Here is a 56484-nt window from a genome sequence, read left to right as displayed (position 1 = left end):
GCGTGCCGATGATCTGCCACGGCGACGAGCTCGGCCGCACCCAGAACGGCAACAACAACGGCTACTGCCAGGACAACGAGCTCACCTGGATCGACTGGTCCATTGCCGACGCCGGACTGCTGGAGTTCACCCGGACCGTCTCGGCGCTGCGCGCCGAGCACCCGGTGTTCCGCAGGCGCCGGTTCTTCTCCGGCAAGCCACTGGGCCGCCGCGGTCAGGACGGGCTGGCCGACATCGCGTGGTTCACCCCCGAGGGCGCCGAGATGACCGAGGAGGACTGGGGCGCCGGATTCGCCAAATCGGTCGCCGTGTTCCTCAACGGTCACGGCATCCCCGACCGCGATCCGCGGGGGCAGCGGGTGCTCGACGACTCCTTCCTGATGTGCTTCAACGCCCACTACGAGCCGATCGAATTCACTTTGCCGCCAAAGGAATTCGGGGCATCCTGGCAGGTCGTGATCTTTACTGGACGCGAAGAGGACACGCCGGTCGACGAAGTGCCCGGGGGAGGCACGTTCACCGTCGACGCGCACACCGCGGTGGTGTTGCGGGCGCCCGACGGCGGCTGAACCGCGTGACGCGAGCGCGCCCGACCGTTACGTAGCGCCCCGCCTGCCGATACGCTGTGGATGCAGCGTGGTCGTTACAGGAGAGGGCAAATATGTCAAGGACAGTGGTGGTCGGCGCCTCGAGTGGGCTGGGGCGTTGCATAGGCGTCGGTCTGGCGCAGCGCGGCGATCAGGTCGCGCTGCTGGCCCGGCGCCGCGAGCGCATCGAGGCCGCGGCCAGAGATGCCGGCCCGACCGCGATCGCCGTCGAGTGCGATGTCACCGACCAGGCATCCTGCCGCGCGGCCATCGACCGTGCCGCCGACGCCCTCGGCGGCATCGACAACCTGGTTTACACGCCGGCCATCGGCCCGCTGGTCCGCATGGTCGACACCGATGCCGACACATGGCGGCGCGTCTTCGACACCAACGTGATTGGAGCCGCGCTGGTCACGGCCGCAGCGGTGCCGCACCTGACCGCGTCGGCCGGCAAGGCGGTCTACCTCGCCTCCGATGCCGGCACCTACGGGCCGCCCTGGCCGGGTCTGGGCGCGTACGGCGTCAGCAAGGCCGCCCTGGAACGGCTCGTGGAGGCGTGGCGGGCCGAACACTCCGACATCGGCTTCACCAACCTGATCGTCGGGGAGTGCGCGGGCGGCGAGGGCGACGGCCAAACCGGCATGAACGAGGGCTGGGACATGGACCTCGCGATGAAGGCGGTCCCGCTGTGGTCGTCGCGCGGGTGCATGCCCGGCAAGCTGATGCCCGTCGAGGACCTCGTCGACGTCGTCCACACCATCCTGCGGACCAACTCCTCGACGTCGATGCCGCTGGTGGTGGCTCGCGGCGCGCCGGCCAGTCCCGCCGCGTTCGCCGAGGCCAACCAGTCCTAGACAACCAGTCGGCTCAGCGGCGGCCGAGCCTCTCCTTGGCCAGGTCGGTGAGGAAGCGCGCCCCCGAGGTGGGCCGGAAGGCCAGGGCCGCCTCGGTCAGCGCGTCACGGGACGCGGTGGGCAGTTCGATATCGGCGGCGGCGACGTTGAATTCCAGCTGCTCGACGCTGGAAGCGCCCGGAATGGCCACCACGCCCGGATAGCTGATCAACCATGCCAGCGCCACCTGCGCCGGCTTCGCGTCGACGTCCTTGGCGATGTCGCGCAACAGCTGCAGCAGCGGTTCGACGCGGCGCAGGTTTTCGGTGCCGAACAGCGGATTCACCGCGCGGACGCCCCCCGGGCGGTTGTCGACGCCGTATTTGCCGCCCAGCAGTCCCTGTTCCAGCGGGCTGTAGGCGATCACGATGCGGTCTTCCCGCTCGGCGAACGGCACCAGGTGCTTCAGCGCCTTCGGGAAGGCGAGCGAGAAATGCACCTGGTTGCTGATCACCGGCCGGCCGAGCGCGGCGTCGGCCTTCTGCCACCGCCGCAGCGAGTAGTTCGAGACGCCGGCCGCGCCGATCTCGCCGCTGTCGAGCAGGTCGCGAATGCCCGGCATGATCACCGAATCCGGCACCACCGGGTTGGGCTGGTGAACCTGGTAGAGCGGGATGCGGTCCAGCCCCAGCCGTCGCGCGCTGGCGCGGGCGCGCTGCCTGACGATGGCGGGGAGGGGCGCGACCGGCATGATTTTGCTGGCCACGACGACGTCGGCGCGCTCGTCGCCGAGGGCTTCGCCCAGGATCCGCTCGCTTTTGCCCAGGCCATACACCTCGGCGGTGTCGAACAGCGTCACCCCCAGGGCACGGGCGCGGCGCACGATGTCACCCGCGGCGCCCGCGGCGTAACTGTCCCCGTAACCCCATTCGCGTGAACCGAATTGCCAGGTGCCCAGGCCGATCCGGCTGACCCGGCCAACCCCGTCGACGTCGACGAATTTCATTGGCCCAGCCTAGTGGGGATCGCAAGCGCGGCGGAGCCGGGCGCGGCGGGTCGCCACGCATCGGCCACTGAGTCGGCAGTTGATCCGCGTGGGCGCTCAGCCGGGGATCTTGTCGAGGATGTAGTTGGCGATGCTGACCGCGGCCGCGCGGGGCGGCGCACTGTCCGTGGTGCCGCTGGCGGACACGTTCAGGTCGATGACGACGTTCGCTTTGGCCGCGACCGCCCGCGCCGAGCGCACCTGGATGCCCTTGGGCGTCAGGTCCAGGGTGGTGATTCCGTTGCCGGCGTCGGCGGGGGCGCTCATCGACATCGGGATCGGCTGCCCCCCGGGCGCGGTCACGGTGACGGTCGAGCCGCCGCACTGGTGCCATCCCGACAGCAGGGCCGCCAGCTGCGCCTGGGCCCCGGCCGGATCGCGGAACGCCGCGACGCCCTGGATCACCTGCATCGACTTCATCATGCTGCGGGAGTCGATGAATTCGCCGGCGTGATATCCGGCCAGCGCCCCGGGCGGGTAGGCGTCTGGGCTGCCGGCGGCGATGCTCGCCCAGCATGCCGGGCGGTCGATGCTCCCGTAGTCCGCCGGGCGCCCCGGGCTGTTCCAGGTCGGCCCGGTGTCGAGGTTCGCATCGGCGGTGATGTTGCGCAGGGCGTCGAGTCCGGGCAGCAGGGTGGCGATGGTCTCCGGCGGGACGGTGGGCGGTGGGGGCCCCGCGGCCGTGCCGGAGCTGGGTGACGTCCCGTGCGGGGAGGTCGAACCGCCCAGCGTGGCCCACCCGGCCAGGGCGACGACCGCTAACAGGATGAAGATGTACGACAGCGTCACACCCACCAGTGCCCGGTCGCGGCCGAGTTCGCCGCTGCGGCGGATCTGGGCCAGCCCGAGGTGTCCCAGTATCGCGCCTGCGGGTGCGCACAGGAACGCGAACACCAGCGACAGCGTCGCCATGGTGTTGACCGGCGGGCGGTAGGGCGTGGGAGCGGGCGGCGATTGCGGCGGGGCGGGCGGTGGCAGCGGGAGCGGCTCCAGGTCGGGTGGCGGGAGGCGGCCAAGCGGGTCGTAGCTCAGCGGGTTTTGCCAATACGGGTCCTGCGGGTTGGTCACCCCAGCGCCTCCTTAGCGGCGAACCTGCTCGCAATGTAGCCGAAGAAAGCGCTCGGCTGAACCGTGAGCGTCACAGGCGCGGCTTGGCGATGCCGACCACGTACGGCGACTGGCCGAAGGTTGGATAGACCCGGGTTGCGGGTTCGCCCATCGATCACGACCTCAATTCGCCGTGTCCGGGACATACCCCGCGCGCCGACGGCCACACCCTGTTTGCCGCCCGGATTCGTCGGGTAGCCGTTTCCCCGGGGCGCGCACAGCCCGCGCGCGTCGCACCGATGTCGGGGAGTTCATGGCCGCAACAACGAACGCGCCAGGAGCCGTCCGCTACCTGCCGACGGAGCGTGATGTCGGTGCGCTGCGCGATGCGGCCGAAACCTGCCATGGCTGTTGGCTGTTCGCCGACGCCACCCAAACGGTCTTTGGCAGCGGACGTCCCGGTGCGCCGATCATGCTGGTGGGCGAGCAACCGGGCGACCAGGAGGACCGCGTGGGCGAGCCGTTCGTCGGTCCGGCCGGACGGTTGCTCGCCCGCGCCCTCGAGGACGCCGGCATCGACCCTGCGCTGGTCTATGAGACCAACGCGGTCAAGCACTTCAAGTTCACCCGCAAGGGCGGCAAGCGCCGCATTCACCAAAAGCCCGGCCGTACCGAAGTCGTCGCGTGCCGTCCCTGGCCGGTCGCCGAGATCGAGGCGGTGGGCCCGCGGGTCATCGTGTGCCTGGGTGCTACGGCCGCACAGTCGTTGCTGGGAACCACTTTTCGGGTGTCGGACCGACGCGGTGAAAAGCTGCGGCTGCCCGCGTCCGTCGACGTGCACGTGACACCCGAGCCGACCGTGGTGGCCACGGTCCACCCGTCGTCGGTGCTGCGCGACCGCAGCGACCGGCACGACGAGACGTACCGGTCGTTCGTCGCCGACCTGCGCGGCGCGGGCGCACACCTCGCCGGGCGCGCCACGAGCTGACCGCCGCGAGTCAATTCTTCTTGTGCGGCAAGAACTCCTGCGCCTTGGTCTTCAGGCCGACCTTGACGAAGCCGACGCGATCCTCGTCGCCGGAGAGCACAGCCGCGGTCGCCGACTTGAACTGATCCCACGTCGCGTGCGGCGGGATGGGCGGCATGTCCGGGTCCGTGTAGACGTCCAGCACGGTGGGACGGTCCGCGGACAGCGCCTGGCGCCATGCGTCCGACAATTCGTCGGGATCCTTGATGACCATCGCGTTCAGGCCGAGGCCGGCCGCGAACGCGGCGAAGTCGATGTCCGGAAGGGTTTGGGAATCAGCGAATTTCGGCGCGCCGGCCATGGCACGCATTTCCCAGGTGACCTGGTTGAGGTCGTTGTTGTGCAGGATCGCCACGATCAGCCGCGGATCCTCCCATTCCCGCCAGTACCGCTTGACGGTGATGAGCTCGGCCATGCCGTTCATCTGCATGGCGCCGTCACCGCTGAACGCGATGACGGGCCGGTCCGGCCGGCCGAACTTGGCGCCGATGCCGTAGGGAACGGCGGGCCCCATGGTGGCCAGCGTGCCCGACAGCGAGCCGCGCATGTTTCCGCGGAATTTCAGTTGTCGCGCATACCAATTGGCCGACGATCCGGAGTCGGCGGTGACGATGGCGTTGTCGGGCAGCTGGGGGGATAGCTCGGAGAACAACCGCAGCGGGTTGATCGGGTCGGCGCTGACCATCGCTTCCCTCTCCATGGTTTCCCACCACCGGGCCACCGTCTTCTCGATGCGATCGCGCCACGAGCGGTCCGCCTTGCGGCGCAGGCGCGGGATCAGGGCGCGCAGCGCGGTCTTCGCGTCGGCGACCACATTGACCTCGTACGGGTAGCGCATGCCGATCATCCGGCCGTCGACGTCGATCTGCACCGCCCGGGCCTGATCGAACTCCGGCAGGAACTGCGAGTAGGGAAAGCTGGATCCGACCGTCAGCAGCGTGTCGCAGTCGCGCATCATCTCGTAGCTCGGCCGGGTTCCCAGCAGTCCAATCGAGCCTGTGACCCAAGGCAATTCGTCCGACAACACGTCCTTGCCCAGCAGCGCCTTGGCCGCGCCCGCGTTGAGCAGGTCGGCGACCTCGGCCAGCTCCTGGTGGGCGCCGCGCGCGCCGGTGCCCACCAGGATGGCGACCTTGTTGCCGGCGTTGAGCACGTCGGCGGCCCTGGCGATGGCGGTGTCGTCGGGGGCGATGGCCGGGTATTCGATGCCCAGGCTCGAGGGCACCATCTTGAACGCGTGCTCGGGTGGGGAGTAGGTCAGTTCCTGGACGTCGGCGGGAATGATCAGCGCGGTCGGGGCCCGCTGCGTCATCGCGATCCGGATCGCGCGGTCCAGCACATTCGGCAATTGCTCTGGGACGGTGACCATGTGGACGTAGTCGCTGGCGACGTCTTTGAACAGGGTCAGCAGGTCGACCTCCTGCTGGTAGTTCCCGCCCATCGCGCTGCGGTTGGTCTGGCCGACGATGGCCACCACCGGGACGTGGTCGAGTTTGGCGTCGTAGAGGCCGTTGAGGAGGTGGATCGCGCCGGGGCCGGACGTTGCGGCGCAGACACCCACCCGGCCGGTGAACTTCGCGTAGCCGACCGCTTCGAAGGCGCTCATCTCCTCATGGCGTGACTGGATGAATTTGGGTTTGTTGTCCGCGCGGCCCCACGCCGCGAGCAGCCCGTTGATGCCGTCGCCGGGATAGCCGAATACGTGTTCAACGCCCCACGCCCGGAGGCGCTCCAGCAGGTAATCGGAAACCTCGGTCTTGGACATGCTTCCCTCCTCGGCGGACGGTCCTCAGTGCTGGCGGGTGGGCGCGCGGCTTTCGGATGGACCACTCGCGCGTGACAGCGCCCCCGCCTCGCGGGCCGTGGCCCTTCCCACAGGCGCCCGGTTACCCGCAATCGCCGGTGTTATGCGCTCGGACCTGACGTGGCCGTTGGCTCTTCGCCGGCGGTCACGCAGCGCTTCACGCCGTCTTGGGTAGGTCGGGTGGCGCTGAAGCGCTGTGGCCCTTGGCCACTCGGCGGATCAGCGCGCGGGTGGCCTTGTCCAGGATCTCTTGGGCCACATCGGGTTTGCGGGCGCGTTCGGCGCGGCGGGCCGCCGTCGCGATCGTCATGGCCTGCTTGTAGCCGGCGACGACGCGGGGGTCGACGTAGGAACTGCGCGCCACCGCCGGGGTGTTGCCCAGCTCCTCGGCCACCTCTTTCATCACAGCGGATTCGACGCGCTTGGCCACCCGGCGCGAGACCGCCGGGTCGGCATCGGCGAAGGCCACGGCCGCGAGCACCGTCCCATGCCACGTCCGCAGGTCCTTAACGGTGTATTCATCGCCGACCAGCTCTTTGAATCGGTCGTTGAGATCGGCGGCACGAATGTCGAGCCAGCCGGATGAGGTGCGGCACACCAGCAATCGGTCCGTCCGATTGGGCCGGCGCATCAGCGCACGCACCGCCCGGACCACCTCGGGATCCTCGATTTCCACGGTGCGCCGGACCCCGCTTTTGGCCGGAAAGTCGAACGCGACCGCGTCACGCCGAACCACGACATGGTCACACCGCAGGGTGGCCAGGCCGTAGGACTCGTGTTCGTCGGCGTACTGCTCGCCGCCGGCGCGAAAGTAGCCTCGATCGAGCAGCCGCAGCGCGAGCGCCAGCACCCGCTTGCGGGTCAGGCCCCTGCGCGTCAGATCGTGGGCGATCGCTGCGCGCCACTGCGGCAGCCGAGTGGACAATTCGGCCACGCGGTCGAACTTCTCCTCGGCGCGCTCCTGCTGCCAGGCGCAGTGATACAGGTACTGCCGCCGACCGGCGGCGTCGACGCCGACGGCCTGAATGTGGCCGTTGCCATGCGGCGAAATCCATACGTTTTTCCATGCGGGTGGAATGACCAGATCCTTGATGCGCTGCAAGGTTTCGGGGTTGGACACCGCTTTGCCATCCGGGCGGTGATAGGCGAAGCCTTTCCCGTGACGCTTGCGCGTGATGCCCGGCCCGTTCAGCACGCTGCGACGCAGTCGCATTGTTCGGCCTCCAGTTCTGCTCGCTGACTGGACAATTACCCGCCGGAGAAGTTGTTCACACCGCGCAGGAACGCGCCGGAGCGGAAACGACCCGCCACGGCGTTGCGGCGGGTCGCTTCCGGACCGGATCAGCCGGCCATGAACTCCTGGTAGGCCGACTCCAGGGACGGCGGCAGGGCGGAAACATTGCACTGCCGCTCGGTGTCGCCGATCGGTGCCAGGATGCCGCGCAGGTCGTTGTACTCCTGAGGGTGACCGGTGAAGTAACCCCGCAGGCTGGATTCCGCCTGCGGACGCGGCTGCCCGTAGGCGGCCGTCACCACCTGGTTGGCTTCCGGGTGCGCCGCCAGATACTCCTGCGCTGAGCCTTGCACCGCGGAGACGGTGTTGTGCACACCGGCGGGACTGCAATCGGGCGCTGCAGCCGCCGATGGCGCACCGACGACGCCCAGGGTCATCCCCCCGAGCACGAAGCCGGCACTGATCCCGGCGACTTTCCGGCGCGCGACAATACTGCGGATTTTCATGATGTTTGGTGTCCTTCGAAATGAAACGAATTCTTGACGAGGTTCCCGAACCCCGAAATCCAAAGTAGCGGAAGCCAACAGCCGCGCTGTTCGCTGACGACGAACGCCGGCCGCCATTACCGGTAGCCGCCCGCTGTTTATTAAGCGAATGATCATACGAAAGCCCGGTTTCTAAGAGAACGGGCCGATTCTTAGGGAGCCGTCAGCGTGATCGTGACGAAACTGTTACCGGGAGCCGGGCTTTGCGCCGCCGTCCACGCCGCGATGCCCGTCGGTGCTGGGCGGGGCCAGCGTCTGCAGCCAAGCGTTGATGCCAGGGCCGACGACCACCGCGTGATCGCATGCCAACAACGCCCCGGCGCCAAGTGCGGCGACTGCCGGCTGCACGGATCGCACCGGTCGGCTATCACCTTGCCGGGCAAGCAGTTTGGCCGTCAGCTCGGGCAATCGGATGGTGTCTGGGCCGGTGATGGTGCGCGGCGTGTGCGTCTGACCCAGCGCCGCCTCGACCAATACGTCGGCGACGGTATCGGCGGCGATGGGCTGAATCAGCCAGTCCTCGACGAGCACGTCGTCGGCGTTACAGGTCACCGCGTCGTGGTTGGTGGCGAATTCGTAGAACTGTGTCGACTTGACGATCGTCGTCGGCACCGGACCGTCGAGCAGGATGTCCTTGGCCGCGCGCTTGGCTTCGAAGTAGGCGAAGCCGTCGAACACGGGATCCTCGATGCCCGCGATCGTCGACACCACCAGCCGCTGCACCTCTTGGGCGGCGGACGCGCCCAAGACGTTGCGTGAAGCCGTGACCAGGGTCTGGCCGATGTCGGACCGGCCGTCCGGCGGGACGGGATTGGACAGGTCGATGACGACGTCGACTCCGCGGAGCGCCCGCGAAAGTTCCGGACCGTCGAACAGATCGACGCCGTGCTCACGCGAAATCTCTACTACCGTGACGTCGCGCGATTTCAATCGGGCGACCACGCGGGATCCGGCTGTCCCGGTCGCTCCGATGACCGCGATGGTGGTCACTGCCCAACCCCCTTCCAGAGAGCCCCTTCCACAGTCGCGGGCTAGTGCTACCCGGGAGATCTGCGTTCAAACGTTGTGATCGGCCGTCTGACAGGTGACTTCGGCCGCACGTCGGCAACCGAGATGATGGTGCCCACATCGCCTGCGCTGTCCGGACCCGCGGGCGTTTGATGCGTCGCGCGGTGGGCGCGGTGGGAACGCCCCAGATGCCATCGAGCGCAAGCTCGTTAACCACCGAGAGGGAGGTCGAACCCAATGGGGGATGACAAGAGCGGACCGGAAGAAGCGGTCAAGGGCGCCGTCGAGGGCGTGAAGGGGAAGGCCAAAGAGGTCGGCGGGGCCGTGCTCGGCCGCGACGACCTGACCAGAGAGGGCCAGGCCCAGCAAGACAAGGCCGACGCCCAACGCGATGCGGGCAAGAAGGAAGCCGAAGCGGAGTCGGCGCGCGCCGGCGCGGAGGCCGCCGAAGAGCGCCAGAAGAAGAACCAGTAGGCCATCTGCGAAGGGCACGGAGGGGCCCGGTCCGGTTGACCGGCCGGGCCCCTTTCGCGCGCGGAGCACGTGCGAACCTTGATTTGAACCCGCCACAGCGGGTAATCCCCGGAAGCCGTCCAGGTTTTGGCGTGCGGCTGATAGCGAGGGTGAAAGATGGGCCTGCGAGATCGGGTGTCCAGCGCGATTGCCTTCCTGCGCGCGTGCTACCCGGAACGGGCGCCTGCGGTGGGATACGCGCCGCTGCTTGCGCTGTTGCCGCGGCGGGTGTCCGACGACGACGTCCTCGCCATCGCCCGACGTCTCCGCCCGCCCGGACGCCGCGCCGTCGACCGCGTCGACGTGGGCGTGGAAATCATCGGGGTCACCGACCGGACACCCACCGCCGACGACATCGAGCGTGTGCTGGTCGCGGTGCGGTCACATCGCCGCGACTAACCCTCAACGACTGTTAACTCTCAAACCCGTCGCAGGTCCACCACCAGCGGACGGTGGTCGGAGATGGTCATGAGATCGGACTCCACGGGACCGCCGCACAGCCCGTGATCGTCGGTCAGGATGTGATCGAGCTGGCGGTTGGGCGCATCCGCGGGGAACGTCGGGGCGGCCGCCAGCGCGCGCATGCCCGACCAGCGGCGCACCGCCGTCGGGGTCATGTTCAGGTCCCCGGTCAGCAGCCGCGGGCCCGGCAAGCCGCGCAGGTCGTGAATCAGCCGGCGCAGCTGGCGACGATTCCAGGCCGGAACGAAGGACAGATGGGTGTTGGCCACGGTGATCGCGCCCAGCGGCGTCTGCAGTTGGGCGATCACCGCCGCGCGCGGCTCCTCGTCGACGACCATGACACGGTTGGGCCCCGGCAGGTACATCGGAAACCGCATCGGTATCCGCGGTAGCCGCACCACCTGCCAGCCGGCCACCGGGTAGCGCGAAAGTAGCGCGATGCCGTACGCGGCGGTGCCCGGTTGCTCGCGGCCGGTGGCGGCCATCCAGGTTGCGCCCGGCGTGCCCGAAATCGCCGCCACGAAGCGGTGTTCCAGCGCGCCCATGGCTTCGGCCGCCGCGGCGGTCAGGTCGGCGCGCTCGGAGCGGGGCTGATCGCAGTCGACTTCCTGCAGACTGAGCACGTCCGGATCGAGGCGTCGCACGCAATCACGCAGCCGCTGCACGACGACGCCGTCACCGACGGTGCGTCCATGCAAGATGTTGAAAGTCGCGACACGCACAGGTTTTCGCCTACCCACTTTCCCTCACCCGCAGTCGCCACGCGGATCAGCGCGCGCCGGGCACTCCTTCGCGAGCGGCCACGGACCTGCCGTCGCCGGTGTCGAACACGTCGATGACGACATCGCTGTCGCGGTAGCGGCCCATCGGGCTCAGTCCCGGAGTGTCCGCGATGACGTCGTGGGCCGCGTCGCCGGTGAGCGGGTAATCGGCCACGGGGTGGCGCCAGTGTGCGGCAACGACATTGGCGCCGGGTGCCAGTCGTGGGCACTCCCGGAGCAATACCTCGGCCAGGGTCTCGGCCTGCAGGTAGTAGGCGACCTCGCTCAGCACCAGCAGGTCGAAGGGCCCGGACGGCCACGCCGCGTCCAGCGACGAGCGGATCAGCGTGACCCGCTCGCGGCAGCCGGCCTCGCGCAGCTGGGTATCCGCGCCGCGCAACGCCGCCTCGGCGACATCCACCGCCGTGAGGTGATCACAGCGCTGTGCCAGTTGCGTGGTGAGTGTACCGATCGAGCAACCCGGCTCGAATCCGTGCCGGTAACGGCGTTGGGGCAGCAGCCCCAGCGTGATCGCGTACTTGCGGTGTTCGTACCACCGCGTCGAGAGCTGCCAGGGATCTCGCGAGCCGACATACATGTCGTCGAAGTAGCCGTCCGGCAGCCGAGCGGTCACCGAAAGACGACCTCGCCCACCGCGAGGAGCCGCCGAAGCACGTAGCCCGGCACCACGGGCGCCGATTGGGTTCCGTTGGGCGAGAACTGACTTCGATAGACGTCGGCGGCGCGGCGCTTGCGCTCCGACGACCAGCCGGGCGCGGGCACGGAATACGCCTGCTCCCACGGGACCGCCGTATCGGCCGGAACCGCCCAGTGCCACATCCAGACCGGATACTCCAGCAGCGCGGCGCCGGTGCGCGCAGACGCGGCCGCGGCCGCCCGCCCGACGGTTTCGTGGTCGGGGTGGCCGTCGCCCCGCCACGTCGCCGCGCACCAGGTCGCGGGGCCCGCCCCCGCGAGGACCTCGGTGAGCATGTCGGTGAGCCTGTCTTCGTGCTGCGCCAGCTCGCCGTCCGGCAGGCCCAGGGATATCGGGGAATGTGCGCCCAAAGCGTTTGTGGCCCTGCGCAATTCGTATCTTCTGATGGTTCCCAGACGAAGCCGGTCCGACGTCGACGCGCCGGGATGTGCGGCGTCGCCGTCGCTGACCGAGACGACCTGAACGGCAATGCCCCTCGCGGTCAGTTGCGCGATCGTCGCCCCCAGGCCCAGGGTTTCGTCATCGGGGTGAGGCGCCACCACGACCAGCCGCGGGCACCGCGCCAGATCCAGGGCCGGCAGCGGCTTCTCCGCAAAAGTGGCCAGCCACAACGGAGCTGGCGTGCCGCCATGGGTCAGCGGCTTGGCCGCGAACCGGGCGCAGTTGCCTGCCGGCAGAGTGTCCATCAGGTCTGCGCACCGCCTGACAACGCCTGCCGGCCCGCCAGGCGCCCGAGTGCGGCCAGATCCCGCTCGGCGTGGCTTTGCCGGATGTAGATGCTCAGATCGGCGACCCGCTGGGCGTGCCGGCCGTCCTGGCACAGCGGGCCGGGGCCCAGCGCGCGCCCGGTGCGGGTGATGGCCTCGTCGACGGCGTGTTCCACCACGGTTCGGACGCGCCGGGCCAGCAGTTGCGCCTTGCCGGACTTGTCGAATGGGTCGCTGTCGACCCGGCTGGCGGCCGCGTGCAGGATCGCGTCGCCGGCGGCCAGCGCGGCATCCACCGCGCCCAGATGTGCCAGCGAATAGGCATCGGCTGATTCGCTTGCGGCACAACGATATAGCGGATCGGCGACCCTGCGGGCACCGCCGAGCCAGCAGGCGGCCACACCGATGGCGCCGTGCCAGAACCCCGGCCTGGTCAGATAGTCTCCGGGGTCGCCCACGGCGACGGCCTGGGCGTTGGTGAACTGGACGGGCCTCGTGTCACTGCCGGCCATCCCGGCGTTCCACCAGGTGCTGGGCAGCGCCTTGACGGTCGGGTCGGTGGCGGCGATCGCGAACAGGCCGCGCGTCTGATCGTCGAGCCGCGCGGTCACCAGCGCGTGCGTGCAGAACCCCGCGCCCGAGCACCACACCTTGGTGCCGCTCAGAGCGTAGGCGCCGTGCGTCGCGGTGGCGGTGAGCACCGCGTTCGGGGCTTCGGCTGCCCACACCCCCCACAGCTGGCCGGGTTCGGGTGGCTTGCCGCCCAATTCGTGCAGTATCGCGACGGCATCGACATGCGCCTCGGCGATCCTGGCGGCCACGATGTTGTCTTCGGCCAGCTGTGCCAGCCCGTGCCAGCGCTCAGCCGTGCGCCCGGAGGCGGGCAGCGGTAGCTCGAGTCGCCCCGACTCCTGCCAATGTTTGACCAGGCCCGCCGTCACGCGTAATCACCCGCCGCCGATCTCCCCAATTGCCTGAGGTGATGGGCGAATCCGTTGGGGGCCCGGCCCTTGGTTCGCGCCGATGTGATCACCGACAGTTCGGTGTCTCGATGTATGCGGTAGCCGGCGGATTCGAACCGCTCGACCAAGTCGACATCCTCGCCCGTGGGCAGTGCGCGGAAGCCGCCGGCACGCCAATACGCCCGGGCGCTGAAGCCCATGTTGGCGCCGTGGATGTGTTCGTGCTCGTCGCCCCCGGCCGCGGTATCCGCTTGGTAGCAACGCAGATAGCGGTCGACGACATCGGCGTTGTGCTGGCGCCAGTCGGTGACGTGCACGACGCCCAGCACCATATCCGCACCGACGCTGAGCTGGCGCACCAGCCAGCCGGGGTCCACCCGGCTGTCGGCGTCGGTGGTGGCGTACCAGCTTCTGGCGCCCTCGTCCCACAGCGATCGCGCGTAACCGAAGCCGACGGCGCGGGCGGTGCCGACGTTGTGCGCGTCCACGCTGACGAAGTGCACATCGGGACCGTATGCGCCGGCCAGCTCATCGCTGCCGTCGTCGCAGCCGTCGAGCACCACCACGATCGCGACCGGGATCGGTGCGCACAGCGCTGCGGTCAGCACCGCGCGCAGGCAGGTCGGCAGCTTCGCCCGTTCGTTGTGTGCGGGGATCACGACGGCGGCAGTGTCGTATGCGCGTGGCACAGCGGCTGACATAACCCCACGATTTCCCAATTAGCCACAAGTTAAACGGTCGTGGCGCCGTGCCAGGTTGTCCCCGCGGGCACCCGGGTATGCCCTATGCACATGACACTCCCCGACGCAATCCCCGACGCAATCCCCGACGCAATCCCCGACGCGATCCCCGACGGTATCCCCGACGCAATCCACGAGGCGCTCGCCGACGCGGACGTAGACGCAGCCGTGGGCTCCCCGCGGCTACGGGAGGCGCTGCGCGCCGCGGTGTCCGCGCTCAAGGAGCGCGGGCCACGTTTCGCATTGGCCGGCAGCTACGCGCTATGGGTTTACGGCGCACCGGAACCCAGCCACGACGTGGACCTGGTGGTCGCGGAGGCGGACGTGGAAACCGCCGCGGCCACGCTGGCCCATGCCGGGTTCAGCATCGAGCGCCCCCGGAGGATTGGCTGTTCAAGGCCCGCACCGCCGACACGCTCGTCGACGTCCTGCACCGGCTGAACGGCGCGCCCGTCGACGTCGACACGCTGGACCGCGCGGAGTCGTGCGACGTGCTGGCCATCAGGATGCCGGTGTTGCCGCCCACCATGGTGCTGGTCCAGCAGCTACGTGCGCTGCACGAGCACCACTGCGACTTCGCGAGACTGTTGCCGGCCGTGCGGGCGGTGCGCGAACGCCTGGATTGGGAGGGTATCGCAAAATCGACCGCCGACAACGACTTCGCGGTCGCGTTTCTGGTGCTGGCCGATCGACTCGGCCTCACCCGTCAGTGATTTCGCAGTTTGGCGACGAGCTTGTCTTTCGTCAGGCCCGAATACCCGGACATCCCAAGCTCTTTGGCGCGCTTCTTGAGCTCCGCGACCGTCCAGTCCTGGTACGACCCGGATTTGCCGCCCCGCCGGGCGACCTTGGACTTACCCTCGCCGGCAGCCGCATTCGAGATGCGCGCCGCCTTCTCCTTGGAGTCGCCCTTCTTGCGCAGATCTTGGTAGAGCTTTTCGTTCTTGATCGACGAACGCGGCATGCTGACTCCTCCTGTTTCCCACGTCCTGTTTGCCACGGGACGGCTGATCTTCCGGATGCCCGCCCGGGCCGTACCAAAATCCACGTGCTGGGCGGGAAGCCGGGCGGACCCTTCCCTACCGAGTAGAAACGGATACCACCGGCCGGCCGCCGCAAACACCAGGAATGCGCGGCTATCCAGGGGCCGCCCGATTGCCTACCATCAATAGGGGTAGTCGGAAGTGGTGGTGCAGACGACCGGAGTCGGCGGCGTTCAAGGCCCCCAAGCCCCTCAGAACTCTCAGAGCTCTGAGGGCTCTCAGGACCTTCAGGACCTTCAGGGTGTGGTGGCGATCGGCGCGTCCGCCGGAGGCGTCGAAGCGCTGTCGAATCTCGCCGGTGGACTGTCGTCCGACGTGCCGTTCGCCTATTTGATGGTGCTGCACATGCCGGCAGGCGCGCCCAGCATCCTGGCCCGCATCGTCGATCGCAGCGGCCCGCTGCCGGCGGTGGCCGCCCGAAGCGGCCTGCCACTCGAGCCGGGACACATCTACGTCGGCGTCCCCGACCGCCATCTGCTGGTCGCGGACCATCGCGTGATGCTGTCGCAGGGGCCCACCGAGAACGGGCACCGGCCCGCGATCAACGCGTTGTTCCGGTCAGTGGCTCTGACGTTCGGGTGCCGTGCCATCGGCGTGCTGCTCTCGGGCGTGCTCGACGATGGCGTGCTGGGCATGGCCGCCATCCGCTCGCGGGGCGGTGTCACCATCGCCCAGTCACCCGAGGACGCGCTGTTTCCCGCGATGCCGACCAATGCCCTGGAAGCGGGGGTGGTGGATCGACAAACGCCGGCGCCCGGCATCGGCGCGGTCCTCAAAGAGCTGTCGCAGCGAGAGATAGAGGATCCGAACATGGAACGCGACCCCGCGATGGAGCTGGAGAATCGCATCGCGATGATGTCGCGGTTCTCGACCAATTTCAACACTCAAGACCTGGGCGCGCCGTCGGCTTATACCTGCCCAGACTGCAACGGCTCGCTGGTTTCCATCAGCGAGGGCAATTTTCGTTGTCAGGTGGGCCACGCGTGGACAGCCGACGCCCTGCTCGCGGCCCACGACGACGAGGTCGAGGGCGCGCTGTGGGTCGCGGTGCGCAGCCTTCAGGAGAAAGCCCGGCTCGCCCGCGCGTCGGCCGACAGATTCGGACCGGGCATGGTCGCCCGGCGCTATGCGGCGCTGGCCGAAGAAGCCGAGCGGGCGCTGGCGGTGCTCAGCGACCGGTTGGCCGCGGCCGCCCCTGATCGGATCGACGCCGGTGACTGAGCAGTCCGCGGCGATCCGGATCGACGGAGAGCCCGACCAGGATGTGACGATCCTCTACATCGAGGGTGAGCTCGACAGCTCCACCTATCGAACCGTCCGCGATGCGGTGATCAAGGCCGCGATCGACGAGCCGCGCGCCGTCGTCGTCGACGTCGGCCGTTTGCGCGCGTCGGCCTCGGCGTGGACGGTGTTCACCAGTGCCCGCTGGCACGTCAGCGTCTGGCCCGACGTGCCGGTCCTGTTGGTGTGTGCCGACTCGAGAAAGCGCCGGGAAATCACCAAGGGCGGCGTCACCCGTTATGTCCCAGTGCATTCCACCCGGGAGCGTGCGCTGGACGCCGCGCGGGACGGGTCGTTGCAGGTGCGGCGGCGGGCACGCACCGACCTGGCGCGCAACATCAGCAGCCTCGACACCGTGCGGTCTCTGATCGCCGACTGGCTCACCCGGTGGGACGTTCCCGAGGTGATCGCGGTCGCGGCGACGGTGGCGACCGTCTTCGTCGAGAACGTCCTCGACCACACCGAAAGCGCGCCGTTGCTGATCGTGGAGAGCTACCGAGACCGCGTCACGGTCGCGGTGGAGGACCGGAGTTTCCATCTGCCCGGCCGGCTCGAGGATGCCGACCGAGGCGCCGACATCGTCTCGGGGCTGGCCATCGTGTCGGCGCTCTGCCAGACATGGGGCGCCCTGCCGACGCCGACGGGCAAAACCGTCTGGGCGTTGGTCGGGCGAGACAACAGGCTCTGACGCCGCGAGTAGTGTTCATGTCCTTCGGTGAACTCTGTTCGGACGGGACTTGCATGGAATCCACGACTGACGAGGCTTTCGAGGCCCTGTTGCGTTACATGCGCGACTCCCGCGGCTTCGATTTCACCGGTTACAAACGCACCTCGCTGATGCGCCGCGTCCGGCACCGGATGGATCAGGCCGGCTACACGGCGTACGACGAATACACCGATTTCCTGCAGGCCAGCTCCGACGAGTTCACCGCGCTCTTCAACACCATCCTGATCAATGTCACCTCGTTCTTCCGCGATCCGGACGCCTGGCAATTCGTCAGCACCGAGGTGATTCCGCGGCTGCTGGCCGAGCGCGGTCCCAACGATCCGATTCGGGTGTGGAGCGCCGGCTGCGCCTCCGGGCAGGAGGCCTACACCCTGGCGATGCTGCTGGCCGAGGCGCTGGGGCCGGAGGGGTTCCGGCAGCGGGTCAAGATCTATGCCACCGACGTCGACGAGGATGCGCTCACCGAGGCGCGCAGCGCCTCCTACGATGCCAAGGCGGTCGAGTCCGTGCCCCCGGATCTGCTGACTCGCTATTTCGAACAGGTCAACGGCCGCTACGTTTTTCACAAGGACCTGCGCCGCGCGGTCATCTTCGGCCGCAACGACCTGGTCAAGGACGCGCCGATATCGCGCGTCGACCTGCTGGTGTGTCGCAACACCCTGATGTATCTCAACGCCGAGACCCAGCGGAACGTGTTGGGCCGCTTGCATTTTGCACTCGCCCCACAGGGCACGCTGTTCCTCGGGCACGCTGAGATGCTGCTCAGTCACGGCGATCGGTTCGCCCCGCTGAACCTCAAACATCGCATCTTCCGCAAGGCGGTCGGAACCCTCGGCGGAGTTGATCGCTATGACCCGAATGCCGCGTTCTACGAACGCAACGTCGACCTCACGGGGCTGACGACGGTGCGCGACTTGGCCTTCCGGGCCAGCCCGGTGGCCCAGATCGTGGTCACCGGCGAGGACACCGTCGCGATGATCAACCAGCAGGCGGAGACCATCTTCGGGCTCTCGGCCCGTGACATCGGCCGGCTGCTGCGTGACCTTGAGGTGTCCTACCGCCCGGTGGAGCTGCGTGCGTACCTGGAGCAGGCCAAGGTGGAGCGGCGTTCGGCGCGGATCCAGGACGTCAAGTGGCAGCGGCAGGGCTCCGAGACGGTGTGGTTCGAGATCCACGTGAATCCTCTGGTCGATGCGGAGAACGGCTTGCTCGGTGTGTCGATCGTGTTCTTCGACGTCACCGCGACGCGCGCGCTCCTGGACAAGGTCGTCCAAACCAATCGTCAGCTTGAGGCGGCTTACGAAGAGCTGCAGTCGACCAACGAAGAACTCGAAACCACCAACGAGGAACTGCAATCCACCGTTGAGGAGCTCGAGACCACGAACGAGGAGCTGCAGTCCACCAACGAAGAACTCGAAACCATGAACGAGGAGCTGCAGTCCACCAACGACGAACTGCACACCATCAATGACATGCTGCGTGAACGCAGCCTGGAGCTGGATGAGGCGAAGCTCTTCCAGGATTCGCTGATCGACTCGGTTCGGATGGGCATGGTGGTGGTCGACCGCGAGATGAAGGTCATTCTGTGGAACCGTGGCTGCGAAGAGCTCTGGGGGCTGCGTGCCGACGAAGCGACGGGTGCCGCGCTGACCAACCTGGACATCGGCCTGTCGCTCGACGCGGTGCGGCCGTTGATCGGCAACGCTTTCGTCGACCCGGAGAGCTCCGGTCAGGTCACGGTGGAGGCGGTCAACCGGCGTGGCCGCCCGGCCACCGTGCGCATCACCTGCACCTCGTTCCGTTCCGGCGAGGGCACGGTCGGCGGGGCGCTGCTGCTGATGGAGGTCGTAGGTTAGTCATCCGCGTTGTCGCGGTGTGACATTGCGGGTGGACGCTTCCTCGGCGGCCTGATGCGCCAGTTGTGCGCGGCAACGCGATTCCTCGGCCCTGCGCCGCGCGACGGCCACCGTCTCATGGGTGGCACCTAATCCGAGCGTCAGCTCCTTGCGGCGGCGTTCGAGCTCGGCCGCGCGCAGCCGCGCGAGCTCGCCCCGCGCCGCCGCGCTGTTGGCGCTGAACTTCGCGGGCAGCCGATCGAGAATGTCGTACGAGGCGAGGGCGGCGTCGGGTTGGTCCACCGCCGTTGGTGGTTCGCGCCGCGGGGGAAGCGCCGTCCCCATGACGATGCCGGCCAGGACGCCCGCGATGTCGCCGACGTCCACCACCAGGTCGGCGCCGGCCCGGGCGGCCGCGATGGGCATCGATGGATATTGGGCGGTCTTTGGGCTCTGGGCGATGACGGTGGCGCCCGCCCGCTTCATCGCGACCGTGCCCGCCGCGCCGTCGTGCCCAGAACCCGACAGCACCACGGCAACGCAGCGCGGCCCGTACGAGCCGGCAATCGACGCCAACACCGCGTCGGCGCCCTGCGACCCGTGATTTCGCGCGTTATGCAACCGGCAGCGTCCGTTCGGGGTGAGTTCCAGCAACATCCCGGGGGGACACACCGCCACGTCTCCCGCCCTGAGGGTGCGTCCCTCGGTGGCCCACCCGATCGAACGGCCCGTGAGCCGGCTCAGGATGGTGGGCAGCACACTGGTGTGCCCGCCAAGGTGTTGTTGCACGATGACGGCAGCGGGTAGGTCCGGGGGCAGGTCCCCCAGCACTGTCGAGAGAGCTTCCAGGCCTCCCGCCGATGCGAGCAGGGCCACCAGCGTAACGCCGGGGCCGTGCGTGTCAATGGCCATATCTTAAAGTTTGCACCTTGAAGGACCTGGCGCCATAGTCCTACGGTAAGGCATGCAAACGGGAGCGTTTTGCCTGTTCGTCGAGTGTGCGTCGGCCGCGCAACGAAGCGATCCCGCCTGTTTCGGCCCCGGCGGTGGGGGTATTTCACCGCGTATCGGCGGATTATGTGGAGGCGCGAAGGACAGTGCGCTTGAAGATCGCGATCGTCAGCGGCGATGACGTCGCGGGCGAGGACCCCGAGCAGTTGGGTGTCGCTCTGGCTGATCTGGGGCACGACGTGACCGTGTACTTGCGGCGAGCCGCTCGCCGGTCGGTGCAGGTGGGCGCCGACGGTCACTACCGCTGTCGGTCCCTGGGCGTCGGCCCGCGTCGGCCGGCATCGCCCCTCGACGTGCTGCCTTATGTGGGGGACTGGGCCGCCAGACTCGAGCGGAGCTGGACGACGCAGCCGCCGGACGCCGTCCACGCCTACGGTTGGCTGGGTGGCCTGGCCGCGCAGCTGGCCGCCCGGCGCAGGCATATCCCGACCGTGCAGACGTTTCTGGGACTGGTGCTGACGTCGCGTGCGCAGCCGGGCCCGGAACAACACGGTGAACGCGAGCGCATCGAGCCGCTGTTGGCGCGCAGCGCGAACTGGGTGACGGGGGAGAGCAACGCCGACGTCGACATGTTGGCCCGACTACGCCGCAGCCGGGCGCAGGTGTCCGCCCTGACAGGCGGCGTAGACGCCGAGCGGTTGGTACCCGCCACCCGGCCCGCCGCGCCGGACCGCCCGCGCCGCATCGTATGTGTTGCGCCAAACCCCTTGTGGCACAACGGCATCGATATTGCGATTCGCGCCTTGCCCAAGGTCCATGGGGCCGGGCTGGTGATCGCGGAAACCGAGGTCGCAAACAGCGTGTTCGACGAAGCGCGGTCGAGGCTGCAACACATCGCATCGGAGCTCGGTGTGGCCGACCGTGTCCGGTTTGCCGGCACCGTCGCCGAAGGCGAACTGCCCGAGTTGATCCGGTCGGCCGACGCGCTGGTGTGCACTCCTCGCCAGCCCCCACGCCCCGGCACCGTGCTGCAGGCGATGGCCAGCGGCGTGGCGGTGGTTGCGGCTGCGGTGGGTGTCCTGCCCGACGTCGTGCTCGACGACGTCACCGGTGTCGTCGTGCCGCCGGAAAGCCCCGCCGGGTTGGCGTCGGCCTTGCGGAACCTTCTGGCGCAGGATTTTCAATGCGAAAGCCTGGGAGCCTGCGGCCGCAGTCGTGCACAATCGCGCTTTGCATGGCAGCGCATCGCCCTCGACGCGCTCAACATCTACCAGAGCGTCGTGGCGCACGCGCGGGAGCCCGAGAAACCGGCAGTGGCACGGTGAGTGCGCCCGGGATGTGTCGGGGTCGCGGATGACTGCGGTAATGCGCGAGACTGACAGTATGTCGGCCAAGCTCGAGTCCGGCGAGCAACCGCCCGTGGTCGCGCGGATCGCGCATCCGGTGCCCGAACGCGAATATGAGCACGGGTGCGAGCCGGTGACCGTGGAATACAAGCAGTTTCGCACCACCGATGTCACCGTGGCGCGGCGGTTCTTCGCCGGCGCCTATCAGCCCGGCTGGCGAATCTGCGGGAGCGGCAACAACATCGCGGTGTCACACCGGCGCAGTGACGCGGGCTCGATGACGGTCGACGAGGTTACGATCCAGGGGCGTGTGACGATGGAGATTCCGGCGGGCGACACCGTCGTGGTGATCCAGCCGCGAGCCGGGTCGTTGGGTGTAGCGGGTGGTCCCGTGCTGACCGCGGACTTCCCGATCCTCGTCGCTCACCGGATGCCGTGTGTATTGCACTGCAATGGCGCGCGTTTCGATGTGATCACCATCGAGGCACACGTGCTCCACAAAGTCGCCGCGGACTGGAAAGCGCCGTTGGCGCAACAGGCCCGGTTCGTGAATTGGCGGCCACGTTCCGGCGCGGCCGTGCGGGCGTGGCGCCGGTCGCTGGATTATGTGGTTGCCACCCTGGCGTCGACCGACACCGCCCGACAGCCGCTGATCACTGTGGGCATGGCCAACCTGCTCGCAGGCGCGCTGCTGGAGTGCTACCCCTCCAACCTCACCGAGCAGGATCCGCAAGGCGATCTCGCACTTCCCGAAACCCTCAGGGAAGCGGTGTCTTTCATCCACCGCAACGCCGCCGAGGACATCGGTGTCAACGAGGTTGCCAACGCTGTGCATCTGACGCCCCGTGCGGTCCAGTACCTGTTCCGCCGACAGCTGGACACGACGCCGACGGAGTACATGCGCCGTGTCCGGCTCAGCCGCGCCCACCAAGACCTGATCGCCGCAACCACCGGCACCTGCACCGTCACCGAAATCGCCCAGCGGTGGCGGTTCGCACACACCGGCCGCTTTGCCGTGCTCTACCGCCAGTCCTATGGCCAGAGCCCGCATACCACGCTGCGCCAACAGCTGTCGTCACCTTGATCGTCGCTCGGAGCGGGTGTGCACAGCGGATCGCACAGCGGCCGGGGCGGCCCATGGATCTAAGCGTCTCCTAAGAATTGTTCGCCGAATTTGGCGAAACCGAGCGGAAGTTGTGGATAAGATCGCCTCATCCTTAGCTGCGGCAACGGGGCCGCGTTCGAGGGGGGAGCGGTGATGAATGCTCGACGTTCGGCCCGCGTAGCCGACCCGTTCCCCGATCGGCTGCCACCGAGTGAGACGGTGACGGTCCGGGCCGCCGACGGTACTCGGCTCCACGCGCAGGTTTTCGGCCCGGCCGACGGTTATCCGATCGTCTTGGCGCACGGTATCACCTGCGCGATCCGGGCGTGGGCATATCAGATCGCCGACCTCTCCCGCGACTATCGGGTGATCGCCTTCGATCATCGCGGCCACGGGCGAAGCGGCGTGCCGCGGGTCAGCGACTACAGCGTCAAACGCCTTGCCTCCGACCTGGATTCGGTGCTCGATGCAACCTTGGCGCCGCATGAACGGGCCGTGCTGGCAGGTCACTCGATGGGTGGCATCACCATCGCCGCGTGGTCCGAGCACCACCGCCACAAGGTTCCCCGGCGCGCGTCCGCCGTCGCGCTGATCAATACCACCACCGGTGATCTGATCCGAAAGGTTCAGCTGCTTTCGGTGCCCTACGGATTGTCGCCGGCCCGGGTGCTCGCCGGGCGTGCCCTGATCAACGCGTTCGCCGGGTTCCCGATCCCGGGTGCCGCCCGCATCCCGAGCCGCTACGCGGTGGCGATGCTGGCCACCGGACGCGACGCCGATCCGGGCATCGCCAGGCTCGTCTACGAGCTCTTCGAAGCGACATCGCCCGCGGGGCGAGCGGGCTGTGCGAGGGCCCTGGTCACGGCGTTGGGGTCGCGCTATCTCAACCTGGACGGGCTGACCGTGCCGACGCTGGTCATCGGCAGCGAACGCGACCGGCTGACCCCGATCAGTCAGTCCCGCCGGATCGCGCGCACCGCACCCAACCTGGCCGGTCTGGTCGAACTGCCCGGCGGGCACTGCTCGATGCTGGAGCACCCGCGCGAGGTGAATCGTCAGTTGCGCGCCCTCGCCGAAACGGCGGTCCACAACGCCGCCACCCGACGCATCAGCTCATAGCAGGGCGGTGATCTCGGCGGCGGCGCGCTGCCCGGATCTTATGGCTCCGTCGAGGAACCCGGTCCACTCGTCGGCGGTCTCGGTGCCGGCCCAGTGAATCGGCCCGACCGGTTCGCGCAGCCACGGCCCGAACCGCGTCCACGACCCCGGCGGTACCGCGGCGGTGGGGCCGCCGGGCGCGAATTGCTCTACCCCCCAACGGTGGTCCACATAGTCCAGGGGTTTGAGCGCGTCGTCGCCGAAAAGGGTTGCAAAGCAGCGCAACGCGTCGCGGCGGCGCTGATCGCTGGGCAGCGAGTCGAATGCGCGGGCGTCGACGAAACCCATCAGGATGCCCGGGCCGTCCGGGTGCGGACTGACATCGAAGGTGATGAAGACCGGCCCCTCGTCGGACAGCGCCTGCCCGGAAAATCCGTTGGCCCGCCAGAACGGCGTGGAATAGGCCGCATACGCCTTGCTGAGCCGACCCTGTGGCCAATGCCGGGCGAGTTGCTCGTATTCGGCGGGCAGCGGAGGAGTGAACTCGATCCAGGCGCGGTGGGCCGGCGGGATGGCCACGATGACGAATCCGGCCTCGGTCGCGCCGAGATCGGTCGTCACGGTGACGCCTGCCCCGTGGCGCTCGATTCGGCGCACCGGGGCATTGAGCACCACGCTGGCGCCGAGTTCGGCGGCCGCGGCCTCGGCGATCTGTTGCGTGCCGCCGGGGAAGCGGTCCTGCTGGGCACCGTCCTCGACGTCGAGCAGCCGGTCCAGGCCGCCGGCCGCGTGCGCGTAGCGGGCCGCATGCAGCATCGACACGTCGTCGGGTTCGCATCCCCAGGTCACCCGGGCCACGATCGCCAGCAGGTCGTGCGAGGAGGTGGTCGCGCGGACCGAGCGCAACCAGCCACCCAGCGAGAGGCGGTCGAGTTCGCGTGCCCGGCGGGCATCCCACGGCGCGGCCAGCGGGATGCTGCGGGCGATCCGGTCGAACTGCCAGCGCAGCCGGCCGATGTCGAGCAGCCCCAGCAGCGAAAGCTTGGGGATGGTGCCGTGATACGCGTGCGTCCACCCGCGCCAGTGGATCAGGTTCTTGCCGTCGTGGTGTGTCGGGGTGGTCGGGACGTCGAGTTCGGCGGCCATCGCCAATACCGCGTCTTGGGTAGGCCCCACGAATGTGCCGCCCAGATCGGCAGGCAATCCGGCGACGCTGCCGGTCAGCGACCGTCCACCGACCCGGTCGCGACCCTCGAAAACCGCCACGTCGTGGCCCTGCTGATGGAGCTCACGCGCCGCGGCGAGTCCGGCGAATCCCGCACCGACCACCACGACGTCGACACTCCGTGGGGGTTTTGGCACGCGGTCCAGTGAACCGCATTTCTACGGGTTTCACCGCAATTTCTCCAAGCTGGCTGCCGGACGTTCTGCCTCACGGCGATGGCAAACGTATGCCGAGCTCACTATATTAATTACGCTGCCGCCACGTGCTTTCCAATAGTCCCGCCGCCGGCCCCGCCAGTTCGGCCGTGGTCGCCGGCACCGCGCCGAACCCGCGCACCGTGGCCCTGGGCGGCATGATCGGCACCACCATCGAGTGGTACGACTTCTACCTGTACGCGACCGCAGCGGCGCTGGTCTTCAAACCGCTTTTCTTCCCGAATGTCTCACCCACCGCGAGAACGTTGGCCTCGTTCGCCACCTACGCCGCCGGATTCGGGGCCCGCCCCCTCGGCGCGGTCGTGGCCGGGCACGTCGGCGACCGGTTCGGCCGCAAGGCAGTCCTGGTGGGCGCGCTGGTGGGGATGGGCCTGGTCACCACCGCGATCGGCGCGCTGCCGACCTATGCAGAGGCCGGGCTGCCGGCGCCGGCCCTGCTGGCGTCGCTGCGCCTGGTACAGGGTTTCGCCGTAGGCGCCGAATGGGGTGGTGCCGCGGTGCTCTCGGTGGAGCACGCACCGCCCGATCGTCGCGGATTGTTCGGCAGTTTCACCCAGTTGGGTTCCCCGGCCGGCATGCTGCTGGCGACCTCGGTGTTCTTCCTCGCCCGCAAGGCAACCGGGCCGGAATTCCTCACATATGGATGGCGAATCCCCTTCCTGCTCAGCATCTTTCTAGTCGGCATCGGTCTGCTCGTCCGGCTGAAGCTGACAGATGCGGAAACCTTCGAGCGGCTCAAGCGGCGCGACGCGCTGGCCCGGCTGCCGATAGTGGAGGTGCTGCGCACCGACTCGCGCAACGTGGTCATCACCACCGCATTGCGGCTGTCCCAGATCGGGCTTTTCGTCTTGTTGACGACGTATTCGCTTACCTATCTTCAGGATTCATTCGGCAAGGGCAGCGCCGTGGGTCTGATCGCGGTGCTGGTCTCCTCGGCCCTCGGGTTGCTCAGCACGCCGGGCTGGGCGCTGCTGTCGGACCGGGTGGGGCGGCGGCCGCCGTATCTGTTCGGCGCGCTAACCGGAGTCGCTGCGCTGGTGTTGTTCTTCCTGGCCGCAGACAGCGGGTCGGCGCTATTCGTGGTGCTGGCAATCGTGTTCGGTGTCAACGTCGTTCACGATGCGATGTATGGCCCGCAGGCGGCCTGGTTCGCCGAACTGTTCGGCACCCGGGTGCGCTACAGCGGCGCGTCGCTCGGTTATCAGATCGGCGCCGTGCTGTCGGGAGGGTTCGCGCCGTTGATCGCCGCTTCGTTGTTGGTGGTCGGCGGCGGCCGGCCGTGGCTGATCGTGGCGTACTTCGCGGTGCTGGCGGCGATCACGGTCGCCGCCGCGTGTTCGGCGCGCGAGACGCGTGAGGATCACATCGGATGAGTACGTCGCGCAGGATCTTTGTGAACGCCTTCGACATGGCCTGTGTCGGGCATCAGTCCGCGGGGTTGTGGCGGCATCCCGACGATCAGGGTTACCGCTATCGGGAACTGGGCTACTGGACCGACCTGGCCCGCATCCTGGAGGCCGGTGGGTTCGACGCCTTGTTTCTCGCCGACGTGCTCGGGGTGTACGACGTGTACGGGGGCTCGCGGGACGCGGCGGTGATCGACGCCGCCCAGTTTCCGGTCAACGACCCGACCGCCGCGGTCTCGGCGATGGCGGCGGTGACCGAGAGCCTGGGCTTCGGGATCACCCTGTCGCTGACCTACGAGCAGCCCTACGCGCTGGCCCGCCGGCTGTCGACGCTGGACCACCTGACCGGCGGCCGGGTGGCGTGGAACATCGTCACTTCCTATTTAGACAGCGCCGCAAGGAATTTGGGCCTGGACGCCCAGATCCCACACGACCAGCGTTACGAGATCGCCGATGAGTACCTCGAGGTCTGCTACAAGCTGTGGGAAGGGTCATGGGAGGCGGATGCCGTAGTCCGTGACGTGGGGAGGGGAGTGTTCACCGACCCGGCCAAGGTGCACGACGTCGAGCACAAGGGCCGCTATTTCTCGGTGCCCGGTCCGTTCCTGTGCGAGCCGTCGCCGCAACGTACCCCGGTGTTGTTTCAGGCGGGGGCGTCGCCGCGGGGCGTGCGGTTCGCGGCGGCCCACGCCGAGGCGGTCTTCGTCTCGGGCCCGACACCGCAGATCGTGCGGGGCCCGGTGCGGGCGTTGCGGAATGCCGCCGCCGAGCTGGGCCGCGACCCGCGCTCGATCAAGGTGTTCACCATGGTGACCCCCGTCGTCGCCGAGACCCACGACGAGGCCGTCGCCAAGCTGGGTGAATACCGGCGGTGCGTCAGCCCCGCGGGCGCACTCGCCCTGTTCGGCGGCTGGACCGGGGTCGACCTGGCCGAACGCGACCCCGGCGAACCGCTGGAATACATCGAGACCGACGCCAACCGCTCGGCGCTGGCCTCGTTCACCACCGCCGCGCCGGACCGCGCCTGGACGGTGCGGGAGCTGGCCGACGAGATCGGGATCGGTGGCCGCGGACCGGTGCTGGTGGGTTCGCCAACCGAGGTGGCCGACGAACTCGAGCGGTGGGTCGCCGAGGCCGACGTGGACGGGTTCAATCTCGCCTACGTGACGACGCCGGGCACCTTCGTCGACTTCGCGAATTTCGTTGTCCCCGAGCTGCGCCGACGGGGACGCGTCCCCGAGCGTCCGTCGCGTTGCACGCTGCGTCAGCGGCTCGGCGCCGCCGGGCCGCTGCTGCGCGACGACCACCCCGGCGCGGCCTACCGCCGCTGAATTACGGCGCGACCGTCAGCCAATCCTTGAAGCCGGACGGGTCGTGTCGGCCCAGCGCTCCGTGCTCGTACAGGCCCCAGCCCTCGACCGGCTCCGCGTCGCCGTCGCGGCAGACAGCGCGGCCGACGTGGTCGATCACACCGAAGCCCGCCCGCGCGATGATGGCCGGGTCGGTCATGTCGTAAGTGAGGCGCTCGGCGAACTTTTCGCCCTTCCACATCCCGTGTATCCAGTCGGAGTCGCCGCCGTAGCCGCCTCCGACGTGAATGGGCACCGGCAGTTTGGACTCGACGTCGAAGTGCACCGGGCCGCCGTCGGGAGTGGTGGCGTCGATCGTCGCGCCGGTCGGGATGCGGGTGCCGGAGCGGTAGTGGATCTTGACTCGCGGCCAGCCCAGCTGCTCGACGCGGCCGTCGCGCCACACCCGGGTGCAGTCGTTGAGTGAGCGGAACCCATTGGGCTCCTCCTGGATGATCAGCACGATCGCGAATTCCTTGAACGCGATCGGCACATAGAGCCACCACATGCCCTCGAACGGCGGATCGGCGGGCCGGCCCGCGGGTTCGGGTTCGCCGATCGGGCGGATGCCCCAGGACCGGTCGCGGCTGCCCAGCCAGGTGTTGGGGTCGACGGCGATCTCCTCGCCGTCGATGCGGATGCGCCCGCTCCAGCTGCCGAGTTGGGCGAAGCGCTGCGCGTCGAGAGTCACCCGGTTGCCCGACCGCATCAGGTGGGGTTGCTCCTGCACGACGTCGAACAGGCCCTCCCAGGTGAGATCGGCTGCGATGCCCTCGGTTTCGTCGAGCACCAGCCGCAGCTTGCGCAACGGGTCGATGACCTCGATCCGGTAGTTCATCACGTTCTGGTTCAGCCGGTCCTGGTCGATAGCGTCGGACAGGTGCACCGCCGTCTGGGTGTCCCCGCGCCGGACAAGGAAGAACGCGTCCTTGACGCCCAGGTTGGGGTAGTAGCCGATGCCGCTGATCACGAAGATGTTGCCGGTGCGATCGTGGGCGTTGTAGTAGGCGCGGTCGTAGAAGTTGCGATCCGAGGATCCCGGCCACGCGATCGGCTGGGGGACCTGATGTACCGGGAACTCGTCCATTGGGCCCAACATATGGGGCATTACTGATCCTCTCCGATAAGGCGCTTCATCAAGCCGGCGTGGTAGAAGAGCGATTCGACATCGTCGGGCTTCTCGGTTTCACCGAAGTGCACCCGCCGGGCGCCGGTGCGCATGAACACGCACGCCCACATCACGCCCGAGTAGACGTAGAACCAGCGCAGGTCGCCGATGTCGACCCCGGTCAGTTTCTGGTAGGTGGCGCGGACGTCCTCCTCCCGCATGACCTCGGGCAGGCCCGGCAATCCCGCCAGGCCGGTGAGCTCCTGAAAGACCATGTGCGCGTAGATCATCCAAGCGACGTCGAGCTCGCGCGGCCCGAGCGTCACCATCTCCCAGTCCAACACCGCCACCGGCGTGAAGTCGCGGTACAACACGTTGCCGACTCGGGCGTCGCCCCAGAGCAGGACCGGTTCGCGCGAGTCCTCCTCGGCCGGCCAATTGTCTTGCAGCCAGTTGAACGTCCGCTCGATCAGCGGTGAGGGACCGATGTCGGGAACGGCGAACGCATACCAGGATTTCACCCAATTGAAGTGCTTGCGTAGCGCGGTGTCACCGGTCTGGCCGTCGGTGAGGAAGCCGAACGTTGTCTCCGCGTTGGGAATTGAGTGCAGTGCCGCCAGCACTCCGGCGGTTGCGTCCTGCAGCTGTCGCTGCTGGGCGACCGGCGCGTCGGCGAACCAGTTGCCGCCGAAGGTGTACGGCATCACGTCGGGTGGCACGAGGCCGTCGACGTAGTCCATCACAAAAAACGGCGTGCCCAACACGTCGCCCGTGGTCTCGATCCAGCGCACCCGCGGGACCGGGACGTCGGTGAGTTCGCCGACTTTGCGGATCACGTCGAATTGGTGGTCGAGCCGGTACGTCGGAAACACCTTCACGTCCTCGGCGGTGGGTGCCACCCGCGCGACGAGCTTCTGCTCGATCGGCGTCCCGTCCTGCTGCCAGCGGGCCGTCAGGATGATGGTCTCCGACGACATGCCCGTCGAGTCCACGCCACTTTCCACGGTGACCTCGGGTTTTGCCGCGGCGGGCAACTGGGTCGATAGCCATTTCGACATCACCGCCGGCACGGTGCTGACGTCGCGGCTGGAGCGCTGAAGTCGCTCGACGTTGCCCGGCATTGGTTCGTTGGCCACACGTGCCCCCTTCTCGAGGCAATTACGATACGGTAGGTAGCGTTATGAAAGCAGACCCGTCCGCCCTTGACAAGGCGTCCGGCGCTGGGCGCCCGCGCGATCCGCGCATCGACTCGGCGATCCTGGCGGCGACCGCGGAACTGCTTGTCCAGACGGGTTATTCCAATATCAGTCTCGCCGCCGTCGCCGAGCGGGCCGGCACTACGAAATCCGCGCTGTACCGGCGGTGGTCGAGCAAGGCCGAATTGGTGCACGAGGCGGCCTTCCCAACGGCCCCGACCGCGCTGGAGTCGCCGGCCGGGGACATCGCGGCCGACGTGCGGATGATGATCGAGGCCACCCGCGACGTGTTCACCACCCCGGTGGTGCGTGCCGCGCTGCCCGGTCTGGTTGCCGACATGACCGCCGACCCCGCGCTCAACGCGCGCGTCGCGGCGCGATTCGTGGACTTGTTCACCGCGGTGCGGGTGCGCCTGCGTGAGGCTGTGGACCGGGGCGAAGCCCATCCCGATGTGGATCCGGAACGATTGATCGAGCTGATTGGGGGAGCGACGATGCTGCGGACGCTGTTGCGCCCGGAAGAACAACTCGACGAGGCCTGGGTGGAGCAGACCACGGCGATTGTCGTGCACGGGGTGCGGCGATGACGGGTCGTCCTGCGGGCCGTCTGGTCGGCCGCACCGCAATCGTCACAGGCGCCAGCCGCGGGCTCGGCCGCGCGATCGCGCTGGCCCTCGCGGCCGACGGTGCGGCGGTGGCGGTTGCCGGGCGCACCGAAGAAGTATGGGATGACCGGCTGCCCGGGACCATCGGCGAGACGGTCGCCGATATCGAGACGGCCGGCGTGCGTGCCGTCGCGGTCCGCGCCGATTTGACCGACCGCGACCAAATCGCCCGTTTGGTGGAGTCTGCGCGAGAAGCGTTGGGCCCCATTGGGATTCTGGTCAACAACGCGGCGTTCACCGCGCCGGGGCGGCCACCGGAACCCGGCGCGCAGCCGCGTGGCAAAGCGGCCAAACCCGCGGGTGGGGCCAAACCGGCGGGCGGGGCCAAACCCGCGGGTGGGGCCAAACCGGCGGGCGGGGCCAAGCCGGGCTGGCCGGGGTTCGTCAGCACGCCCCTGCACGCGTACCGCCGGCATTTCGACATCGCGGTGTTCGCGGCGTACGAGCTGATGCAATTGGTGTGCCCCGACATGATCGAGGCGGGCGGCGGCTCGATCGTCAACATCACCTCGGTCGCGTCGCGACTGCCCGGCGATGGCCCGTATGCCGATCGCAGCGGCGGGGTGTTGCCCGGCTACGGCGGCTCCAAGGCCGCGCTTGAGCACCTGACCCAATGCGCCGCATTCGACCTCGCCGACCACAACATCGCGGTCAACGCACTCTCGCCGTCGAAACCGATTCTCACGCCGGGCCTTTCGTTCTATGCCCGCAATTTCGATGAGACTGCGTCCGAGGACGAATTCGCCCGCGCGGCGGTCGAGTTGGCTCTGGTCGATGCAGGCAGGGTCACCGGACGCACCATCGGTCACCTCCAGGTTCTCGACGGCAGCTTCCGGCCCTTCACGGTGGGCTAGCCGGCTTTGTCGCCGTCGCCGCGTTGATGATCATGGTTTGCACCTTGTGCCACCGCACGGACTGGAATCCCGCCCGCGTCAGCAGGCGCTCGGCGCGGCGCGGGGTGCGGGCTTTGCCGCGGCGACTGCCGGCCAGCGTCGGTACCAGCCATCGCGACAACTGATCGACGAGCACCAGCCGGCCTCCGGGCCGCAGCACACGGGCGCACTCGGCGAGCCCCGCCAGCTGGTCAGACCAGTGATCGAATGATGTCGTGCTGACGATCAAGTCGAACGTCTCGTCGGGGTGACCTATCTCCTCGGCCACCCCACGGCTGAAGGTCAGACGATCGTCGTCCGCGAGAGCCTTTGCGAGCGTGATCATTTGGGGTGCTGCGTCGATGCCGGCCAGTAACTCGGCCCCGGGGTAAAGCTGGGCCAGCGATCGCAGGAGATAACCGGTCCCGCAGCCCACGTCGAGCACCCTCTGAGGAGCGGCACCGGTCTCCACCGTCAGGACGGCGGTCCGGTCCGCGATCTGGCGGTGCAGGCGGCCCCGCCACCCGCGTTCGTAACCCGTGGCGCGGTCGTTGTACGCGTCCACATCCCGGTATGGCGGCACGTGCTGAGTGTCCCACCGGCCGGGTTGAGGTGGTGGGACCATCTCAGTCGCCCGCTTGTTCGGGCGGGTCGGGATTGGCCTCAGGCGAGTCCGGATCCCCGTCAGGCGGGTCGGGATCGCCGCGCAGCAGCTCGTCGGGATGGTGTGCATGGTTGACGACGGGCGGTCCGTCGCCGTCCGTCCAGCCGAGGCGTCCATCGCGGCCCACCACCGTGCGCCATTCGCCCCGGCCCACCGCGCCGTGGTCGGGTCCGCAGGCGAAGAACAGGTTGTCCGCATCGGTCCGGCCCCCGTCTGCCCATTCGCGGGCGTGATGCACCTCGCTGTGGTAGCCGGGTTCGAGGCAGTTGGGGTGGGTGCAGCCACGGTCCCGGGCGTAGCAGACGAGCCGTTGATCGGCGGTGGCGATGCGTTTTTGGCGGCCGAGGTACAACGGGCGGCCGGTGTGCTCGTCGAACACCGCGAGGTAGTGAATCGCGTCGGCGGCCATCCGGATCAAATTCGGCATCGGCAGTCGCGAACCGCCGCCGGTGCGCGCCGGGGCCGGCATCGGGATCGACGGGTCGGCCGCGGCGTGCGCCGCTTGGTTGAGTTCGGCCAGGGTGGTGGTGGCGATCACGGTGACGGGATGCCCGCGGTGTGTCCCGAGACCGCCGGAGCCGACGGCGATTTCGAGGCCGAGCTTCAGGGCGTCATGGCAGCGCTGGGCCGGCGTGCGATCGTCGTGTCCCTCGGGATCGCCGTCGGGGCGATCGGGTTGATGGCGACCGGGCCGCACCGCTGCCTCGAGTGCTTCGAAGTAGGCGCGGGCCTCGGGATCCAGCAGGCCGGTGAGCCGCGACATCCCGTCGGGTCCCTGTGGACTCAGGTGCACTCCGCGACGACGGGCGCGATCGCCGTCGCTGAAACGGCCGTCGGGATTGAGATAGTCGGCAATCCGATGGCCAAGCTTGGTGACCACGGCGGCGTCGAGCTTGGCTGCGTGCCGCACCAGCGTGCGCTCCGCCTCGGCCACATCGGCCGGAGAGACACAGACGGGCAACGCGTCGACGGCGGCGCACACGGCCCGGATGTGGTCCTCGCCGACCGCTCCGGCGTCCACCGCCGCGGCCAGCTCCGGCAGCTCCGGTGCTAATGGCACGCCGGTCAGCGAACGCCGCGGCCGCAGACGGGCGGCGAGCCTGAAGCGGCGGGTGACTTCTTTGGGCGTGATGCGAAGCCGCGCCCACAACGTGCTGCGCACTGCCGGCACGCACCCGGCCTCGTCCGGCGGGTCGGCGATCTCGCCGAAGACCCGGTACATCAGACCCCGATTGAGGCGGTCCTGGGCCTCCAGCCGTTCAGCGAGATCAACCCGAAATGCGTTGCCGACCACCCCCGACGGGGTCTGACGCAGCACCTCGTGGGCCGCATCGATGGACTCGAGCGCGGAGCAGATTCGCTCCCGCGCCTGTTCCGCGTTCATCAGAGGACCCACACGCTCAACGCTATAGCACATCTGTTCGAATACCAGCGGGCCGGGAAAAGATGTGAATGAACGGCCGACTGTGGATAACCACGAACGCCGGTCCTGGTACGAGGACCCCCTGACGTGCAACTATGAGAAAAGTCAGTGCCGCCACGGCGGCAGGCAACCAATCGAGTGGTGTGCCAATGCCTGGTATGGACAAGCCGACAGGGCGGGTCGTTGCCCTGATCGTGCTGCTGTTCGTGGTCGCTGCCGCCCTGCGCGGCTATCTCCCCACGCGCCACGACGCGATGCGCAGTGAATCGGGCGGCCAGGCTGCGCTGGCCTTCGTGGTCGCGGTCCTGGCCGTGACGCTCGCGCTGCTCGCGGTCGCCGTGGTGGCGCGGTTGCGCGACCCGCGCGCTACCGCGCCGAGTGCCGGCAGTCTGTCCGACATGCTCGGGACGGGTAAGGGACGACCGAGCTGGCGGGTGTTGCTGATCGGACTCGCCGTGATCGTCGCCTGGTTGCTGATCGTGATGTTGCTGGCCCGGTTGCTGGCCCACGGCGTGGTTCCCGCCGCCGTACCGTCCGACGGCGGTGCGGCGCCCTCGACGCGCCCGCCTGCACCGCAGCCGCCGCCGCAGCATCAACCCCCTCCTCGCGACGGCTCGCAGAACCTGCTCGGGGTCCTGCTGGTTTCCACGGTCGTCATGTTGGTCACGCTCGTCGCCGGCACGGTCGCCGCGACGCGCCGGCGCCGAACCCCGGCGCCCCCCGGAGTCGCCGACGGGCCGTCGAAACCCCCGGCGCCCGAGGCGCATTCGGAATCACTGGCGCGAGCCGCCGAACGTGGACTGGCGGAGATGACCGACCTGAGCCGCGAGCCGCGAGAGGCGATCATCGCGTGCTACGCGGCCATGGAACGCGAACTCGCACAGGTTCCCGGCGCCGTTCCGCAGGAATTCGACACGGCGAGCGAGGTGCTGGCCCGCGCGGTCGAGCACCACGCCCTGCACGCCGACAACGCCGTCCAATTGGTGATCCTGTTCGCCGAGGCGCGGTTCAGCCCGCACGTGATGAACGAGGGACACCGCGACGTCGCGGTACAGGTCCTCCGGCTGGTCCTCGACGAGCTGGGCTCGCGGAGCGCCGCATGAAAAAGATCATTTCCCTGGGTGTTTGCCTCATCATCGGCGTCGAACTGCTGGCACTGACGCAGCACGACCGGCGATGGGTGCTGATGGCCTCCGGCGTCGGCCTGGCTCTGGTGCTGCTCAGCCTCCGTCGTGCCCTGGCGCGCGGGCTCAATGCCGGCGTGGAGCCGGACGCCGACGATCTTGGAGATTCGTTGCGCCGCTGGCTTTCCACCACCGAGACGACGATCCGGTGGTCGGACTCCAGCCGGACCGATTGGGACCGGCATCTGCGCCCGATGCTCGCGCGTCGCTACGAGATGACCACGGGCCAGCGGCAGTCCAAAGATCCTGTGTCCTACCACGCAACCGGGCGCATGCTCTTCGGTACGGAACTGTGGGAGTGGGTCAATCCCAACAACGTCACACGCAGCGGTGGCCACCAACCAGGACCGGGCCGTGCGGCGCTGCAAGAGATTCTGCAAAAGCTGGAGCAAGTATGACAGGAGGCGCGATCCCAACATGACGCTGCCGGCCGCAACCACAACCGCCCACTGCGAGGCGGTTCTCGACGAAATCGAAAGCGTGGTGGTGGGAAAACGCTCCGCGCTGCGGCTCATCCTCACCACGGTCCTCGCCCGCGGCCACATCCTGATCGAAGACCTGCCCGGCCTGGGCAAGACACTGATCGCGAGATCCTTTGCCGCCGCGCTGGGTCTGCAGTTCACCCGCGTGCAGTTCACGCCGGATCTGTTGCCGGCGGACCTGCTGGGCTCGACGATCTACGACATGCAGTCCGGCCGCTTTGCGTTCCGGCCCGGCCCCATCTTCACCAACTTGCTGCTGGCCGACGAGATCAATCGCACGCCCCCGAAAACCCAGGCGGCCCTGCTGGAGGCGATGGCCGAAGGCCAGGTCAGTATCGACGGCGAAACACACCAGCTGCCAAACCCTTTCATCGTCCTGGCCACCGACAACCCGATCGAGTACGAGGGCACGTATCCGCTGCCCGAGGCGCAACTCGATCGGTTCGCGATCCGGCTGGAACTGCGGTACCTCAGCGAGCAGGACGAGACGTCGATGCTGCGCCGCCGCCTCGAGCGCGGATCGGCCGAACCGACGGTCAACCAGGTGGTTGACGCACACGACCTGCTGGCCATGCGTGAATCCGTCGAGCAGGTGACCGTGCACGAAGACGTCCTGCACTACGTGGTGTCGCTGGCCAACGCGACGCGACACCATCCGCAGGTGGCGGTCGGCGCCAGCCCACGCGCCGAACTCGACCTGGTGCAGCTTGCCCGCGCCCGGGCGCTGCTGCTCGGTCGCGACTACGTCATCCCCGAGGATGTGAAAGCCCTTGCCATCGCAGCGATCTCGCACCGCATCACCCTGCGCCCGGAAATGTGGGTGCGAAAGATCCAGGGTGCCGACGTCATCGGAGAGTTGCTGCATCGGCTGCCGGTGCCGCGGACCGGCGCCGGCCCTCAGGAGACCGGATGACGTCCAGCGTGACGGCCGAGTTCAGCTGGCGCGCATCGGAATTGACGCGGGCGATCGCCACCTGCGCGGGCTTTACGATGGCCGCCGCCGTGATCGGCGCCCGGTGGCAGCTGATCGCCTTCGCGGCGCCTCTGCTCGGCGTGCTGTGCTCGATCAGCTGGCAGCGGCCGGTCCCGACGATTCGGGTGCACGGCGAGCCCGACGCCCAGCGCTGCTTCGAGAACGAGCAGGCTCAGGTCAGGCTATGGGCAACGGAAGAAGACGGGGCGGCGGTGGTCCGGGTCACGGTCCCCGACATCGCTGGCATGGAGCTTGAGGTTGCCGAATCCGGTGCGGGCCAGGCGAAAACGGTCACGGCGACCGCGCTGCGCTGGGGTCGGTATCGCATCGGGGCCCGTGTCGACGTCGTCGTGCGCGGAGGGCTGCTCACCGGAACGGCCAGGGTCGGGGCCGCCGAGGTGATTGTGTTCCCGTTGACGCCGCCACAGCCGACGCCCATCCCGCAGACCGAGCTGCTCGACCGGCTGGGCGCCCACCTGACCCGGCATGTCGGCCCGGGCGTTGAATACGCCGACATCCGCCCCTACGTGCCCGGCGACCAACTGCGCGCGGTGAACTGGCCGGTGAGCGCGCGCCGCGGACGACTGCACGTGACACAGCGGCTGACCGACCGCGCCGCCGATGTGGTGGTCTTGATCGACGGGTACCGGCAGCCCGCCGGTCCGGCGACCGAGGCCACCGAACGCCTCGTGCGGGGGGCGGCGCAAGTGGTGCAGACCGCGTTGCGCCACGGTGACCGGGCCGGCATCGTCGCCCTCGGGGGCAACCAGCCGCGCTGGCTGGGTGCCGACATCGGGCAGCGACAGTTCTATCGCGTGCTCGACACCGTCCTGAACGCCGGTGACCGGTTCGAACACACCACGGGCACCCTGGCGCCGCGCGCAGCGGTGCCCGCCGGTGCGATCGTCGTCGCGTTCTCCACGCTGCTCGACACCGAATTCGCTTTGGCTCTCATCGATCTGCGCAAGCGTGGCCATGTCGTGCTGGCCGTCGACATCCTCGACGGTTCGCCGTTCGAAGACCAACAGGATCCCCTGGTGGATCGGATGTGGGCGCTGCAGCGATCCGCGATGTATCGCGACATGGCCACCATCGGTGTGGACGTGGTGTCGTGGCCGGGTGACAGCGGTCTGGAGCAGTCCATGGGTGTGCTCCCGGATCGCCGCCGGCGGGTGCGGGGGAGGCTTCGTGGATAACGGCGGGGCGCACGTGCTGGCGCGCGCGGGGGCGCCCGCGTTCGCGACGGGTTTCGGTCTGCTCATGGTGGTGCTGGCGGCCGGCGGCCGGCCCGGACCCGGCGCAGTCGCCTGGGTGGCGGCGCTGATCGCGGTGGGTGTTGGGACGGTATTGCGCCGCGCCGCAACGGTTGCCGTGTTATTGGCGGCGATCACCGTCATGCTGTGCGACCCACCCCCGATCTCGGTCGCGCTGGCCGGCCTGTGCGCTGCCGCCTACCTGGTATGCCGCCATGCGGCCGGCGCTTTCGCCGCGGTGGTGCTGAACAGCCGGGCGACCGCCGTTGGCGCCGTGGGGTTTACGTTCGCGGGGCTGGTGGCGACGTCGTTTCCGTTGCAGTTGCCCTGGTTACCGTTGGCGGCCCCGCTGGGGGCATTGCTGATCTACCTGCTGGCCGTCCGCCCGTTCGTGAGCTGACGTCAGTGCAGCAGCTCGGCGGCCCGGTCGGCCAGATCGAGCAGGGGCTGCGGGAAGATACCCAACGCGACGGTGACCGCGGCGCACACCGCGATGGCTGCCTTGCTCAAGATGCCGGGCGCCACCACATGCGGGGTGTCCTCGGTCGCTTCGGTGAAGAACATCGACACGATCACCCGCACATAGAAGTAGGCGGCCACCCCGCTGGCCACCACGCCGACGATCACCAGAGGCGCGGCACCGCCCTGGGCGGCTGCCTTGAACACCGCGAGCTTGCTGACGAATCCGCTCGTCAGGGGGATGCCGGCGAACGCCAACAGGAACATCGAAAACATCACGCCCACAATGGGTGAGCGCTGTCCCAGCCCCGCCCAGTGCGACAGCGTGGCGTCCTCGACTCCGTCGGCGTCGCGGATCAGGCCGACGATGGCGAACGCGCCGACCGTGCTGAAGCTGTAGGCCAGCAGATAGAACAACGTGGCGGACAGGCCCGTGTGGTTGTCCGCGATGACGCCGGTGAGGATGAATCCGACGTGGGCGACCGACGAGTAGGCCAGCATGCGTTTGACGTCGGTCTGGTTCACCGCGGTGATGGTGCCGACCGCCATGGTCAGGATGGAAATGGTCCACAGCACCGGGCGCCACTGGTCGTGCAGCGGCGGCAGCGCCACATAGACGACCCGGAGCAGCGCACCGAAAGCGGCGACCTTGGTGGCCGCGGCCATGAACCCGGTGATGGGGGTGGGCGCGCCTTGGTACACGTCGGGAATCCACGAGTGGAACGGAACGGCGCCGACCTTGAACAGCAGGCCGACCGACAGCAGCGCGACCCCGACCAGCGCCATCGACGTATCGCCCCGCGCGGCGAGCCCATCGCGGATGCCGGTCAGCAGCAGCGTGCCGGTCGCACCGTAGAGCAGGGCGACGCCGTAGAGGAAGAAGGCCGACGAAAACGCGCCCAGCAGAAAGTATTTCATCGCCGACTCCTGGGAGAGCAGGCGGCGATGACGGGCCAGGCCGCACATCAGGTACAGCGGCAGGGACAGTACTTCCAGCGCGACGAACATGGTCAGCAGGTCGTTGGAGGCGGGAAAGACCATCATGCCGCCGACCGACAGCAGCGCCAGCGGGAACAACTCTGTCTGGGCGGCCCCGGCCCGCTCCGCTTCGCGCTCGGCGTCGCTGTCGGGCACCGCGGACGCCTGCGGCGTGAAGGCGTCCAGGCCGCCCGAGCCGGCCGTGCCGACCCCCACGGACACCCTGCTGTCCGCGCCGGCCTGGGTGCGTTCGGCCATGAAGATGACCGCCATGACCGCCACCAGCAGGATCGTGCCCTGTAGGTACAGCGTCGGTCGGTCGATGGCCATGGCGCCCAAAACCGCTGTGCGCCCCGAGCTTGGGATCGAGCGGCTGACGGCGACGACCGCGACGAACGCCGCGATCAAACCGCCGAGCGAGAGCGCCACCTGGCCGGTATAGCGAATTCGTCTGGGCAGGAACGCCTCTGCCAGGACACCTAACACGGCGACGCCGAACACGATGAGCGTCGGGCAGAGCAGGAAGTACTGGATGCTCGGGGTCGGGAGGGTCATCGCGGTCCTTCGGCGGTCCGGTGTAGTTCGGCCGGTCTGGGCGTCGCCACCGGGACGGCCGGCTTGGGGTCGTGCTGGCCGATGGTGGTCATGGTGTTCTCGACGGCGGGATTGATGATGTCGAGCACGGGTTTGGGGTAGATGCCGAGCACCAGCAGCAGCGCGATCAACGGTGCGACGACGACCAATTCGCGCGCGCGCAGATCGCCGATCTTCTCGTTGCCGCTGGCGACCGGCCCGGTCATCACGCGCTGGTAGAGCCACAACATGTAGACGGCCGACAGGACCAGCGCGGTGACCCCGAATCCGGCGGCCAGCCAGTACCGGTTGAAAGTGCCCAGCAGCACCAGGAATTCGCTGATGAAAGGCGCCAGGCCCGGCAGCGACAGGGTGGCCATGGCCGAGACGAGGAAGGTGCCCGCCAGGATCGGCGCGACTTTCTGCACACCGCCGTAGTCGGCGATCGCCCGGCTGCCATGCCGCGATATCAGGAACCCGGCGATCAGGAAGACCGCTGCGGTGGACAGGCCGTGGTTGAGCATGTACAGCGTCGACCCGCTCTGCCCCTGGCTCGTCATCACGAAGATGCCCAGGATGATGAAGCCGAAGTGCGAGATCGAGGTGTACGCGATCAACCGCATGATGTCGGTCTGGCCGATCGCGACGATCGCGCCGTAGATCACCCCGATGACCGCCAGCACCACGATCAGCGGGCGGAAATACGTTGAGGCGCCGGGAAACAGCTGCAGGCAGTAACGCAGCATGCCGAAGGTGCCGACCTTGTCCATCACCGCCATCATCAGCACCGCGGTGGCCGGGGTGGCCTCGACCGCGGCGTCGGGCAGCCAGCGGTGGAACGGCCATAGCGGGGCCTTGATGGCGAAGGCGAACATGAAGCCCAGGAACAACGCCTTGAACACCGCGGAGTCCGCGCCGTAACGGCCCGAGGCGACGCCCGCCACGATCTCGCGGAAGTCGAAGGTGCCCGAACCGTGCTGCGCGGTCACCACATACAGCCCGATCACCGCGGCCAGCATGATCAGACCGCCGAACAGGTTATACAGCAAGAACTTCACCGCCGCGCGCGACCTGCCGGGCCCGCCGCCGAAACCGCCGATCAGAAAGTACATCGGGACGAGCATGGCCTCGAAGAAGACATAGAACAGCAACACGTCGAGCGCGACGACCGAGATCAGCACCATCGACTCGATGGCCAGCGTCAGGGCGACGTAGGCCTGCACCCCGCGGGGGCGATCGCCTCCGTCGTTCCAGCCGGCCACCTGTAGCACTGGAATAAGGACCGCGGTCAGCAGCACCAGCACCACCGCGATGCCGTCGACGCCCAGGGTGTAGCCGGCGCCGAATGCCGGGATCCACTGGTGCTTTTCGACGAATTGGTAAGGCGCTCCGCCGGTCTTGAATCCGGCGGTGACCACGGCGGCCACCGCCAGGGTCAGCAGGCCGACGCCCAGGCCGGTCCACTTGGCCAGCTGTCGCAGCCCGGGCGGCATCAGGATGATCAGCACGGAGCCGGCCAGCGGCACCAGCCACAGCACGCTCAGCCACGGGACGTTGTTCACGAACGCCGCTCCTTAACATCATTTCGGTCACCGGCGCGCATCACCACAGCCGCACCGCCAGGATCAGCGCGACCACCAGCACCGCGCCCGTGAGCATCGACAACGCGTAGTTGCGGGCGAAGCCGGTTTGCAGCCCGCGCAACCGATTCGACGTCGCACTGACCAACGCGGCCAGCGCGTTGACCGAACCGTCGACACCCGCGTCGTCGACCTCGACAAGCGTGTGGGTCAGTTGCGCGCCGGGGCGCATGAAGACCTCCTCGTTGAAGGCGTCACCGTAGAAGTCGTTGCGCACCGCCGTTGTCAACGCCGAGACGGAGAGCGGAGCGACCCGCGCGACGGGCGCCCGGCCGTACCGGAGATAGGCGACCACCACGCCGACCGCCACCAAAACGAGCGCCACGGCGCTGACAGCCCAGGCGGGTACCGCATGGCCGGACTCTTCGTGGACGCCGACAACCGGTTCGAGCCAGTGCTGCAGCGTGCCGCCCACCGCCAGCAGGCCCCCGGAGAACACCGAGCCGACAGCCAGCAGGATCATCGGCCACGCCATCAGGGCCGGCGCCTCATGCGGGTGAGCGCCCGGGGCCCAACGCTTTTCGCCGAAGAAGGTCATCAGCATCACGCGCGTCATGTAGAACGCGGTGACGCCGGCGCCCAGCAGCGCCGCACCGCCCAGCAGGTAGCCCTGGACGCCGCCCTCGTTCAGCGCGGCTTCGATGATCGCGTCCTTGGAGAAGAAGCCCGCGAAGGGCCACACGCCGATGATCGCCAGATATCCCAGTCCAAACGTCGCGAACGTGATCGGCAGTGCCTTGCGCAGCCCGCCGTAGCGACGCATGTTCTGCTCTTCGTGCATCGCGTGGATCACCGCACCGGAGCCGAGGAACAACCCGGCCTTGAAGAAACCGTGGGTGAGCAGGTGCATGATCGCGAAGGCGTAACCGGCCGGGCCGAGGCCGGCCGCGAGCACCATGTAGCCGATCTGACTCATCGTCGATGCCGCCAGCGCCCGCTTGATGTCGTCCTTGGCGCACCCGATGAACGCTCCGAGCAGCAGCGTGACCGCACCCACGAGGACCACGGCCAGCCGTGCGTCCGACGACAGATTGTACAGCGGGTTGGACCGCACGATCAGATACACTCCGGCGGTCACCATGGTGGCGGCGTGGATCAGCGCCGACACCGGGGTGGGGCCCTCCATGGCATCTCCCAGCCAGGCCTGCAGCGGGACCTGGGCGGACTTGGCGCAGGCGCCCAGCAGCAAGAGCAATCCCATGGCGGTCAGCGCGCCCCGACCCGCCGCGGGCGCGCCGGCGAACACCCCGGCATACGACAGGGTGCCAAAGGTGCTGAACATCAAGAACATTCCCAGGGCCAGGCCGGCATCGCCGACCCGGTTCATCACGAACGCCTTCTTGGCCGCGGTGGCCGCCGTGGGCTTGTGGTACCAGAAGCCGATCAGCAGGTAGGACGCCAGGCCCACACCTTCCCAGCCGACGTAGAGCACCACGTAGTTGTCGGCGACGACCAGCAGCAGCATCGAGGCCAGGAACAGGTTGAGGTAGCCGAAGAACCTTCGGCGGTCGGGGTCTTCGGCCATGTAGGCGACCGAATAGATGTGGATCAGCGATCCGACCCCGGTGATCAGCAGGACGAAACAGACCGACAGCTGGTCGATTTGCAGCCCGAGGTCGACCTGGAGCCGGCCGACGGGAATCCAGCTGAACACCGTCTGGTGGATGACGCGGTCGTCGGCGCCGCGGCCGAGAAGCTCGGAGAGTAGGCCCAGGCCCAGACCGAACGCCGAGAGGGCGGTGGCACAGCCCAGCCAATGCCCCCACCGGTCGGTGCGCCTGCCGCCGAACAACAGGACTGCGGCACCGGCCAAGGGCAGCGCGACCAGCAGCGGAGTGTAGTGGGTCATGTTGGCGTCTTCAGCCTTTGAGTAGGTTCGCGTCGTCGACGGACGCCGATTTACGGGTGCGGAAGATGGTCATGATGATGGCCAGGCCGATGACCACCTCGCAGGCGGCGACCACCATCGTGAAGAACGCGATCATCTGCCCGTCCAGATGGCCGTGCATCCGCGCGAACGTGACGAACGCGAGGTTGACCGCGTTGAGCATCAGCTCGATGCACATGAACATCACGATGGCGTTGCGGCGCAACAACACACCGGAGGCACCGACGGTGAACAGCAGCGCCGAAAGATACAGGTAATTGGCCGGATTCACGACGTACCGCCTTGGGAGAGAGTCGGGCTCGGCTCGGGTGACGGGATCTTCTTGCCGTCGGCGCCGCGGCTTTGCAGCATCGGCGACACCGACAGCTTCGAGTACGATCCGTCCGGCAGCAACGCGGCCACGTCGACGGCGTTGTGGCGTGCGTACACACCGGGGCTGGGCATCGGGGTGGGGTGCCCGCCCTCCCGGAATCTCTCCTGGGAGAGCTCGCGCTGTGTCTTACGGCGCTCGAACCGCTCGCGGTGCGCCAGCACCATCGCGCCGACGGCCGCGGTGATCAGCAGCGCACTGGTCAGCTCGAAAGCCCACAGGTATCGCGAAAAGATCAGCGCCGCCAGCCCTTCCACGTTGCCGTTGGCGTTGGCGGTGGTCAGCCCGGCGAAACCGCCGGTGGTCACGTTGCCGATCGCGGCGACGAGCAGAATGCCGAATCCCATGCCGGCCGCCACGGCCGCGATGCGCTGACCGCGCAGCGTCTCCTTGAGCGATTCCGCGGAGTCCACACCGATGAGCATCAGCACGAACAAGAACAGCATCATCACCGCGCCGGTGTAGACCACCACTTGAACCACGCCCAGAAAGAGCGCGTCCTGGATCATGTAGAAGACCGCCAGGATGATCATCGTCATTGCCAGGAACATCGCCGAGTACACCGCGTTGACGGCGGTGACCACCCCGATCGCGCCGATCACGGCCAGCACGCCGAGCACCCAGAAGGCGACCGCCTCGCCGGTGGAGGTGCGCACGATGGTGTCCGGCGCAAAACTCGAGGCCACGGCGACGGCGTGGCCGGACAATCCGGTCACCGGGATTCTCCGGCCTGCCGGATCTCCCGCAACCCGTGTGCGGTCACGTTGCCCTGGTAGTAGTCCTTGTCGGTGCTGCCTTCGGTCCTGGGGTGCGGCGTCGCCTGCATGTCCGGCAGCAGCGGCGCCAGCAGTCGGTCCTTGTCGTAGATCAGGTCGGTGCGGTTGTCGTCGGCCATCTCGTAGTCATTGGTCATCGTCAGCGCCCGGGTGGGGCACGCCTCGATGCACAGTCCGCACCCGATGCACCGCAAATAGTTGATCTGGTAGACCCGCCCGTAGCGTTCGCCGGGCGAATACCTGAGCTCCTCGGTGTTGTCCGCGCCCTCGACATATATCGCGTCGGCCGGGCACGCCCAGGCGCACAGTTCGCACCCGATGCACTTCTCCAGACCGTCCACGTAGCGGTTCAGCTGATGGCGGCCGTGGTAGCGGGGAGCCACGGGGCCCGGCTTTTCCGGATACTCCTCGGTGACGTTCCTTTTGAACATCGATCCGAACGTGACACCGAATCCGGCGACGGCGTCCAGGAATTTAGCCACGTGCTTTCTCCTTGCTCGCGGCCGCCAGGGATTTCTGGCCCTTCGATGGCAGCGGCGGTGTCGGGAATACCGGCGCGGACTCCAGTCCGCTCGGCAGCTTCTTCGCCTGGCGGCGCAGTTGTTTCTCCAGCGAGCGAATACCGGGCGCGGCGAACGGTTTTCGCAGCAGCAGCACGAGTGCCGTGGCGAATACGACGCTGCTGACCACCAGGAGCGGGGTCCAGTGCGCATAGCCCTGGTTGTGCAGCGTGCGGATCACGGCGGCGATCAGCACCCAGACCAGCGAGGCCGGGATCAGCAGCTTCCAGCCCAGCCCCATGAACTGGTCGTAGCGCAGCCGGGGCAGCGAGGCGCGCAGCCAGAAGTAGATGAACAGGAAGGTCCACATCTTCGCGGTGAACCACAGCACCGGCCACCAGCCGGTGTTGGCGCCCGCCCACATGTTCAGCGGCCACGGCGCATGCCAGCCGCCGAAGAACAGGACGGTGGCCAGCGACGACACCGTCATCATGTTGACGTACTCGGCCAGCATGAACATCGCGAACTTCAGCGACGAGTACTCGGTGTGGAACCCCGCGACCAGCTCACCCTCTGCCTCGGGCAGATCGAAAGGTGCCCGGTTGGTTTCGCCGACCATCGAGATGAGGTAGATCACGAACGACGGCAGCAGTAGGAACACGTACCAGACCTTGTCCTGCGCGGCGACGATCTGCGACGTCGACATGGAGCCGGCGTAGAGGAACACCGCCGCGAACGACAGCCCCATCGCCACCTCGTAGGAGATGACCTGGGCGGTGGAGCGCACCCCGCCCAGCAGCGGATAGGTGGACCCGGAAGCCCAGCCGCCCAACACGATTCCGTACACACCGATCGCCGACAGCCCGAGGATGAACAGCACCGCGACCGGCAGGTCGGTCAGCTGCAGCGGCGTGCGGTGGCCGAAGACCGACACCACGGGACCGAACGGGATGAACGCGAAGGCGGTGAACGCCGGAATCGTCGAGATGACCGGCGCCGCGAAGTAGACGAACTTGTCGACCCCGCCGGGGGTGATGGTTTCCTTGAGCGCCAACTTGATTCCGTCGGCCAGGCTCTGCAGGACACCCCACGGTCCCGCCCGATTGGGTCCGGGGCGAAGCTGCATCCAGCCGAGGATCTTGCGTTCGAGCAGGATCGCCACCAGCACGTTGAGCATGAGGAACACGAAGATGGCCAGCGCCTTGCCGAGCACCAGCCACCAGGGGTCGTGCCCGAAAGCGGTCAGCGACGTCGTCATGAGCCGGCTCCGATCTTGACTGTGCTGCCGAGCGGTACGCCGAGTTGGCGATGCACCGCCGAGCCGGGCGAGTTGACCGGCAGCCACACCACCCGGTCGGGCATGTCGGTGATCACCAGCGGCAGGCTGATGGACCCGCGCGGCGTGCTGACGGTGATCGCGTCTCCGTCGGTGGCGCCGATCTCCGCGGCCGTGCCGCCGGACAGCCGAGCGACGGGTTTGCGCGCGGTGCCCGCCAGATGTGGCTCACCGTCTTGCATTCGGCCGTTGTCCAGCATCATCCGCCAGCCGGTCAACACCGCTTGTCCCTTTTCAAGCCCGTTGCCGGGCTCAGACGGCTCCGGGGCCGCGACGTCCGGGCCCGCGGCACGCGTGCCGTCCCAGTACCGCAGCGCTGCCAGTTCGTCGCGAACGACGGCGACGGTGGACGTGCCCAGGTACACGCCCATCTCGTCGGCGAGCGTGTCGAGCACCTGATGATCGGATTGGGCGGCGTCCTGCGTGTTGCGCAACGCCGCCTCGAACGGCCGGAAGCGGCCCTCCCAGTTGACGAATGCGCCGGCCTTCTGCGTCGTCGGCGCGACCGGGAACACCACGTCGGCGCGTTCGGTGACGGGGCTGTGCCGCAGCTCCAGGCTGACGACGAAGCCGACCCGGTCGAGCGCCGCGAGCACCGCCTGGGGGTCGGTGAAATCGCCGGGTTCGACACCGCCCACGAGTAGCGCGCCCAGCGTGCCGTCGGCAGCGGCGGCCAGGATCGTATCCGCGTCACGTCCACTGCCGGAGGGCAATTCGGACACGTTCCACGCCTGAGCGACCTGCGCGCGGGCGGTTTCGTCGCCGACCGGCCTGCCACCGGGCAGCAGGCCCGGCAGCGCACCGGCTTCCAGCGCACCGCGCTCGCCGGCGCGGCGCGGCACCCAGGCCAGGCGGGCGCCGGTGGCCTCGGCGAGCCGGGCCGCGGCGGACAATCCGCCCGGCACCGTGGCAAGCCGTTCGCCGACCATGATGACCGCACCCGCGGTGGACAGCAGGTCGCCCACCTCGCCGGTGGCCAACCCGTCGAGCGCTGAAGCTTCCGCGCCGGGAACGGTTTTGATCAAGCGGCCGGAGAGCTTGCCCAGTGCGCGGGTGGCGAACGGCGCGATCGCATAGACCGGCACCCCGTGCTTGCGGGCCGCCTTGCGCAACCGCAGGAACACGATCGGCGCCTCGTCCTCCGGCTCGAATCCCACCAGTACGACGACCGGTGCCGATTCGAGATCGGAGTAGCTGACGGTGATCGGTGTGCCCGCGATGTGGGCGGCCAGGAAGTCCGCCTCCTCGGCCGAGCCCGGCCGGGCACGAAAGTCGATATCGTTGCTGTCCAACACCATTCGCGCGAACTTGGAGTAGGCGTAGGCGTCCTCGAGCGTTACCCGGCCGCCGACAAGCACACCCGCGCGGCCGCGTGCCGCTTCGAGGCCAGCGGTCGCGACGGCGATCGCGTGCGACCACGATGCCGGATACAGGGAGCCGTCGGCGTCGCGGATCAGGGGAGTGGTGATCACGTCGGGCTGGGTTGCGTAGGTGAAGGCCCACCGGCCCTTGTCGCAGTTCCACTCCTCGTTGACTTCGGGATCGTCGCCGGCCAGCCTGCGCAGCACCTTGCCGCGGCGGTGGTCCGTGCGCTCGGCGCACCCGCCCGCGCAGTGCTCGCAGACGCTGGGGCTGGATACCAGGTCGAACGGGCGGGCCCGGAATCGGTACGAGCTGCCGGTCAGCGCACCCACCGGGCAGATCTGCACCGTGTTGCCCGAGAAGTACGAGTCGAACGGCTCCTCGGCGTAGATGCCGACCTGTTGCAGCGCGCCCCGTTCCTGCATGTCGATGAACGGGTCGCCGGCGATCTGCTCGGAGAACCTGGTGCAGCGGGCACACAGGATGCAACGCTCCCGGTCCAGCAGGACCTGCGAGGAGATGTTGATCGGCTTGGCGAAGGTGCGCTTGACGTCGGTGAAGCGAGAATCGGTGCGGCCGTTGGACATCGCCTGGTTCTGCAGCGGGCATTCGCCGCCCTTGTCGCACATCGGGCAGTCCAGCGGGTGGTTGATGAGCAGCAGCTCCATCACGCCGTGCTGGGCCTTGTCGGCGGCCTCCGAGGTGAGCTGGGTGCGCACCACCATGTCATCGGTCGCCACCGTGGTGCACGAGGCCATCGGCTTGCGCTGGCCTTCCACCTCGACCAGACACTGCCGGCACGCGCCGACCGGGTCCAGCAGCGGGTGGTCGCAGAACCGGGGGATCTGGATACCCATCAATTCGGCGGCCCGGATCACCAGAGTTCCCTTGGGAACGCTGATCTCGTTGCCGTCGATGGTCAGCGTCACCATGTCCGGCGGACGCGGCTCGTCGTCCCTGGGGCCGCCGGTCTCGGTCTTGGCCGCACTGGTCATGAGCGCCGCTCCTTCTCATCGCTTCGCTCTGCGTCGTCACTGGCGCGGGTCATGGGGCTGTCAGGCCTTTCCGTTCGCCGTCAGCATGGAGTCGCGCGGGTCGAAGGGACAGCCGCCGCCCTCGACGTGCGCGACGTATTCGTCGCGGAAGAACTTGATCGAGGACATCACCGGGCTGGCGGCGCCATCGCCCAACGCGCAGAACGACTTTCCGAGGATGGTGTCGGAGATGTCCAGCAGCTTGTCGATGTCTTCGGGGGTGCCCTTACCGGTTTCGAGCCGCTCGTAGATCTGGTCCAGCCAGAAGGTGCCCTCGCGGCACGGTGTGCATTTTCCGCACGACTCGTGCTTGTAGAAGTAGGTCCAGCGCCGCACGGCGCGCACCACGCAGGTGGTCTCGTCGAAGATCTCCAGCGCCTTGGTGCCCAGCATCGAGCCGACGCCGCCGACCCCCTCGTAGTCCAGCGGCACGTCGAGGTGCTCGTCGGTGAGCAGCGGCGTCGACGACCCGCCCGGTGTCCAGAACTTGAGCCGGTGCCCGGCCCGCACACCGCCGGCGTAGGCGAGCAACTCCCGCAACGTGATTCCCAGTGGCGCTTCGTACTGTCCGGGCCGCGCGACGTGGCCGGACAGCGAATACAGCGTGAAGCCGGGGGACTTCTCGCTGCCCATCGAGCGGAACCAGTCCACGCCGTTCGCGATGATCGACGGCACGCTCGCGATCGTCTCGACGTTGTTGATCACCGTGGGGCAGCCATAGAGTCCGGCCACGGCCGGGAAGGGCGGGCGCAGCCGCGGCTGGCCGCGCCGGCCTTCCAGCGAGTCCAGCAGGGCGGTTTCCTCGCCGCAGATGTAGGCGCCGGCACCGGCGTGCACCACCAGCTCCAAATCGAAGCCCGAGCCGTTGATGTCGCGGCCCAGGTAGCCGGCGTCGTAGGCCTCGGCCACCGCGTTCTGCAGGCGGCGCAGCACCGGCAGCACCTCCCCGCGCACATAGATGAACGCGTGGCTGGCCCGGATCGCGTACGCGGCGATGATGACGCCCTCGACGAGGACGTGCGGCGTCGCCAGCATCAGCGGAATGTCTTTGCACGTACCGGGTTCCGACTCGTCGGCGTTGACCACGAGGTAGTGCGGTTTGGCGGCCGCGCCGGTGTCACCCTGCGGGATGAACGACCACTTCGTGCCGGTGGAGAAGCCCGCGCCGCCGCGCCCGCGCAGCCCGGAGTCCTTCACCACCCCGATCACCGCGTCCGGCTCCATCGCCAACGCCTTCTTCATCGCCTCGTAGCCGCCGTGGCGGTAATAGGTCTGCAGGGTCCAGGACTCGGGGTCGTCCCAGAACCGGCTGATGACCGGAGTCAGCGGCGTCGCCTGCGAAGTATCCGAAGTTGTTGTCATCACTGGCCTTCCGGCGCGCCGGGCGCCTGCATGCCGTGTTCCTTGGCTACCTCCAGGCCGGCCAGGGTGGCCGCACCCGCGCCGCCCTGTCCCTGGTCGGGACGCTCGTCGGGCAGGCCGGCCAGGATGCGCGACGTCTCGCGGAAGACGCACAGCGGAGCCCCGCGGGTGGGCGGCCGGGGTTCTCCGGAACGCAGCGAGTCGACCAGTTCGCGCGCCGACTCCGGCGTCTGGTTGTCGTAGAACTCCCAGTTCACCATCACCACGGGCGCGTAGTCGCAGGCGGCGTTGCATTCGATGTGTTGCAACGTGACCGAGCCGTCGGCGGTGGTCTCGTCGTTACCGATGCCCAGATGTTCCTTCAGGGCGTCGAAGATGGCGTCGCCACCCATGATGGCGCACAACGTGTTCGTGCAGACGCCGACCAGGTAGTCGCCGGTGGGGCCGCGCCGGTACATGGTGTAGAAGCTCGCCACCGCGGACACCTCGGCCCCGGTGAGGCCCAGCTGCTCACCGCAGAACTCCAGGCCCGCCGGCGTGAGGTAGGAATCCTGCGACTGCACCAGATGCAGCAAGGGCAGCAGCGCCGAACGCTTGCTGGGGTAGCGGCCGATGATCTCCTTGGCGTCGACCTCCAGCCGCGCCCGCACCTCGGGCGGATACGTCTTGGGCGCGCCCTCGACGACGAACGCGTTGGGCTCCTCCGGTGGCGGGCCGAGCCGGATGAAGACCGGCTGTCCCTGCGGCCCGGTCACCGGTCCACCCCGCCCATGACCGGGTCGATGCTGGCAACCGCGGTGATCAGGTCGGCCACCATCCCGCCCTCGCACATCGCGGCGACCGCTTGCAGGTTGGTGAATGAGGGATCGCGGTAGTGCACCCGGTAGGGCCGGGTGCCGCCGTCGCTGACCATGTGCACACCCAGCTCCCCGCGCGGCGACTCGACCGCCGTGTAGACCTGGCCCGGCGGAACCCTGATGCCCTCGGTGACCAGTTTGAAGTGGTGGATCAGCGATTCCATGGAGCCGCTCATGATCTTGGCGATGTGCTCCGGTGAGTTGCCCATGCCGTCGGGACCCACCTTCAAGTCGGCCGGCCAGGCGATCTTGCCGTCCTCGATCATGGTCGGACCCGGCTTCAGCTTGTCCAGACACTGCTCGACGATCTTGATCGACTCCCACATCTCGTTGACGCGAATGATGTAGCGCCCGTAAGCATCACACGTGTCTTCGGTGATTACGTCGAATTCGTACTTTTCGTAGCCGCAGTATGGTTCGCTCTTGCGCAGATCGTGCGGCAAGCCGGTGGCACGCAGGATGGGGCCGGTGATCCCCAGCGCCATGCAACCGGCCAGATCGAGGTATCCGACGTCCTGGGTGCGGGCCTTCCAGATGGCGTTCTCGTTGAGCAGACCGCCCATTTCGCGCAAAACCTGCCTGAGCCCCTTGAGGCCCTCGGCGATCTCGGTCTCGGCGTTGGGCGGCAAGTCCTGCGCGACGCCGCCGGGGCGGACGTAGGCGCTGTTCATCCGCAGGCCGGTGATCGATTCGAACAGGGTCAGCACGATCTCGCGTCCCCGGAATCCGACGAACATCGGGGTCATGGCGCCCAGCTCCATGCCGCCGGTGGCCAACGCCACCAGGTGGGACGAGATCCGGTTGAGTTCCATCATCATCACCCGGATGACGTTGACCCGCTCCGGGATCTGATCGGTGATGCCGAGCAGCTTCTCCACGCCCAGGCAGTAGGCGGTCTCGTTGAAAAACGGTGAGAGGTAATCCATCCGGGTCACGAACGTGACACCTTGGGTCCAGTAGCGGTATTCGAGGTTCTTCTCGATGCCGGTGTGCAGATACCCGATGCCGCAGCGGGCGTCGGTGACCGTCTCGCCCTCGATCTCGAGGATCAGCCGCAATACCCCGTGCGTGGACGGGTGCTGGGGCCCCATGTTGACGATGATGCGTTCGCCGGGGTCGACGCCGCGGGCGGCTTCGACGACCTTGTCCCAGTCCTGGCCGCCGGCGACCACGAAGGTCTCGCCGGCGCCATCGTGCGTCGATTCGGTGGTAGTGCTCATCAGTTGTACGCTCTCCGCTCGTCGGGCGGGGGTATCTGTGCGCCTTTGAATTCGACCGGGATTCCGCCCAGGGGGTAGTCCTTGCGCTGGGGGTGCCCGTGCCAGTCGTCGGGCATCTCGATGCGGGTCAGCGACGGGTGCCCGTCGAAGATGATGCCGAAGAAGTCGTAGGTCTCCCGTTCGTGCCAGTCGGTGGTCGGATAAATCCGGAACAGCGAGGGGATGTGCGGATCACCGTCGGGCACAGACACTTCCAATCGGACACGACGATTATGCGTGATCGACTGCAACGGATACACCGCGTGCAGTTCGCGTCCCGTCTCGTGCGGGTAGTGCACCCCGCTGACCCCCAGGCACATTTCGAACCGCAACTGCGGGTCGTCGCGCAGCCGGTGCGCGACCCGCTCGAGGGCGTCGCGCCGGACGTGCAGGGTCAGTTCGTCGCGGTACACCACGACTTTCTCGATGGCGTCGGTGAATTCGACGCCGTCCTTGTGCAACGCCGCGGCCAGTGAGTCGACCACCTCGTCGAAGTAGCCGCCGTAGGGCCGCGGGGTGCTGCCCGGCAGCAGGACTTCGCGCACCAGTCGTCCGTATCCGGACGTGTCACCCGAGCCCCTGGCGCCGAACATGCCGTGGCGCACGTCGATCACGTCTTCGTCGGCGCGGGCGATCGCTTCCTGCGGGTCCTGGTTCGGTGAGCTCATCGCAGCAGCCCGCGCATCTCGATCGTGGGCCGGGCAGACAGCGCTGCCTGCTCGGCCTCGGCGATGGCGGTCTCCCGGTTGACGCCCAGCGGCATCTCCTGAATCTTCTCGTGCAGCTTCAGGATTGCGTACAACAGCATCTCCGGCCTGGGTGGGCACCCAGGCAGGTAGATGTCCACCGGAACAACGTGATCGACGCCCTGCACGATCGCGTAGTTGTTGAACATCCCCCCGGATGACGCGCACACCCCCATGGCCAGTACCCATTTCGGCTCGGCCATCTGGTCGTAGATCTGTCGCAGCACCGGAGCCATCTTCTGGCTGACCCGCCCGGCGACGATCATTAGATCGGCCTGCCGGGGGGTCGCGGAGAAGCGCTCCATGCCAAAGCGCGCGATGTCGAATCTTGGTCCGGCCGTTGCCATCATCTCGATGGCGCAGCAGGCCAGCCCGAACGTCGCCGGCCACAGCGAGTTCTTGCGGACGTAACCCGCGACCGTTTCGACTGTGGACAGCAGAATCCCGCCGGGCAGCTGTTCCTCGAGACCCACGTCTTACCTCAATCCCACGTCAGGCCGCCGCGACGCCACACATACGCGTAGGCCACGAACACCGTCAGCATGAAAATCACCATTTCGGCCAGCGCGAACGTGCCCAGCGCGTCGTAGCTGACCGCCCACGGATACAGGAACACGATTTCGATGTCGAAGACGATGAACAGCATCGCGGTGAGGTAGTACTTCACCGGAAAGCGCTGGCCGGCCGTCGCATGCGGCCCGCTCACCGATGTCTCGGTGGGTTCGATTCCGCACTCGTAGGCCGACATCTTCGACTTGTTGAACCGCGATGGGCCGGCCAGGCTCGCGATCGCCACCGAGCCCACGGCAAAGGCCGCGGCGATGGCGCCTAGCACCAGGATGGGTATGTAGACGTTCAACTCGCTCCATGATCCGTCGTACGAGCCGCCTGTAGCGGCCAGGCGGTAACCGGGCTGCTGTGACGAAGTGAGTGCCACCCCAGTCACAGTGATTTACAACATAGCGTCGCGGCGCCCGGCGCGCTTGCCCGGGGTGGAGGTTTTGCATCGATTGCCGGTGAATCCGACGCTCGCCACGCAACGCGATCCGCGGTATCTGTCGCGGGAGGAGCGCCAGCAAAGGCGCCGCCGCGGCGATCACTGCGGCGGGTACTGATCAACGACGTCGCCAGGACGGATGGCCCGTCTTCAGCAAAGGCGCGACGCGGATCGAATCAGCTAACCGGGGCTCGGAGCAGGCTGAGCACGGTGCGGCCCAACAGGATGGGGTCGATGGGGTGCGGCACCGCACCCTCGGCGCGCGACCAGGAGGCCAACCAGGCATCGTCGGGCCGGCCGGTCAGCACGACCAGGGGCGGGCAGGTCTCGAGCTCGTCTTTGAGCTGCTTTGCGATTCCCATGCCGCCGGTCGGGGCGGCCTCGCCGTCCAGGATGGCCAAGTCGATGCCGCCCTTGTCCATCGTCGACACCACCATGGGGCCTGTCGCCACCTCGACGTAGCTGAGCTCCGGCAGATCGGGATGCAGCTGCCTGCCCAGCGCCCGCATCACCCGTTCGCGGGTCTGCACGTTGCTGCTGTAGACGAGGATCCGCAGGGCGACGCTGGATTGCGGGGTGGAGTCGGACACGGTGCAGATGCTACTGGTGTCGCACCCGGTTCAGCGGGGTGCCCGCGGAAAACGTCACCGCGACACCCGCACGAAGATGGTGCTCGCCGCGACCGTTGCCGTCGAGCTCACCATGCCGAGCCGGTTCCAGCCCAGGTCGAACCGGGCCCGGTCGAGCTTGGTTTCGGCGGCGATTCGGATCGAGCCGTCGTCGAGCTCGCAGATCTCGACGGGCAGGGTCACCTCCGCGGTGACGCCCTTGATGGTGAAGCCGGTCCGAAGGTCGGCGGCCCTGCCCTTTGTCGGGTGCACCGCGGTGACGACGACGCTGATTTCTTGGAAGCGGTCGACGTCGAAGAAGTCGGCGGAGCGCAGGTGCTTGTCGCGACGGCCGATGCCGGTGTCCAGCGAGGCGGCCCGGATGTCCACGCGGCCGAAAACCGCTCCCTTGCTGGTCAGTTGGCCGTCGCCGGTGAAGTCCGTGAAGCGGCCCCTGACGTTCAGCGCGCCCCACATGTTCCGGACCTTGAAAGTGATGGAAGAGCGGTCCGGGTCCAGGTTCCACACGCCCGGCATGTCGGGATCGTGAAGCAGCGTCTCCAAAGTCGTCATTGTCACCCCCAATGTGTCGTGGCGAATGTAGCGCTAGTTCATCAGCGGCGCGATCCCGGCGGGATCGAAGTATTCGTCGATCCGCTCGATCAGACCGTCGCCGCCCACCCTGATCACGATGCATACGCGCAGCGAGATCGATTGTCCGGCAGGGCCGGTGGCGTGCAGGATGTGCTGCTGGACGAAGCCCCGGACCGACCCGTCGTCGAAGACCTGCCGGTCGATGATCTCGTAGCGACGCTGCGTGGTCGCGCCGATGAACCAATCGATGACCCGCATCGCGCGGGCCTTGTCGTCATCGCGGCGCGAGCCGGCGCGCCACACCACGATGTCGTCGCTCCACATCGCGCCTATCGCGGCGACATCGCTTCGCTCGATCGCGCTGAACAAGTGGTTGGCCGCATCGATGACCGTCTCGGTGCTGGAAGCGGGCATGTTTGGCTCCTGTCTGATCGGCGGGGCTATTCGCTGTCGTATCCGGGGTGGGCGACGGCCAATCGGCGTCGAACCAGGATGCGCAGGCAGGCGGTGACCTGGTCTGCCTGGTTGTCCAAGGCGCCGGCCCGGATCGCGGCGGCCAGCTGCTCCTCATCGGCGAAGCCCAGGTCGCCAAGCGCCGCGCGGTATTGGGTCTCGCTGTCGTCGAGCAGTTCGCGCTCGACGATGCGCAGCGCGTTGGCCGCGACCCGGGTGTGAAAATTCACCTGCCCCTCCGTCGCGCCACGCACGTCGTTTTCCAGGAATTCGGCGACCGCGGCCACGAGTTCGACGGCCAGCGGGCGACCGTATCCGTCGTTCCTGGCCGCAGCCCCGGTCCGCTTCTCCTCGTCGTCAGCGTGTGGCCCGGAGGCGGCGCCGGTGCGCCGCGCCTCGTCGCCGGGTGCCTCGAGCAACTCGAGCAGGTCGAGCAGATCCCATTCGGTTTCGCAGACGCGACGCCCGATGGTGGCCAACTCGACCGAACGGCGGTGCCCGCTCAGATGCCGCTCCGCCTGGAAGCGGCAGATGACACCCCAGCGCAACGTCGCCAGCACCAGCCACCAGTGCAACGCCGCCCGGTCGACCGGGGCCGCGCCGGCCTGCTCGTAGGCCCGCAGAAAGTCCTCGATGCTGCCCAGCCCGCCGGCGCCGAGGCTCACCGGGGCGCCGAATCTCCAGGCCCGGATGCAGAACCACGCCAGGTCTTCGTACGCCTGCCCGACGTGCACAAGTTCCCAGTCCAGTACCGCGGCCAGGTTCGATCCGTCGACGATGAGGTTGCCCATCCGAAAGTCGCCGTGTACCAACACCGCCGGCGACAGCCGGGGCCGCTGGACGGCCAGCCTGCGAAACGCCCATTCGAAGGTTGCGGTGGTGTCGCCCATGTCGTCGAGGCGTTGACGCCATTCGGCGAGTTGGTCCTCGTGCGTGAGGTCCGCGATATCGGTGTCGGCGCGGTGAATGGCGGCCACCGCCTGCGCGCACTGCTGCAGCAGCCGTGTGCGGGCGGCCTGCCCGCCGGCCGCGTCGAGCTGGCGCTGGATGCGCCGCACGATGGTCTCGCCCTTGATCTCGTCACAGATCAGGAACGGATTGCCCAATGCGGCAGGCGAATTATCGGCGAGCAGCACGTGCGGGACCGGCGCGCCGGCCGCCGCCGCGGCCGTCTGCGTCCTGGCCTCCAGTTCCATGCCCGCATGCACATCGTCGGGCGGGCCGGTGCGCAGGATCAGCGCGCGACGGTGCGCGTCGGTGACGGCCTCGAACGCCCACGTGGTCCTGCTGGCGCCACC

Annotated in this window: 56 protein-coding genes and 1 pseudogene (2 of these 57 cut by a window edge); 21 read left to right on the top strand and 36 right to left on the bottom strand. The window is 68.1% G+C overall.

Annotation, left to right across the window (positions count from 1 at the left end; translation table 11 throughout):
- Both glgX and OQ789_RS14130 read left to right on the top strand, forming a co-directional pair.
- On the top strand, positions 1–569 hold the end of the coding sequence (gene glgX, locus OQ789_RS14135; protein ID WP_324686542.1) for a glycogen debranching protein GlgX. 1582 nt of this gene lie to the left of the window's left edge; only the last 569 of its 2151 coding nucleotides appear in the window; its start codon lies beyond the left edge, outside the window; it ends in the stop codon at positions 567–569.
- A 104-nt stretch (positions 570–673) separates the two neighbouring features.
- Positions 674–1441, top strand: a complete 768-nt coding sequence (locus OQ789_RS14130) for an SDR family oxidoreductase (RefSeq protein ID WP_324686577.1) — start codon at positions 674–676, stop codon at positions 1439–1441.
- A gap of 13 nt (positions 1442–1454) precedes the next feature.
- On the opposite strand, the gene OQ789_RS14125 is transcribed toward OQ789_RS14130, so the two are convergent.
- Together OQ789_RS14125 and OQ789_RS14120 are read right to left on the bottom strand one after the other, a co-directional pair.
- Positions 1455–2426 (bottom strand): aldo/keto reductase, encoded by a 972-nt coding sequence (locus OQ789_RS14125; protein WP_324686541.1) that lies wholly within the window; start codon positions 2424–2426, stop codon positions 1455–1457.
- Between the two features lie 96 nt (positions 2427–2522).
- The gene (locus OQ789_RS14120) at positions 2523–3533 is read right to left on the bottom strand and encodes a sensor domain-containing protein (RefSeq protein WP_324686540.1); all 1011 of its coding nucleotides are present in this window, start codon (positions 3531–3533) and stop codon (positions 2523–2525) included.
- A gap of 292 nt (positions 3534–3825) precedes the next feature.
- Here OQ789_RS14120 and OQ789_RS14115 point away from each other — a divergent pair, with 292 nt between their 5' ends.
- Positions 3826–4500, top strand: coding sequence for a UdgX family uracil-DNA binding protein (locus OQ789_RS14115; RefSeq protein WP_324686539.1), 675 nt, complete (start codon positions 3826–3828; stop codon positions 4498–4500).
- Between the two features lie 10 nt (positions 4501–4510).
- On the opposite strand, the gene OQ789_RS14110 is transcribed toward OQ789_RS14115, so the two are convergent.
- From OQ789_RS14110 to OQ789_RS14095, 4 genes are all read right to left on the bottom strand, one after another.
- Positions 4511–6304 carry a thiamine pyrophosphate-requiring protein gene (locus tag OQ789_RS14110; RefSeq protein ID WP_324686538.1) on the bottom strand — a complete coding sequence of 598 codons (1794 nt, stop codon included), beginning with the start codon at positions 6302–6304 and terminating at the stop codon, positions 4511–4513.
- 196 nt (positions 6305–6500) lie between these two features.
- Positions 6501–7556 (bottom strand): DNA topoisomerase IB, encoded by a 1056-nt coding sequence (locus OQ789_RS14105; RefSeq protein WP_324686537.1) that lies wholly within the window; start codon positions 7554–7556, stop codon positions 6501–6503.
- Between the two features lie 128 nt (positions 7557–7684).
- Positions 7685–8083 carry a heme-binding protein gene (locus OQ789_RS14100; protein ID WP_324686536.1) on the bottom strand — a complete coding sequence of 133 codons (399 nt, stop codon included), beginning with the start codon at positions 8081–8083 and terminating at the stop codon, positions 7685–7687.
- Between the two features lie 225 nt (positions 8084–8308).
- The gene (locus OQ789_RS14095; RefSeq protein WP_324686535.1) at positions 8309–9112 is read right to left on the bottom strand and encodes an SDR family oxidoreductase; all 804 of its coding nucleotides are present in this window, start codon (positions 9110–9112) and stop codon (positions 8309–8311) included.
- A gap of 255 nt (positions 9113–9367) precedes the next feature.
- On the opposite strand from OQ789_RS14095, the gene OQ789_RS14090 reads away from it, so the two are divergent.
- Together OQ789_RS14090 and OQ789_RS14085 are read left to right on the top strand one after the other, a co-directional pair.
- Positions 9368–9604 carry a CsbD family protein gene (locus OQ789_RS14090; protein WP_324686534.1) on the top strand — a complete coding sequence of 79 codons (237 nt, stop codon included), beginning with the start codon at positions 9368–9370 and terminating at the stop codon, positions 9602–9604.
- Positions 9605–9760: 156 nt separating this feature from the next.
- A complete protein-coding gene (locus tag OQ789_RS14085) occupies positions 9761–10042 on the top strand; it encodes a DUF3349 domain-containing protein (RefSeq protein WP_324686533.1) in 282 nt (93 codons plus the stop codon).
- Between the two features lie 20 nt (positions 10043–10062).
- Here the strand turns inward: OQ789_RS14085 and OQ789_RS14080 are convergent, their stop codons facing one another.
- The 5 genes from OQ789_RS14080 to OQ789_RS14060 are packed head-to-tail and all read right to left on the bottom strand — an operon-like array spanning position 10063 to position 13954.
- The gene (locus OQ789_RS14080) at positions 10063–10827 is read right to left on the bottom strand and encodes an endonuclease/exonuclease/phosphatase family protein (protein ID WP_324686532.1); all 765 of its coding nucleotides are present in this window, start codon (positions 10825–10827) and stop codon (positions 10063–10065) included.
- Positions 10828–10873: 46 nt separating this feature from the next.
- Positions 10874–11500: an SAM-dependent methyltransferase gene (locus OQ789_RS14075; RefSeq protein WP_324686531.1), complete on the bottom strand. Its 627-nt coding sequence runs from the start codon at positions 11498–11500 to the stop codon at positions 10874–10876.
- The gene (locus tag OQ789_RS14070) at positions 11497–12270 is read right to left on the bottom strand and encodes a PIG-L family deacetylase (protein ID WP_324686530.1); all 774 of its coding nucleotides are present in this window, start codon (positions 12268–12270) and stop codon (positions 11497–11499) included. The genes OQ789_RS14075 and OQ789_RS14070 overlap by 4 nt, the downstream gene beginning before the upstream one ends.
- A complete protein-coding gene (locus OQ789_RS14065) occupies positions 12270–13232 on the bottom strand; it encodes an acyl-CoA dehydrogenase family protein (RefSeq protein ID WP_324686529.1) in 963 nt (320 codons plus the stop codon). Before OQ789_RS14065 ends, OQ789_RS14070 begins: the two co-directional genes overlap by 1 nt.
- Positions 13229–13954 (bottom strand): glycosyltransferase family 2 protein, encoded by a 726-nt coding sequence (locus OQ789_RS14060; protein WP_324686528.1) that lies wholly within the window; start codon positions 13952–13954, stop codon positions 13229–13231. The genes OQ789_RS14065 and OQ789_RS14060 overlap by 4 nt, the downstream gene beginning before the upstream one ends.
- A gap of 168 nt (positions 13955–14122) precedes the next feature.
- Between OQ789_RS14060 and OQ789_RS14055 the strand changes: the two are divergent.
- Positions 14123–14706: pseudogene (locus OQ789_RS14055) on the top strand (hypothetical protein).
- Here OQ789_RS14055 and OQ789_RS14050 read toward each other — a convergent pair.
- Complete coding sequence (locus OQ789_RS14050) at positions 14700–14957, bottom strand: DUF7218 family protein (RefSeq protein WP_324686527.1); 258 nt, start codon at positions 14955–14957, stop codon at positions 14700–14702. The pseudogene OQ789_RS14055 and the gene OQ789_RS14050 overlap by 7 nt on opposite strands.
- Positions 14958–15279: 322 nt before the next feature.
- Between OQ789_RS14050 and OQ789_RS14045 the strand changes: the two genes are divergently transcribed.
- The 3 genes from OQ789_RS14045 to OQ789_RS14035 are packed head-to-tail and all read left to right on the top strand — an operon-like array spanning position 15280 to position 18900.
- Positions 15280–16257: a chemotaxis protein CheB gene (locus tag OQ789_RS14045; RefSeq protein ID WP_324686526.1), complete on the top strand. Its 978-nt coding sequence runs from the start codon at positions 15280–15282 to the stop codon at positions 16255–16257.
- Positions 16250–17005 carry an STAS domain-containing protein gene (locus OQ789_RS14040; RefSeq protein ID WP_324686525.1) on the top strand — a complete coding sequence of 252 codons (756 nt, stop codon included), beginning with the start codon at positions 16250–16252 and terminating at the stop codon, positions 17003–17005. Before OQ789_RS14045 ends, OQ789_RS14040 begins: the two co-directional genes overlap by 8 nt.
- Positions 17006–17058: 53 nt before the next feature.
- The gene (locus OQ789_RS14035; protein WP_324686524.1) at positions 17059–18900 is read left to right on the top strand and encodes a CheR family methyltransferase; all 1842 of its coding nucleotides are present in this window, start codon (positions 17059–17061) and stop codon (positions 18898–18900) included.
- On the opposite strand, the gene OQ789_RS14030 is transcribed toward OQ789_RS14035, so the two are convergent.
- The gene (locus tag OQ789_RS14030; protein ID WP_324686523.1) at positions 18901–19791 is read right to left on the bottom strand and encodes a chemotaxis protein CheB; all 891 of its coding nucleotides are present in this window, start codon (positions 19789–19791) and stop codon (positions 18901–18903) included.
- A 191-nt stretch (positions 19792–19982) separates the two neighbouring features.
- Between OQ789_RS14030 and OQ789_RS14025 the strand changes: the two genes are divergently transcribed.
- From OQ789_RS14025 to OQ789_RS14015, 3 genes are all read left to right on the top strand, one after another.
- Entirely contained in the window at positions 19983–21155 is a 1173-nt protein-coding gene (locus OQ789_RS14025) for a glycosyltransferase (RefSeq protein WP_324686522.1), read from the top strand.
- A 28-nt stretch (positions 21156–21183) separates the two neighbouring features.
- A complete protein-coding gene (locus OQ789_RS14020; RefSeq protein WP_324686521.1) occupies positions 21184–22260 on the top strand; it encodes a helix-turn-helix transcriptional regulator in 1077 nt (358 codons plus the stop codon).
- Between the two features lie 174 nt (positions 22261–22434).
- The gene (locus OQ789_RS14015) at positions 22435–23400 is read left to right on the top strand and encodes an alpha/beta hydrolase (protein ID WP_324686520.1); all 966 of its coding nucleotides are present in this window, start codon (positions 22435–22437) and stop codon (positions 23398–23400) included.
- Here the strand turns inward: OQ789_RS14015 and OQ789_RS14010 are convergent.
- A complete protein-coding gene (locus OQ789_RS14010) occupies positions 23395–24741 on the bottom strand; it encodes a flavin monoamine oxidase family protein (protein WP_324686519.1) in 1347 nt (448 codons plus the stop codon). The genes OQ789_RS14015 and OQ789_RS14010 overlap by 6 nt on opposite strands.
- A gap of 125 nt (positions 24742–24866) precedes the next feature.
- Between OQ789_RS14010 and OQ789_RS14005 the strand changes: the two genes are divergently transcribed.
- Together OQ789_RS14005 and OQ789_RS14000 are read left to right on the top strand one after the other, a co-directional pair.
- On the top strand, positions 24867–26192 hold the full coding sequence (locus OQ789_RS14005) for an MFS transporter (RefSeq protein WP_420716112.1): 1326 nt from the start codon (positions 24867–24869) through the stop codon (positions 26190–26192).
- Positions 26189–27556: an LLM class flavin-dependent oxidoreductase gene (locus OQ789_RS14000; RefSeq protein WP_324686518.1), complete on the top strand. Its 1368-nt coding sequence runs from the start codon at positions 26189–26191 to the stop codon at positions 27554–27556. Before OQ789_RS14005 ends, OQ789_RS14000 begins: the two co-directional genes overlap by 4 nt.
- Position 27557: 1 nt before the next feature.
- Here the strand turns inward: OQ789_RS14000 and OQ789_RS13995 are convergent, their stop codons facing one another.
- The gene (locus tag OQ789_RS13995) at positions 27558–28682 is read right to left on the bottom strand and encodes a hypothetical protein (RefSeq protein WP_324686517.1); all 1125 of its coding nucleotides are present in this window, start codon (positions 28680–28682) and stop codon (positions 27558–27560) included.
- Complete coding sequence (locus tag OQ789_RS13990) at positions 28682–29818, bottom strand: phosphotransferase family protein (RefSeq protein WP_324686516.1); 1137 nt, start codon at positions 29816–29818, stop codon at positions 28682–28684. The genes OQ789_RS13995 and OQ789_RS13990 overlap by 1 nt, the downstream gene beginning before the upstream one ends.
- 44 nt (positions 29819–29862) lie before the next feature.
- Here OQ789_RS13990 and OQ789_RS13985 point away from each other — a divergent pair, with 44 nt between their 5' ends.
- Positions 29863–30465: a TetR/AcrR family transcriptional regulator gene (locus OQ789_RS13985; RefSeq protein WP_324686515.1), complete on the top strand. Its 603-nt coding sequence runs from the start codon at positions 29863–29865 to the stop codon at positions 30463–30465.
- Positions 30462–31397: an SDR family NAD(P)-dependent oxidoreductase gene (locus OQ789_RS13980; RefSeq protein WP_324686514.1), complete on the top strand. Its 936-nt coding sequence runs from the start codon at positions 30462–30464 to the stop codon at positions 31395–31397. The genes OQ789_RS13985 and OQ789_RS13980 overlap by 4 nt, the downstream gene beginning before the upstream one ends.
- Here the strand turns inward: OQ789_RS13980 and OQ789_RS13975 are convergent.
- Positions 31384–31998 carry a class I SAM-dependent methyltransferase gene (locus OQ789_RS13975; protein ID WP_324686513.1) on the bottom strand — a complete coding sequence of 205 codons (615 nt, stop codon included), beginning with the start codon at positions 31996–31998 and terminating at the stop codon, positions 31384–31386. The two genes, OQ789_RS13980 and OQ789_RS13975, sit on opposite strands and share 14 nt — an antisense overlap.
- A 43-nt stretch (positions 31999–32041) precedes the next feature.
- Positions 32042–33463, bottom strand: a complete 1422-nt coding sequence (locus tag OQ789_RS13970; RefSeq protein WP_420716114.1) for an HNH endonuclease signature motif containing protein — start codon at positions 33461–33463, stop codon at positions 32042–32044.
- Positions 33464–33660: 197 nt separating this feature from the next.
- Between OQ789_RS13970 and OQ789_RS13965 the strand changes: the two genes are divergently transcribed.
- Genes OQ789_RS13965 through OQ789_RS13945 form a run of 5 tightly spaced genes read left to right on the top strand, consistent with a single transcriptional unit; the run spans position 33661 to position 37794 of the window.
- A complete protein-coding gene (locus OQ789_RS13965; RefSeq protein ID WP_324686511.1) occupies positions 33661–34605 on the top strand; it encodes a DUF4129 domain-containing protein in 945 nt (314 codons plus the stop codon).
- Entirely contained in the window at positions 34602–35084 is a 483-nt protein-coding gene (locus OQ789_RS13960; protein WP_324686510.1) for a hypothetical protein, read from the top strand. Before OQ789_RS13965 ends, OQ789_RS13960 begins: the two co-directional genes overlap by 4 nt.
- A 19-nt stretch (positions 35085–35103) precedes the next feature.
- Entirely contained in the window at positions 35104–36081 is a 978-nt protein-coding gene (locus tag OQ789_RS13955; protein WP_324686509.1) for a MoxR family ATPase, read from the top strand.
- Entirely contained in the window at positions 36078–37337 is a 1260-nt protein-coding gene (locus OQ789_RS13950; protein ID WP_324686508.1) for a DUF58 domain-containing protein, read from the top strand. The genes OQ789_RS13955 and OQ789_RS13950 overlap by 4 nt, the downstream gene beginning before the upstream one ends.
- Positions 37330–37794: a hypothetical protein gene (locus OQ789_RS13945; protein ID WP_324686507.1), complete on the top strand. Its 465-nt coding sequence runs from the start codon at positions 37330–37332 to the stop codon at positions 37792–37794. Before OQ789_RS13950 ends, OQ789_RS13945 begins: the two co-directional genes overlap by 8 nt.
- A 2-nt stretch (positions 37795–37796) precedes the next feature.
- On the opposite strand, the gene nuoN is transcribed toward OQ789_RS13945, so the two are convergent.
- The 18 genes from nuoN to OQ789_RS13855 form a co-directional block, all read right to left on the bottom strand.
- The gene (gene nuoN, locus OQ789_RS13940) at positions 37797–39386 is read right to left on the bottom strand and encodes an NADH-quinone oxidoreductase subunit NuoN (protein WP_324686506.1); all 1590 of its coding nucleotides are present in this window, start codon (positions 39384–39386) and stop codon (positions 37797–37799) included.
- Complete coding sequence (locus OQ789_RS13935) at positions 39383–40966, bottom strand: NADH-quinone oxidoreductase subunit M (protein ID WP_324686505.1); 1584 nt, start codon at positions 40964–40966, stop codon at positions 39383–39385. The genes nuoN and OQ789_RS13935 overlap by 4 nt, the downstream gene beginning before the upstream one ends.
- Positions 40967–41006: 40 nt before the next feature.
- On the bottom strand, positions 41007–42893 hold the full coding sequence (nuoL, locus tag OQ789_RS13930; RefSeq protein ID WP_324686504.1) for an NADH-quinone oxidoreductase subunit L: 1887 nt from the start codon (positions 42891–42893) through the stop codon (positions 41007–41009).
- 10 nt (positions 42894–42903) lie between these two features.
- On the bottom strand, positions 42904–43203 hold the full coding sequence (nuoK, locus tag OQ789_RS13925) for an NADH-quinone oxidoreductase subunit NuoK (protein WP_324686503.1): 300 nt from the start codon (positions 43201–43203) through the stop codon (positions 42904–42906).
- Entirely contained in the window at positions 43200–43988 is a 789-nt protein-coding gene (locus OQ789_RS13920) for an NADH-quinone oxidoreductase subunit J (protein ID WP_324686575.1), read from the bottom strand. Before OQ789_RS13920 ends, nuoK begins: the two co-directional genes overlap by 4 nt.
- Positions 43989–44014: 26 nt before the next feature.
- A complete protein-coding gene (gene nuoI, locus OQ789_RS13915) occupies positions 44015–44560 on the bottom strand; it encodes an NADH-quinone oxidoreductase subunit NuoI (RefSeq protein ID WP_324686502.1) in 546 nt (181 codons plus the stop codon).
- Positions 44553–45824: an NADH-quinone oxidoreductase subunit NuoH gene (nuoH, locus tag OQ789_RS13910; RefSeq protein WP_324686574.1), complete on the bottom strand. Its 1272-nt coding sequence runs from the start codon at positions 45822–45824 to the stop codon at positions 44553–44555. Before nuoH ends, nuoI begins: the two co-directional genes overlap by 8 nt.
- An 8-nt stretch (positions 45825–45832) precedes the next feature.
- On the bottom strand, positions 45833–48271 hold the full coding sequence (locus OQ789_RS13905; RefSeq protein ID WP_324686501.1) for an NADH-quinone oxidoreductase subunit G: 2439 nt from the start codon (positions 48269–48271) through the stop codon (positions 45833–45835).
- 60 nt (positions 48272–48331) lie between these two features.
- The gene (gene nuoF / locus OQ789_RS13900; protein ID WP_324686500.1) at positions 48332–49672 is read right to left on the bottom strand and encodes an NADH-quinone oxidoreductase subunit NuoF; all 1341 of its coding nucleotides are present in this window, start codon (positions 49670–49672) and stop codon (positions 48332–48334) included.
- Complete coding sequence (gene nuoE / locus OQ789_RS13895) at positions 49672–50427, bottom strand: NADH-quinone oxidoreductase subunit NuoE (RefSeq protein WP_324686499.1); 756 nt, start codon at positions 50425–50427, stop codon at positions 49672–49674. Before nuoE ends, nuoF begins: the two co-directional genes overlap by 1 nt.
- Complete coding sequence (nuoD, locus tag OQ789_RS13890) at positions 50424–51749, bottom strand: NADH dehydrogenase (quinone) subunit D (RefSeq protein WP_324686498.1); 1326 nt, start codon at positions 51747–51749, stop codon at positions 50424–50426. Before nuoD ends, nuoE begins: the two co-directional genes overlap by 4 nt.
- Positions 51749–52456, bottom strand: coding sequence for an NADH-quinone oxidoreductase subunit C (locus OQ789_RS13885; protein ID WP_324686497.1), 708 nt, complete (start codon positions 52454–52456; stop codon positions 51749–51751). Before OQ789_RS13885 ends, nuoD begins: the two co-directional genes overlap by 1 nt.
- Entirely contained in the window at positions 52453–53007 is a 555-nt protein-coding gene (locus tag OQ789_RS13880; RefSeq protein WP_324686496.1) for an NADH-quinone oxidoreductase subunit B family protein, read from the bottom strand. Before OQ789_RS13880 ends, OQ789_RS13885 begins: the two co-directional genes overlap by 4 nt.
- 8 nt (positions 53008–53015) lie before the next feature.
- Positions 53016–53393 (bottom strand): NADH-quinone oxidoreductase subunit A, encoded by a 378-nt coding sequence (locus tag OQ789_RS13875; RefSeq protein ID WP_324686573.1) that lies wholly within the window; start codon positions 53391–53393, stop codon positions 53016–53018.
- Between the two features lie 314 nt (positions 53394–53707).
- The gene (locus tag OQ789_RS13870; protein WP_324686495.1) at positions 53708–54121 is read right to left on the bottom strand and encodes a hypothetical protein; all 414 of its coding nucleotides are present in this window, start codon (positions 54119–54121) and stop codon (positions 53708–53710) included.
- Positions 54122–54175: 54 nt separating this feature from the next.
- Positions 54176–54712: a YceI family protein gene (locus tag OQ789_RS13865; protein ID WP_324686494.1), complete on the bottom strand. Its 537-nt coding sequence runs from the start codon at positions 54710–54712 to the stop codon at positions 54176–54178.
- Positions 54713–54745: 33 nt separating this feature from the next.
- Entirely contained in the window at positions 54746–55147 is a 402-nt protein-coding gene (locus OQ789_RS13860) for a nuclear transport factor 2 family protein (RefSeq protein ID WP_324686493.1), read from the bottom strand.
- Positions 55148–55173: 26 nt separating this feature from the next.
- A protein-coding gene (locus tag OQ789_RS13855) for a phosphotransferase family protein (RefSeq protein WP_324686492.1) crosses the window boundary here: on the bottom strand, positions 55174–56484 show its 3' portion. It continues 111 nt past the right edge of the window; 1311 of the gene's 1422 nt are visible here — the last part of the coding sequence; its start codon lies off the right edge, out of view — the gene reads right to left on this strand; it ends in the stop codon at positions 55174–55176.

This window comes from Mycobacterium sp. 94-17 (assembly GCF_035617725.1).
Lineage (GTDB): Bacteria > Actinomycetota > Actinomycetes > Mycobacteriales > Mycobacteriaceae > Mycobacterium.
The sequence above is the reverse complement of the archived record's forward strand: the minus strand, read 5'-3'. Positions and strand labels throughout refer to the sequence as shown.

Excerpts from the sequence above, each read along its gene's own strand:
- OQ789_RS14125 (WP_324686541.1), bottom strand. The coding sequence starts at position 2,426 with ATGAAATTCGTCGACGTCGACGGGGTTGGCCGGGTCAGCCGGATCGGC.
- OQ789_RS14115 (WP_324686539.1), top strand. The coding sequence starts at position 3,826 with ATGGCCGCAACAACGAACGCGCCAGGAGCCGTCCGCTACCTGCCGACG.
- OQ789_RS14110 (WP_324686538.1), bottom strand. The coding sequence starts at position 6,304 with ATGTCCAAGACCGAGGTTTCCGATTACCTGCTGGAGCGCCTCCGGGCG.
- OQ789_RS14105 (WP_324686537.1), bottom strand. The coding sequence starts at position 7,556 with ATGCGACTGCGTCGCAGCGTGCTGAACGGGCCGGGCATCACGCGCAAG.
- OQ789_RS14100 (WP_324686536.1), bottom strand. The coding sequence starts at position 8,083 with ATGAAAATCCGCAGTATTGTCGCGCGCCGGAAAGTCGCCGGGATCAGT.
- OQ789_RS14090 (WP_324686534.1), top strand. The coding sequence starts at position 9,368 with ATGGGGGATGACAAGAGCGGACCGGAAGAAGCGGTCAAGGGCGCCGTC.
- OQ789_RS14085 (WP_324686533.1), top strand. The coding sequence starts at position 9,761 with ATGGGCCTGCGAGATCGGGTGTCCAGCGCGATTGCCTTCCTGCGCGCG.
- OQ789_RS14070 (WP_324686530.1), bottom strand. The coding sequence starts at position 12,270 with ATGGACACTCTGCCGGCAGGCAACTGCGCCCGGTTCGCGGCCAAGCCG.
- OQ789_RS14060 (WP_324686528.1), bottom strand. The coding sequence starts at position 13,954 with ATGTCAGCCGCTGTGCCACGCGCATACGACACTGCCGCCGTCGTGATC.
- OQ789_RS14050 (WP_324686527.1), bottom strand. The coding sequence starts at position 14,957 with ATGCCGCGTTCGTCGATCAAGAACGAAAAGCTCTACCAAGATCTGCGC.
- OQ789_RS14035 (WP_324686524.1), top strand. The coding sequence starts at position 17,059 with ATGGAATCCACGACTGACGAGGCTTTCGAGGCCCTGTTGCGTTACATG.
- OQ789_RS14030 (WP_324686523.1), bottom strand. The coding sequence starts at position 19,791 with ATGGCCATTGACACGCACGGCCCCGGCGTTACGCTGGTGGCCCTGCTC.
- OQ789_RS14020 (WP_324686521.1), top strand. The coding sequence starts at position 21,184 with ATGACTGCGGTAATGCGCGAGACTGACAGTATGTCGGCCAAGCTCGAG.
- OQ789_RS14015 (WP_324686520.1), top strand. The coding sequence starts at position 22,435 with ATGAATGCTCGACGTTCGGCCCGCGTAGCCGACCCGTTCCCCGATCGG.
- OQ789_RS14000 (WP_324686518.1), top strand. The coding sequence starts at position 26,189 with ATGAGTACGTCGCGCAGGATCTTTGTGAACGCCTTCGACATGGCCTGT.
- OQ789_RS13995 (WP_324686517.1), bottom strand. The coding sequence starts at position 28,682 with ATGCCCCATATGTTGGGCCCAATGGACGAGTTCCCGGTACATCAGGTC.
- OQ789_RS13985 (WP_324686515.1), top strand. The coding sequence starts at position 29,863 with ATGAAAGCAGACCCGTCCGCCCTTGACAAGGCGTCCGGCGCTGGGCGC.
- OQ789_RS13980 (WP_324686514.1), top strand. The coding sequence starts at position 30,462 with ATGACGGGTCGTCCTGCGGGCCGTCTGGTCGGCCGCACCGCAATCGTC.
- OQ789_RS13970 (WP_420716114.1), bottom strand. The coding sequence starts at position 33,463 with ATGAACGCGGAACAGGCGCGGGAGCGAATCTGCTCCGCGCTCGAGTCC.
- OQ789_RS13965 (WP_324686511.1), top strand. The coding sequence starts at position 33,661 with ATGGACAAGCCGACAGGGCGGGTCGTTGCCCTGATCGTGCTGCTGTTC.
- OQ789_RS13960 (WP_324686510.1), top strand. The coding sequence starts at position 34,602 with ATGAAAAAGATCATTTCCCTGGGTGTTTGCCTCATCATCGGCGTCGAA.
- OQ789_RS13955 (WP_324686509.1), top strand. The coding sequence starts at position 35,104 with ATGACGCTGCCGGCCGCAACCACAACCGCCCACTGCGAGGCGGTTCTC.
- OQ789_RS13950 (WP_324686508.1), top strand. The coding sequence starts at position 36,078 with ATGACGTCCAGCGTGACGGCCGAGTTCAGCTGGCGCGCATCGGAATTG.
- nuoN (WP_324686506.1), bottom strand. The coding sequence starts at position 39,386 with ATGACCCTCCCGACCCCGAGCATCCAGTACTTCCTGCTCTGCCCGACG.
- nuoL (WP_324686504.1), bottom strand. The coding sequence starts at position 42,893 with ATGACCCACTACACTCCGCTGCTGGTCGCGCTGCCCTTGGCCGGTGCC.
- OQ789_RS13905 (WP_324686501.1), bottom strand. The coding sequence starts at position 48,271 with ATGACCAGTGCGGCCAAGACCGAGACCGGCGGCCCCAGGGACGACGAG.
- nuoF (WP_324686500.1), bottom strand. The coding sequence starts at position 49,672 with ATGACAACAACTTCGGATACTTCGCAGGCGACGCCGCTGACTCCGGTC.
- nuoD (WP_324686498.1), bottom strand. The coding sequence starts at position 51,749 with ATGAGCACTACCACCGAATCGACGCACGATGGCGCCGGCGAGACCTTC.
- OQ789_RS13885 (WP_324686497.1), bottom strand. The coding sequence starts at position 52,456 with ATGAGCTCACCGAACCAGGACCCGCAGGAAGCGATCGCCCGCGCCGAC.
- OQ789_RS13865 (WP_324686494.1), bottom strand. The coding sequence starts at position 54,712 with ATGACGACTTTGGAGACGCTGCTTCACGATCCCGACATGCCGGGCGTG.
- OQ789_RS13860 (WP_324686493.1), bottom strand. The coding sequence starts at position 55,147 with ATGCCCGCTTCCAGCACCGAGACGGTCATCGATGCGGCCAACCACTTG.